Source organism: Nitratiruptor sp. YY08-26 (assembly GCF_016593215.1).
Classification (GTDB): Bacteria; Campylobacterota; Campylobacteria; order Campylobacterales; family Nitratiruptoraceae; genus Nitratiruptor; species Nitratiruptor tergarcus.
Genome location: NZ_AP023063.1, coordinates 1,376,585 through 1,434,255 on the forward strand (window position 1 = coordinate 1,376,585; position 57,671 = coordinate 1,434,255).

At 35.2% G+C, this 57,671-nt stretch carries 57 protein-coding genes and 1 tRNA gene (2 of these 58 running past the window's edge); 19 read left to right on the forward strand and 39 right to left on the reverse strand.

The window, feature by feature from the left end; all coding sequences use genetic code 11:
• Positions 1-390, reverse strand: partial view of a transcription elongation factor GreA gene (gene greA, locus JG738_RS07460; protein WP_201337281.1) — the 5' portion only. 102 nt of this gene lie to the left of the window's left edge; only the first 390 of its 492 coding nucleotides appear in the window; it begins with the start codon at positions 388-390; the stop codon falls past the left edge of the window.
• Between the two features lie 48 nt (positions 391-438).
• Between greA and lpxB the strand changes: the two genes are divergently transcribed.
• Genes lpxB through JG738_RS07510 form a run of 10 tightly spaced genes read left to right on the forward strand, consistent with a single transcriptional unit; the run spans position 439 to position 8,331 of the window.
• Entirely contained in the window at positions 439-1,446 is a 1,008-nt protein-coding gene (gene lpxB / locus JG738_RS07465; protein ID WP_201337282.1) for a lipid-A-disaccharide synthase, read from the forward strand.
• On the forward strand, positions 1,439-2,347 hold the full coding sequence (locus tag JG738_RS07470) for an AEC family transporter (protein ID WP_201337283.1): 909 nt from the start codon (positions 1,439-1,441) through the stop codon (positions 2,345-2,347). The genes lpxB and JG738_RS07470 overlap by 8 nt, the downstream gene beginning before the upstream one ends.
• Positions 2,344-3,120 carry a 5'/3'-nucleotidase SurE gene (gene surE / locus JG738_RS07475; RefSeq protein ID WP_201337284.1) on the forward strand — a complete coding sequence of 259 codons (777 nt, stop codon included), beginning with the start codon at positions 2,344-2,346 and terminating at the stop codon, positions 3,118-3,120. The genes JG738_RS07470 and surE overlap by 4 nt, the downstream gene beginning before the upstream one ends.
• A complete protein-coding gene (locus JG738_RS07480; protein ID WP_201337285.1) occupies positions 3,117-3,836 on the forward strand; it encodes a ThiF family adenylyltransferase in 720 nt (239 codons plus the stop codon). Before surE ends, JG738_RS07480 begins: the two co-directional genes overlap by 4 nt.
• On the forward strand, positions 3,745-4,428 hold the full coding sequence (locus JG738_RS07485; protein WP_201337286.1) for a glycosyltransferase family 2 protein: 684 nt from the start codon (positions 3,745-3,747) through the stop codon (positions 4,426-4,428). Before JG738_RS07480 ends, JG738_RS07485 begins: the two co-directional genes overlap by 92 nt.
• Positions 4,425-4,754, forward strand: a complete 330-nt coding sequence (locus JG738_RS07490) for a DUF2304 domain-containing protein (RefSeq protein WP_084276413.1) — start codon at positions 4,425-4,427, stop codon at positions 4,752-4,754. Before JG738_RS07485 ends, JG738_RS07490 begins: the two co-directional genes overlap by 4 nt.
• Positions 4,747-5,631: a GNAT family N-acetyltransferase gene (locus tag JG738_RS07495; RefSeq protein WP_201337287.1), complete on the forward strand. Its 885-nt coding sequence runs from the start codon at positions 4,747-4,749 to the stop codon at positions 5,629-5,631. Before JG738_RS07490 ends, JG738_RS07495 begins: the two co-directional genes overlap by 8 nt.
• Positions 5,628-6,530 (forward strand): lysylphosphatidylglycerol synthase transmembrane domain-containing protein, encoded by a 903-nt coding sequence (locus JG738_RS07500; RefSeq protein WP_201337288.1) that lies wholly within the window; start codon positions 5,628-5,630, stop codon positions 6,528-6,530. Before JG738_RS07495 ends, JG738_RS07500 begins: the two co-directional genes overlap by 4 nt.
• On the forward strand, positions 6,527-7,342 hold the full coding sequence (locus JG738_RS07505; RefSeq protein ID WP_201337289.1) for a DUF3473 domain-containing protein: 816 nt from the start codon (positions 6,527-6,529) through the stop codon (positions 7,340-7,342). The genes JG738_RS07500 and JG738_RS07505 overlap by 4 nt, the downstream gene beginning before the upstream one ends.
• On the forward strand, positions 7,339-8,331 hold the full coding sequence (locus tag JG738_RS07510; protein ID WP_201337290.1) for an efflux RND transporter periplasmic adaptor subunit: 993 nt from the start codon (positions 7,339-7,341) through the stop codon (positions 8,329-8,331). The genes JG738_RS07505 and JG738_RS07510 overlap by 4 nt, the downstream gene beginning before the upstream one ends.
• Positions 8,332-8,334: 3 nt before the next feature.
• Here JG738_RS07510 and JG738_RS07515 read toward each other — a convergent pair whose 3' ends face one another.
• The 9 genes from JG738_RS07515 to JG738_RS07555 all read right to left on the reverse strand — a co-directional run bounded on the left by JG738_RS07515 (position 8,335) and on the right by JG738_RS07555 (position 21,041).
• A complete protein-coding gene (locus JG738_RS07515) occupies positions 8,335-9,798 on the reverse strand; it encodes an HD-GYP domain-containing protein (protein WP_201337291.1) in 1,464 nt (487 codons plus the stop codon).
• Positions 9,764-11,965, reverse strand: coding sequence for a hypothetical protein (locus tag JG738_RS07520; protein ID WP_201340464.1), 2,202 nt, complete (start codon positions 11,963-11,965; stop codon positions 9,764-9,766). Before JG738_RS07520 ends, JG738_RS07515 begins: the two co-directional genes overlap by 35 nt.
• Positions 11,966-12,161: 196 nt before the next feature.
• Positions 12,162-14,363, reverse strand: coding sequence for a hypothetical protein (locus JG738_RS07525; RefSeq protein ID WP_201340465.1), 2,202 nt, complete (start codon positions 14,361-14,363; stop codon positions 12,162-12,164).
• Positions 14,364-14,372: 9 nt separating this feature from the next.
• Entirely contained in the window at positions 14,373-15,278 is a 906-nt protein-coding gene (locus JG738_RS07530) for a hypothetical protein (protein WP_201337294.1), read from the reverse strand.
• Between the two features lie 9 nt (positions 15,279-15,287).
• Positions 15,288-16,877: a hypothetical protein gene (locus tag JG738_RS07535; RefSeq protein ID WP_201337295.1), complete on the reverse strand. Its 1,590-nt coding sequence runs from the start codon at positions 16,875-16,877 to the stop codon at positions 15,288-15,290.
• Positions 16,855-18,330, reverse strand: a complete 1,476-nt coding sequence (pelF, locus tag JG738_RS07540; protein WP_201337296.1) for a GT4 family glycosyltransferase PelF — start codon at positions 18,328-18,330, stop codon at positions 16,855-16,857. Before pelF ends, JG738_RS07535 begins: the two co-directional genes overlap by 23 nt.
• Positions 18,317-19,975, reverse strand: a complete 1,659-nt coding sequence (locus JG738_RS07545; protein WP_201337297.1) for a TolC family protein — start codon at positions 19,973-19,975, stop codon at positions 18,317-18,319. Before JG738_RS07545 ends, pelF begins: the two co-directional genes overlap by 14 nt.
• Before the next feature lie 398 nt (positions 19,976-20,373).
• The gene (locus JG738_RS07550) at positions 20,374-20,610 is read right to left on the reverse strand and encodes a hypothetical protein (protein WP_201337298.1); all 237 of its coding nucleotides are present in this window, start codon (positions 20,608-20,610) and stop codon (positions 20,374-20,376) included.
• A 239-nt stretch (positions 20,611-20,849) separates the two neighbouring features.
• Entirely contained in the window at positions 20,850-21,041 is a 192-nt protein-coding gene (locus JG738_RS07555) for a hypothetical protein (protein ID WP_201337299.1), read from the reverse strand.
• 18 nt (positions 21,042-21,059) lie between these two features.
• Between JG738_RS07555 and JG738_RS07560 the strand changes: the two genes are divergently transcribed.
• Complete coding sequence (locus JG738_RS07560) at positions 21,060-21,227, forward strand: hypothetical protein (protein WP_201337300.1); 168 nt, start codon at positions 21,060-21,062, stop codon at positions 21,225-21,227.
• 167 nt (positions 21,228-21,394) lie between these two features.
• Here JG738_RS07560 and JG738_RS10510 read toward each other — a convergent pair whose 3' ends face one another.
• The 10 genes from JG738_RS10510 to JG738_RS07605 all read right to left on the reverse strand — a co-directional run bounded on the left by JG738_RS10510 (position 21,395) and on the right by JG738_RS07605 (position 27,760).
• Positions 21,395-21,520: a hypothetical protein gene (locus JG738_RS10510; RefSeq protein ID WP_255535919.1), complete on the reverse strand. Its 126-nt coding sequence runs from the start codon at positions 21,518-21,520 to the stop codon at positions 21,395-21,397.
• Between the two features lie 309 nt (positions 21,521-21,829).
• Positions 21,830-21,985: a hypothetical protein gene (locus tag JG738_RS07565; RefSeq protein WP_201337301.1), complete on the reverse strand. Its 156-nt coding sequence runs from the start codon at positions 21,983-21,985 to the stop codon at positions 21,830-21,832.
• A 500-nt stretch (positions 21,986-22,485) separates the two neighbouring features.
• The gene (locus tag JG738_RS07570; RefSeq protein WP_201337302.1) at positions 22,486-23,706 is read right to left on the reverse strand and encodes a phage/plasmid primase, P4 family; all 1,221 of its coding nucleotides are present in this window, start codon (positions 23,704-23,706) and stop codon (positions 22,486-22,488) included.
• A gap of 180 nt (positions 23,707-23,886) precedes the next feature.
• Positions 23,887-24,696, reverse strand: a complete 810-nt coding sequence (gene istB, locus JG738_RS07575) for an IS21-like element helper ATPase IstB (protein ID WP_370583670.1) — start codon at positions 24,694-24,696, stop codon at positions 23,887-23,889.
• Entirely contained in the window at positions 24,668-25,756 is a 1,089-nt protein-coding gene (istA, locus tag JG738_RS07580; protein WP_201337008.1) for an IS21 family transposase, read from the reverse strand. Before istA ends, istB begins: the two co-directional genes overlap by 29 nt.
• Positions 25,757-25,814: 58 nt before the next feature.
• On the reverse strand, positions 25,815-26,021 hold the full coding sequence (locus tag JG738_RS07585; protein ID WP_201337303.1) for a hypothetical protein: 207 nt from the start codon (positions 26,019-26,021) through the stop codon (positions 25,815-25,817).
• Positions 26,018-26,866: a hypothetical protein gene (locus JG738_RS07590; protein WP_201337304.1), complete on the reverse strand. Its 849-nt coding sequence runs from the start codon at positions 26,864-26,866 to the stop codon at positions 26,018-26,020. The genes JG738_RS07585 and JG738_RS07590 overlap by 4 nt, the downstream gene beginning before the upstream one ends.
• Positions 26,859-27,140 carry a Nif11-like leader peptide family natural product precursor gene (locus tag JG738_RS07595; RefSeq protein WP_201337305.1) on the reverse strand — a complete coding sequence of 94 codons (282 nt, stop codon included), beginning with the start codon at positions 27,138-27,140 and terminating at the stop codon, positions 26,859-26,861. The genes JG738_RS07590 and JG738_RS07595 overlap by 8 nt, the downstream gene beginning before the upstream one ends.
• Entirely contained in the window at positions 27,121-27,345 is a 225-nt protein-coding gene (locus tag JG738_RS07600; RefSeq protein ID WP_201337306.1) for a hypothetical protein, read from the reverse strand. Before JG738_RS07600 ends, JG738_RS07595 begins: the two co-directional genes overlap by 20 nt.
• Complete coding sequence (locus tag JG738_RS07605; RefSeq protein WP_201337307.1) at positions 27,332-27,760, reverse strand: hypothetical protein; 429 nt, start codon at positions 27,758-27,760, stop codon at positions 27,332-27,334. The genes JG738_RS07600 and JG738_RS07605 overlap by 14 nt, the downstream gene beginning before the upstream one ends.
• Before the next feature lie 140 nt (positions 27,761-27,900).
• Between JG738_RS07605 and JG738_RS07610 the strand changes: the two genes are divergently transcribed.
• Complete coding sequence (locus JG738_RS07610; RefSeq protein ID WP_201337308.1) at positions 27,901-28,131, forward strand: DNA-binding transcriptional regulator; 231 nt, start codon at positions 27,901-27,903, stop codon at positions 28,129-28,131.
• 306 nt (positions 28,132-28,437) lie between these two features.
• Here JG738_RS07610 and JG738_RS07615 read toward each other — a convergent pair whose 3' ends face one another.
• The 17 genes from JG738_RS07615 to nadB form a co-directional block, all read right to left on the reverse strand.
• Positions 28,438-28,632, reverse strand: coding sequence for an AlpA family transcriptional regulator (locus JG738_RS07615; protein ID WP_201337309.1), 195 nt, complete (start codon positions 28,630-28,632; stop codon positions 28,438-28,440).
• Between the two features lie 101 nt (positions 28,633-28,733).
• The gene (locus tag JG738_RS07620) at positions 28,734-30,008 is read right to left on the reverse strand and encodes a hypothetical protein (protein ID WP_201337310.1); all 1,275 of its coding nucleotides are present in this window, start codon (positions 30,006-30,008) and stop codon (positions 28,734-28,736) included.
• Positions 30,009-30,048: 40 nt separating this feature from the next.
• Positions 30,049-30,321, reverse strand: coding sequence for a type II toxin-antitoxin system YafQ family toxin (locus JG738_RS07625; protein WP_201337311.1), 273 nt, complete (start codon positions 30,319-30,321; stop codon positions 30,049-30,051).
• Positions 30,322-30,573 carry a hypothetical protein gene (locus tag JG738_RS07630; RefSeq protein ID WP_201337312.1) on the reverse strand — a complete coding sequence of 84 codons (252 nt, stop codon included), beginning with the start codon at positions 30,571-30,573 and terminating at the stop codon, positions 30,322-30,324.
• 50 nt (positions 30,574-30,623) lie between these two features.
• Positions 30,624-31,859, reverse strand: a complete 1,236-nt coding sequence (locus tag JG738_RS07635; RefSeq protein ID WP_201337313.1) for a site-specific integrase — start codon at positions 31,857-31,859, stop codon at positions 30,624-30,626.
• A 184-nt stretch (positions 31,860-32,043) separates the two neighbouring features.
• A tRNA-Leu gene (locus JG738_RS07640) sits at positions 32,044-32,131 on the reverse strand.
• 61 nt (positions 32,132-32,192) lie between these two features.
• Positions 32,193-32,498, reverse strand: coding sequence for a F0F1 ATP synthase subunit C (locus JG738_RS07645; RefSeq protein ID WP_084276459.1), 306 nt, complete (start codon positions 32,496-32,498; stop codon positions 32,193-32,195).
• A 94-nt stretch (positions 32,499-32,592) separates the two neighbouring features.
• Positions 32,593-33,282 (reverse strand): spherulation-specific family 4 protein, encoded by a 690-nt coding sequence (locus JG738_RS07650; RefSeq protein WP_201337315.1) that lies wholly within the window; start codon positions 33,280-33,282, stop codon positions 32,593-32,595.
• A 22-nt stretch (positions 33,283-33,304) separates the two neighbouring features.
• Positions 33,305-35,509, reverse strand: coding sequence for a polyribonucleotide nucleotidyltransferase (locus JG738_RS07655; protein ID WP_201337318.1), 2,205 nt, complete (start codon positions 35,507-35,509; stop codon positions 33,305-33,307).
• A gap of 10 nt (positions 35,510-35,519) precedes the next feature.
• Positions 35,520-35,792, reverse strand: a complete 273-nt coding sequence (locus JG738_RS07660) for a DnaJ family molecular chaperone (protein WP_201337320.1) — start codon at positions 35,790-35,792, stop codon at positions 35,520-35,522.
• On the reverse strand, positions 35,789-37,255 hold the full coding sequence (locus tag JG738_RS07665) for an MlaD family protein (protein WP_201337322.1): 1,467 nt from the start codon (positions 37,253-37,255) through the stop codon (positions 35,789-35,791). Before JG738_RS07665 ends, JG738_RS07660 begins: the two co-directional genes overlap by 4 nt.
• Positions 37,256-39,298, reverse strand: coding sequence for an LPS-assembly protein LptD (locus JG738_RS07670; protein WP_201337324.1), 2,043 nt, complete (start codon positions 39,296-39,298; stop codon positions 37,256-37,258).
• A 25-nt stretch (positions 39,299-39,323) separates the two neighbouring features.
• Complete coding sequence (gene purD / locus JG738_RS07675; protein ID WP_084276465.1) at positions 39,324-40,604, reverse strand: phosphoribosylamine--glycine ligase; 1,281 nt, start codon at positions 40,602-40,604, stop codon at positions 39,324-39,326.
• Between the two features lie 274 nt (positions 40,605-40,878).
• A complete protein-coding gene (locus JG738_RS07680) occupies positions 40,879-41,511 on the reverse strand; it encodes a uroporphyrinogen-III synthase (protein ID WP_201337325.1) in 633 nt (210 codons plus the stop codon).
• A 1-nt stretch (position 41,512) separates the two neighbouring features.
• Positions 41,513-43,063: a glutamine-hydrolyzing GMP synthase gene (guaA, locus tag JG738_RS07685; protein ID WP_201337327.1), complete on the reverse strand. Its 1,551-nt coding sequence runs from the start codon at positions 43,061-43,063 to the stop codon at positions 41,513-41,515.
• 10 nt (positions 43,064-43,073) lie between these two features.
• The gene (gene nhaD / locus JG738_RS07690; RefSeq protein WP_084276468.1) at positions 43,074-44,375 is read right to left on the reverse strand and encodes a sodium:proton antiporter NhaD; all 1,302 of its coding nucleotides are present in this window, start codon (positions 44,373-44,375) and stop codon (positions 43,074-43,076) included.
• 10 nt (positions 44,376-44,385) lie between these two features.
• The gene (gene nadB / locus JG738_RS07695) at positions 44,386-45,822 is read right to left on the reverse strand and encodes an L-aspartate oxidase (RefSeq protein ID WP_201337329.1); all 1,437 of its coding nucleotides are present in this window, start codon (positions 45,820-45,822) and stop codon (positions 44,386-44,388) included.
• Between the two features lie 89 nt (positions 45,823-45,911).
• Between nadB and JG738_RS07700 the strand changes: the two genes are divergently transcribed.
• The 5 genes from JG738_RS07700 (at position 45,912) to JG738_RS07720 (ending at position 53,132) form a co-directional block, all read left to right on the forward strand.
• Positions 45,912-46,364 (forward strand): hypothetical protein, encoded by a 453-nt coding sequence (locus JG738_RS07700; protein ID WP_201337331.1) that lies wholly within the window; start codon positions 45,912-45,914, stop codon positions 46,362-46,364.
• Positions 46,339-48,141 carry an excinuclease ABC subunit UvrC gene (gene uvrC, locus JG738_RS07705; protein ID WP_201337333.1) on the forward strand — a complete coding sequence of 601 codons (1,803 nt, stop codon included), beginning with the start codon at positions 46,339-46,341 and terminating at the stop codon, positions 48,139-48,141. Before JG738_RS07700 ends, uvrC begins: the two co-directional genes overlap by 26 nt.
• Positions 48,142-48,203: 62 nt before the next feature.
• On the forward strand, positions 48,204-49,649 hold the full coding sequence (locus JG738_RS07710; RefSeq protein ID WP_201337335.1) for an Hpt domain-containing protein: 1,446 nt from the start codon (positions 48,204-48,206) through the stop codon (positions 49,647-49,649).
• A gap of 10 nt (positions 49,650-49,659) precedes the next feature.
• Positions 49,660-52,758: an ATP-binding protein gene (locus JG738_RS07715; protein WP_201337336.1), complete on the forward strand. Its 3,099-nt coding sequence runs from the start codon at positions 49,660-49,662 to the stop codon at positions 52,756-52,758.
• Positions 52,755-53,132, forward strand: coding sequence for a PleD family two-component system response regulator (locus JG738_RS07720; protein WP_084276475.1), 378 nt, complete (start codon positions 52,755-52,757; stop codon positions 53,130-53,132). The genes JG738_RS07715 and JG738_RS07720 overlap by 4 nt, the downstream gene beginning before the upstream one ends.
• Here JG738_RS07720 and lon read toward each other — a convergent pair whose 3' ends face one another.
• Together lon and JG738_RS07730 are read right to left on the reverse strand one after the other, a co-directional pair.
• Complete coding sequence (gene lon, locus JG738_RS07725; RefSeq protein ID WP_201337338.1) at positions 53,133-55,550, reverse strand: endopeptidase La; 2,418 nt, start codon at positions 55,548-55,550, stop codon at positions 53,133-53,135.
• A gap of 9 nt (positions 55,551-55,559) precedes the next feature.
• A complete protein-coding gene (locus tag JG738_RS07730) occupies positions 55,560-56,195 on the reverse strand; it encodes an outer membrane protein assembly factor BamD (RefSeq protein WP_201337340.1) in 636 nt (211 codons plus the stop codon).
• A 76-nt stretch (positions 56,196-56,271) separates the two neighbouring features.
• Between JG738_RS07730 and JG738_RS07735 the strand changes: the two genes are divergently transcribed.
• Positions 56,272-57,012 carry a pyrroline-5-carboxylate reductase gene (locus JG738_RS07735; protein WP_201337341.1) on the forward strand — a complete coding sequence of 247 codons (741 nt, stop codon included), beginning with the start codon at positions 56,272-56,274 and terminating at the stop codon, positions 57,010-57,012.
• A gap of 30 nt (positions 57,013-57,042) precedes the next feature.
• Positions 57,043-57,671, forward strand: the 5' end (the start) of a protein-coding gene (locus JG738_RS07740) for a right-handed parallel beta-helix repeat-containing protein (protein ID WP_201337349.1). Its footprint extends 4,660 nt past the window's final position; only the first 629 of its 5,289 coding nucleotides appear in the window; its start codon is at positions 57,043-57,045; its stop codon lies beyond the right edge, outside the window.

Genomic DNA, 57,671 nt, shown 5'->3' on the forward strand with positions numbered 1-57,671 from the left:
AAGAAGTTGCCTTGCAAGAGGAGTATTGTATGAGATGAGGCCATGCTCTGGATCGCTCTCAGTTGATCCCACTATTGTATACTCTATCTCTTCATCCTCTTCGATATCTAAGAGCTTCACAGTAGATCCAAATCCAACTTTTGTATGAGGAAGCTTGCTTGGATCGATTACTTGGGCTCTAGCAAGCAAGTCTGAGAGTTCAGTTAGTCTTGCATCTATAAAAGCTAAGCGCTCTTTTGCTGCATGATACTCAGCATTCTCTCTTAAATCTCCATGCTCTTTTGCTCTTTCTATCTCTTCTACCACGCATGGTCTCTCTTCTTTGAGTGCTTCAAACTCTTTTTGCAATTTTTTATACCCATGCTCTGTCATAGGCTCTTTATTTTCCATGCGCAAGTCCCTTTTTTGCTATAATTATACCAACTTTTAGGAGCCTTTATGAAAATAGCTATAAGCGCCTTTGAAAAGTCTGCAAATCTGCATTTACGCTATCTTTTGCCTCATTTAAAGTATAAACCTATCGGGATCTTTGATAAAAGCCTTGGAGATCCTCTTGTAGATTTGCAAGAGTTAGCAGTCATGGGTTTTGTAGATGCAGCAAAAAAACTTCCCTTCTTTTTACAGCTTAAAAAAGAGATGGTCAAATTAGCCAAAGAGGCAGATAAAATACTCCTCATAGATGCAAGCGGTTTTAATCTTCCTCTAGCAAAAGCTATCAAAAAAGAGTATCCAAACAAAGAGATTATCTACTATATTCTTCCCCAAGCTTGGGCATGGAGAAGAGGAAGAATCAAAATAATTGAAAAATATGTAGATAAGGCTCTTTCAATCCTTCCTTTTGAAAAGAAGTACTATAGCCCAAATTTTAATATCAAATATGTGGGACATCCACTTTTAGATGAGATAGAAAAGTTTAAAGATACTCCTACAAAAAGCGACAAAGTAGTTTTTATGCCTGGTAGCAGAAGAGCAGAGATCCAATCACTCATGCCAATTTTCAAAGAGGTAAGAAAAGCGATAGATAAAGAGGCGCTGCTCGTTGTACCACAAAACTTTGATCTTGCTATCTATGGGGATACAAGCGATTTTATCATTACGCACGATGCACATAAAGCACTCTATGAAGCAGAATTTGGTTTCATCTGCAGCGGTACTGCAACACTTGAAGCATCTTTAATTGGCACCCCTTTGGCACTTTGCTATATCGCAAAACCGCTTGATTATTTTCTTGCTAAGCAGTTTGCAAAAATTGATCGCGCGGGGCTGGCAAATATCATGCTTGGAGATATGCATCCAGAATTTTTACAAGAGAGTGTTACCAAAGAAAATCTCTTACAAGCTTATAAAAACGCCAACCCAGAAGAGTTTTTGCAAAAATCCAAAGAGCTGAGACGATATCTTGCCCATGGCAGCGCAGTAGAAGCTGCAAGGGAGATTAATGCATAGCTTTGAAGCAGTCTTTTTTGTCTATCTCTTTATTTTTATTGGGTTTATTGCCAAGAAGTTCTTTCAGCAAAAAATAGATGAAAAGAGTCTTGTAATACTCTCAGTCTATATTTTCCAACCATTTTTGACATTTTGGGGACTACTCAAAAAAGATTTTGATTTTAATCTTGCTATTGCTCCTTTTATTTTTTTTGGTTTGAGCCTCACTATTATTGCAATCAACTACTTTTTAGCAAAAATACTTTTTGCAAATAATAAAGAGCAATCAATCTTTATCGTCTCCTCTGTCATAGGCAATACTGGCAATTTAGGAGTACCTTTAGGTATTGCTCTTTTTGGTGAGATGAGCCTTCCCTATACCACAATCGTTAATCTTGCAAATGTTTTTATGGTCTATAGCTTTGGAGCCTATTTCTATTCGAGGGGTAGCTTTGATGTAAAAAAGTCACTCCTCAATACCATCAAACTTCCTATTTTATGGTTTGCCCTCCTTGCTATATTGCTCAATCTCCAAGGCTTTCGCCCATCAAAAAATTTTGATATATTTTTGCAAATGGGAGCTTACACTGCTATTGTGATTCAACTTCTTATTTTTGGTTTCTATCTCGCTAAAATCTCTTTACGTATATTAGATAAAAGACTCACCATAGCTGTAACAGTGATGAAATTTGCTGTATTACCTTTCGTAAGTTTTGTGTTTTTGTCATTTATAGATCTTGAACCTCTTACAAAGAAGATCATTTTTATGGAAATAATGATGCCTTTAGCTGTAGCAAATGTCAATCTTGCAGCGCTTTACCACTGCAAAGACCTTGTTGTTACGGCTCTTATCTTCATCACTACTGTGCTTTTTGTACCACTTCTACCTCTGTATATCAAAATTATTGAAAGGATGGGATGAGAAGAATTTTAATCACTAATGATGATGGATTTGAGTCATTAGGACTTCAGGCTCTTATTGAAGCAGTAAAAGATCTTGGTGAAGTTTTAGTAGTAGTGCCAGCAAGTGAAAAGAGTGCTTGCGGCCATAGTCTTACCCTTACAAAACCTCTTCGCTTTGTAGAACTTTCTGATAATTTTTATAAGCTCGAAGATGGTACTCCAAGTGATTGCGTCTATTTAGCTCTCCATGCTCTCTATCCTGATGGCATAAAACCAGATCTTGTCCTAAGCGGCATCAATAGAGGTGCAAATATGGGAGAAGATATTACCTATTCTGGTACTGTAGCAGGTGCTATGGAAGCAGCCCTCTATGATATTCCAGCTGTAGCTCTTAGCCAAGTATGCAATAGCAATTGCGAAGAGACGGAGATGGAAATAGGTTATGACAATGCTAAAAAAGTAGCGAGAGAAATTGCTCAAAAGATCCTGCATGAGGGTTTTCCTTTGGGACGCAGAAAACTACTCAATATAAATATCCCACCAGTAAAAAACATAAAAGGGTATAAGATTACAAAAGCTGGATATAGACTCTATGCAAATGAAGCACACCTTCACAGAAACCCAAGAGGATTAGAGTACTGGTGGCTAGGACTCCATCCACTTGAATGGGAAAGAAGTGAGGCAAGAGATTGCGATTTTGAAGCAGTGTATGAGGGATATGTCTCTATTACTCCCATCAAAGCAGATTTAACAGCATATGAAGAGATAAATAAATTAAAGAATTGGTTATGAGATTTAACAGATGCCGTATGCTCTTTGGGGATAATTTTGAAAAACTGCAAAAAGCAAAAATTTTAATTTTAGGAGTTGGAGGTGTAGGAAGCTTTGCCCTTGATTGTCTCTATCGTAGTGGAATAAGTGATATTACCATTGTTGATTTTGACCGCTATGATATCACCAATCAAAACCGTCAAATCGGAAGCGATCATGTGGGAGAGCTCAAAGTAGAAGTTCTTGGCAAACTCTATCCAGGAATTAAAACAATTAATGCAAAAGTCGATAATAAATGGGTGGAGAATTTTGATTTTTCTCCATACGATGTAGTCATAGATGCAATAGATGATATAAAAGCAAAAATAGCTCTAGCACATAAGTGCACTCATAAGCTCATAGCATCAATGGGAAGCGCGAGAAAATGCGACCCAACAAAAATCGAAACTGCATCAATTTGGAAAACACATGGGGATCCTTTTGCAAGAAAGATTCGCTATGAGCTTAAAAAGAGTGGATTTAAGGGGGATTTTTTGGCGATTTTTAGTCCTGAATCGCCAAAATGCAGTACAAAAGGGAGTTTTGTAGGTGTAACTGGAAGTTTTGGACTGACAATTTGTGCTAAAACGATAGAAAGAGTTCTTAATGAAAAGAGAAGTGGCAATAGTCATACCACTCTACAACGAAGAGAAAGTGATACGCAAGACACTGCAAAATCTAAAAAACAAAAGGCCTAATGATACTATTATAGTTGTAGATGATGGTTCAAAAGACCGTAGCTACTACGAAGCCTGCGTGCCTGGAGTATATCTATTACGCCATATCATTAATCTTGGACAAGGTGCAGCTTTGCAGACTGGAATCGATTTTGCTAAGAAGCTTGGTTGCAAATATGTAGTCACTTTCGATAGCGACGGACAACACTGCGCAGAGGATATTGAAAAATTCATAGAAGTTTTGCGAAAAGATGAAGCAGATATAGTTTTATGCTCAAGATTTTTAGGAAAAGCAGAAAATATTCCTCCATTAAGGAAAAACTTCTTACGCATCGCTGCTTTGGTAGAAAGAGTGCTTACAGGTATAAAACTTACTGATGTACACAACGGATTTCGTGCTATTAATATAGCAAAGTTTCCAGACTTTGTCATTACACAAAATCGTATGTCTCATGCTTCAGAAATTATTGATCTTATTAAAAAACTCAAAATGCGCTATAAAGAGATACCCTGTACTATTAGATATAGTGAGTACTCACTTAGTAAGGGACAGTCGATATTGAATAGCGTCAATATTATTATCGAGTTTATTCTTGGAAAGGCTATTAAATGATTTTTGTAAAAGCTCTTCTCATTGCAATTCTTACAGCTGTTTTTTTGCTTTTAAGTTTTTCTAGTCGCTTTCGCACATACCAACGAATCAGTGTAATACTCTTTTATCTTTTTTTGGCATTTCTCATTCTCTTTCCGCAAAAAGCTGATAAGGTAGCAGCATTTTTCGGTATTGGACGGGGTGTGGATCTTGTTATATATCTCTCTATTGCTATACTTTCTCTTATAGCAGCAATACTCTATGCAAAAACAAAAATAAATGAGCGTGCCATCACAAAGATTGTTCGCGATATAGCAATTATGAAATCGAGGGAATGTAATGAATAGAGTCTACTCAAAAGAGCTTGTACAAGCATGGAAAAAAGCTCTCATTGATACGTATGGATTTGAAGAGTATATGGATTTTCTTATTCAACCAACAATCACTGGAAGTAAATATCTCACTTATTTACCTATGCTAAATTATACAGATCGTACATCTGATCAAGTAAGTGATCTCCTCGAACTTGCAAAAGATCAAAATTATCAAATACGTACACTCAATCCCACTTATAAAGAGTTCAAAGAGCTCGATACAGTTACTCTTCGTATATTATTGAAAACTTATGATGAAGAGGAGTTGATAAAAAGCTACCGTAAACTCGCCCAAAGAAGTATTAAAAAAGATAGAAAAAATAACAAAATTGAAATAAAAATAGATCATGACCTTAATCTCTTTTATGAAATGATCTCTGCTATGTATAAAGATCATGGTACTCCTATTTTTCCAAAACAATTCATCATTAATTTACATAAGTATCTTGACAATAAAATTCATTTCTATTCTTTCGTTGAAGATTCAGAAGTTCTTGGTAGCTACATGGTTTTTATAGATAACAAAATTTTAACATTCCAGCTTGGTGGAATCCTCAATAAATTCAAAAAGCGCCACAATGGATACTATTTTCAACATAAAATTATTGTAGATATTATAAGTAAATATGATATAGATATAGTAGATTTTGGTAGATCTGGTTACAATAGTGGTACCTATTTTTTTAAGACGCGTTTTGGTGCAGAGCCTGTAAAAATTGATATCCTTACAAATCATCAAAAGAATGTTTATAAAAGCTATAAATTAGCAGCAGAAATTTGGAAAAAACTCCCTAAACCATTAACTGATTTGATTGGACCAAAACTTACTAAATACCTTGTGGATCTATGAAAACAGTCATCAAAATCACTATCATATTTTTACTACTTCTTTGGCTTTTTTATGATATTGATTGGTATCTTTTCTTTACTAGTTTGCAACACCTCAATATTATAGGCATAATACTTACTTTTTTGACAGTATTTTTCAGTGACATTATCATCTCCTATCGATGGTACTACTTAGGACTCTTTCGCTATAGTTTTCTTACAAGTTTAGAAGCAAATATGCTCGCCTTTTTCCTCAATATATTTGCTCCAGCAAAACTTGGAGATTTGAGTAAAATCTATTATCTTCATAAAAAAGAGAGTGCAAAAATCAAAGATGTTACTGCCATGTTTTTAATTGAAAGATTTTTTGATGTGATCATTTTAGGATTTTTGATACTTTTTAGTACACTTTTTATATATCCAGAACCAAAAGCCTATATTTTAGTAATTTTTATAGCTTTAATCACTTTAATTTTTTTCTACCTTCTTCTACAGCCAAAAAGATTTTATAGATTGCTGCAGATAATTCCCTGGAGAAAATTACGCCTTTCACTCTATCAAATATATAAATCTCTTCAATCTTTTATGAATATAAAAAAGATTGTTATACTTACTCTCCTCTCACTCGCTGTATGGGGAGGTTACTATCTCAATAATTTTGTATTTTTCACTCTTGCAACAGATTTTCATCTCACTTTTTCACAAATATTTATCGCCTCTACACTCGCTTTTGCAGTTTCTGCCATACCAATAACTCCTGGTGGAATAGGTACATTTCAAGCGGCCTTCGTTCTCGTACTTGGATGGTACGGTATACCAAAAGAGAGTGCATTGAGTGCTTCAATTGTGTTACAATTCCTTTATATCTTACCTGCAACACTTTACAGTATCTATCTATTTATGACAAAAGAGTTTTTATGATGTACTTACCACACAACTACACCAAATACCCAATATGGTTGACTATAGATGTTGAAGAAGTAGAAGATGCTAATTTTGGAATAACACCAAAGCATCCATTGCAGATCAATTATGCAGCCATTATAAATGAATGGATAGTTTTTTGTCAAAAACACAATATCTCTTCAACAGCATTTGTTTTAGGGAGTTTTGCCAAAAAATACCCTCACATAATCAAAACACTTCACAAATATGGTCATGAAATTGCTTGCCATGGACTTAGACATGAACTTGTTTATAATCTTCCTTTTGATGAGTGGAAAAGAGAAACACAAGATGCTAAAAAAATCCTCGAAGATACAATAGGTCAAGAGGTTATTGGATATCGAGCTCCTAGCTGGAGTATGCCTTTTGAAAAAAAATATTACGAAGCACTAGTAGCATCAGGCTTTCGCTTCACTTCTACCTATTTTCCATTCAAAACCTATATGTACGGCAATAGCATCGATAAAAAAAGCCCTTTTGTCATTACAACACCAGGAGGAACCATTACAGAAATTCCTCTGCTTAAAAATATAATCCCTTTTAGTGGAGGATTTTATATGCGAGTCCTTCCCTTTTTTCTCATCCAAAGACTCTTCGCAAACTTAATAAATCAAGGTCATAAGCCGATAATCTATACACATCCGTATGAACTATTGCCACATCTATTTACTCGATTTAGAAAAGATGTGAAGCTTGATGTAGCATACTTTTTAACATTTTTTGCTGTTGAAAATAGTTTGCAAAGATTTGATAAAATTTTAAAGCAATTTTGCAAGGATAAAATATGAATGTAAAAACATTAACTTTTTTTTTACTCATACCACTTCTTTTTTTGGGATGTGCAAAAACTGTAGAAGAAAAAGAGATTAAAAAGAGCAAAAATGGTATCTCCATTAGATTAGAAGGTACAGTCTATCCAAGTAATGAGAAAGATATTATTGCACCTACTACAGGAAGAATCAAGCAAATCTTTGTCAAATCTGGCGATCGTGTAAAACAAGGAAAACTTCTTGCAAAATTCCATACAGTAATCACAAAATTTGATATTGAAAAAACGCGGCAAGAGTTAGAATATCTCGTACAGCTCAAAAAATTTCTCAAACATAGTAAAAAACACAATGTCAATCTTGCTCTTGTAAATATTGCGAGAGAAAAACTTGAAAAACTCTCAAAACTTAAATCGCAAGGACTAGCAAATAGTATAGAGTATAACAATGCAAAAGCCCTTTATGCATCAAGTCTTCATTCAAAATATAGCGAAGGTGAGTCTAAAGCAGAAAAATTGCAGTTTTTGGATGAACGTATAGCTATTACAAAAAATGAGTTAAAAAAACTGCAACACCGGCTCGCTTTGAGTGAAATACGCAGTGATATAGATGGTTTTGTGGCAGATTTAAAAATGCAAGTAGGTGATTATGTTGCAAAGGGAACAAAACTTGGCCATATCGTCAATCTTGATAAAGTTATCGTTAAAGCTGGTATAGCCCCAGGACTCATCCCTTTTATTAAAAAAGGTAAAAAGGTACGCATCGATTTTATTACTACACCTCCCTATCATGTAGAAGCAAAAATTTCTCGTGTAGTAATGATAGTAGATCCAGACTTCAAACGAATGACTGCTGAAATAGTTATTCCTAATAAAAACTATCTTTTACAGCCAGAAACAAAAGCTCTTGTGACTGTATATCTCACAAAAAAAGAGCAGGAGTTTATCAAAAATAATTTCCTTGAAAACCCCAACAAAACCATTTATGAAGTCAAATCATTTAATTACTAAATTTTATAAATTCTCTTTTGTTTGTAAAACTTGTAATTTTTCTTTAATGCCTTCATGATTCTGTACAAAAGCATCGATAATATTTCCTTCAACAAGTTTCTCTTTTTGTTTCTTTATATCTGCTACTGCTTCTTCATGCGAATAAGCTTTGCGGTAAGCTCGAGGACTTGTTACTCCTATATAGTACTCAGCCAATGCTACTATTTGCGCTAAGAGAGGAATATCTTTACCTTTGAGGCCATAGGGGTAACCTGTTCCATCAAAACGTTCATGATGATACTTAATTATAGGCGCTATAGGAAAAACGTTATTGATAGGTTCGACAATTACACTTCCTACAATTGGATGATAACGAATAAGATCAAGCTCTTTTTTATCTATTTTACCACTATCAAGAAAGTTCTCTATTTTGCCTATCATTCCTATATCATGTAGTTCTGCACCCAAAGCAAGTATGTCGATACTCGCCTCATCCAAAAAGAGATTTTTCCCTATCTCAATACTTACCAATTTCACTTTTTGCGCATGATTTTTAAAGTATTTGCTCTGCATCTCTAAAGCTTTATTGGAGAGTTTGAGGAAATCTACATAATTTGCTACCATTTTACTGCTAGCATCGAGATTTTCAAAATAGCTCCCTGCCAAATCAAGAAAAGAACCAATTTCTGTAATCTCTTTTTCTCTCATAGGATCTTTAGTATAAATTTCCAAAATATATGGAGTATTGCGAATATAGAAATCTTTTTTGAAACGGTACTCTTGAGGATGTTTAAAAATATCTATCTTTTTAGGGTTTTCCCTGTTTTTGAGCACCATTCCAGTTGCATGTGTTGTTTTAAGCAACAAAGAGACAACAAATTTTAAAAAAGTCTCAGTACCATGTTGGTATTTCATAATATTTGTTAAAAGGTTTTTTGAACTATCAAAAATAGTAGTAAGATTAATCTCTTTATACAGTTCATTCAGACGCTCATAATAGGCCAAGAACATATCCAAAAATCCTCTTATCTCTTCTATTGCCAACTCTTTTTTAGTAAAAATAGCTAATAATGCTTTTTCATAATGAGATTCAAGGTAATAGATATGATAAGAAGAAAGTTTTTTATACTCTTTGAGTTCACGTTTATAGACACGTGGTGGTACTTCGATATCTTTTAGTTCATTACTCTTACTCTCTAAAATATAAATGTCACCTCTGCGTAGATAGAGTGCTAAAACATCAGCTTCTATAATTTTACAGTAATAACCCAAAAATGCTTCTATTTCACCAATTTTTCTCAGATGTGACAGCTTTTCAAAAGCATCATTTTGATTACGTAGTTTATATTTCAAAATAGCTTTATCTTTGAAAAGTTTTATTGAAAGTAGAAAAAAGAGAATCGCAATTATTAAAAAAACATACCAAAAATTGATAGCTATATAAAATGTTGCATCACTTAGTTTTTGCTGCAGAAGTATGCTGTTCACGATTTATCCTTTCAAGATTTTTTATATAACCGCTATTATCTATCTCATATACAGTTACAAGGTGACTCCTAGCAAAGATTTTAATATTATCATGTTTTGCGCTATAGAGTGCTATCCAGTGCTTGAGATTATCTTGTATATCTTTCCTCCACCTATAGTACCATTGATCTTTTCCAGTATATTTATGAGGAATATCCTCTACAAAAATATAGACTTTAGGTGTAGGTATTTTCAAAAATTTATCAAGAGGATTATATTGAATAATAAATTCATTAGTATTAACCATATATCCTTTGCCTAATACCTTTGAATTCTCTTGCACATATGAAACAACAGTCCAGGTTAATGGTTTATTCTGCCTTATTATTTTATAGAGAAAATAGGGTATATCAGAGTATTGTACTCCATTGATAAGTTTTCTATACTCATCAGTATTTTTATAATGCTCCACAACAAATGCAGAAAATAGTAGTGCTACATAAAGTAGCATCATAAAAATATACTTTGCATACCTTTTTATTAAAAGTTTAAGAGGAACCCATAAAAACAGTTTTATATAACACGCTATGATGATTGTAATACTTAAAAAGAGATACTCTGCGCCCCGTGAGGGATGTACCAGTTTTGGAAAGCCGATATTTTCAGCGTAGTATACAACAAAAAAACCTAGTGGAATCAGTAAAAAACTACTAAAATAGAACCCTTTTTTATACACTCTTGCTATCAAGAAAAAAGCAATTGCAGACAAAACAAGAAAAAGGTGCACCCAAGTAAGATAAGAAATAGTTACCTCTTCAATTCCTGCAGTTGCAATTTGTACTATTGCTTGTTTCGTATGAAACAATCTATCTAAAAATGGTGCTGCATTTCCAAAATCTTGTGGAATACCATATTTTAATACAGATAAAACCCACCCATTCCCTAAAATCGCCGCACTGAAAATCGCAACAAATCCCCTCTTTAAAAGAGAAATACTTAGTTTTCCACTAAGTAGAGCATGTAAAGCAATAAAAATACTTGGAACAATTAAAGCAATTGCCCCTCCACCATGAAATATAAAAACAAGCATAAGTGTAAAGGTATAGTTAAAGAGATATCTTGTTTTTCCAGTATCAAGAGATTTAATGAGATAAAATAGATTAAGAAGATAAAAAGCTGAAGAAAACTCGTATGCCATACCGCTAAAATAGCGCATGAGTGGTGTCATAGCTATATTTTCTAAATAGAGATGTGGCTGAAGTAGATAAGATGATGGCACTTGATAAATTTTAAAAGAGAAAAAACGAATAATTTCAGGATTTTCAGTCAATGCAATTGGAGTAGCTATGAAACTATTCCAAGGAGATCCAATCAAAAAAGATCCATAGATAAGAAGTGTAAAGAGTGCAATGAGTGAAGAGACACTAAAACGCTTCAAGACAAAATAAACACCAAGAAGCAAAAATATAATGAGAAGCAAGGGATAGATATTAAACAGTACAATCGTATCTAAATGGGTAAAAATGCGTAATATAAAAATAAATACTGAAATACCGTAAAAGTCTGCTTTTGCCGTTTTATTATCTGCATAGAGAATATTTTGCTGGAGATTTGCTACCCACTCAAAAAACTGGCTCGTATCAGGGAGAGGATTCGCTAAAGCAATAAAACATCTATATCCTAAAATATAAACAAGATGTGCAAAAACTGCAAATATCAATATCTTTTTAAATACCTGATAGTAGTCAAGATGTTTAAAATAGAGAAAAACCGCCTCCTTTTTTCTCTTTTTAAACTCTTCAATTTTTTCATGATAGTGATCAAAAAAGTCAAATATCGCAATCATAGTGCGGTTTTTAATATCTCTAAGATAGGATTTTATCTCTTTATGCTCATAAAACTTTACAAAAAAGAGTTTTGTAATAATTAGTGCACTCATAAACGTAAAAGTATTAAAAATCTTCAAAAAAACCATCAACGGTACACTCAATTCAATAAAAACAAGCATATATATGATATTAGATATGATGTTTTCTATACCACCGCCAGTATATTTTTGAGGAAAAATGCGCCGAGGAACATAAATAAAAAGGATATAAGCAACAACAAAGAGAAGAATTGTACTTTTTACATTGAGAAAAAATATTTTTTGCAGTATTCCATAATCAATAAAATCTTCTCTTGTCAAATTTTTACCTTATCGCCGCTCATAGAGCATAAAAAGAAGCTTCCAGCAGAATATAGCTATTTATACAGTTATAAACTGCTAAGAATTTTCTGTTACCATAGTCTCAAGGCTCATAGCTTTACCAAAATATCAGATTTCAGTTTCTCACAAATATAGTCCATTATTAAAAGTTTTCAGACATCTAAACAGGTTTAGCTTATTTACTATTTATTATTTTATTATTACTTTCACGACTTTTCCTTTCAAGCTCTTTTATATAACCGCTATTATCTATCTCATATACAGTTACAAGATGACTCTTAGCGAAGATTTTAATATTATCATGTTTTGCGCTATAGAGTGCTATCCAGTGCTTGAGATTATCTTGTATATCTTTCCTCCACCTATAGTACCATTGATCTTTTCCAGTATATTTATGAGGAATATCCTCTACAAAAATATAGACTTTAGGTGTAGGTATTTTCAAAAATTTATCAAGAGGATTATATTGAATAATAAATTCATTAGTATTAACCATATATCCTTTGCCTAATACCTTTGAGTACTCTTGCACGTATGAAACAACAGTCCAGGTTAATGGTTTATTCTGCCTTATTATTTTATAGAGAAAATAGGGTATATCAGAGTATTGTACTCCATTGATAAGTTTTCTATACTCATCAGTATTTTTATAATGCTCCACAACAAATGCAGAAAATAGTAGTGCTACATAAAGTAGCATCATAAAAATATACTTTGCATACCTTTTTATTAAAAGTTTAAGAGGAACCCATAAAAACAGTTTTATATAACACGCTATGATGATTGTAATACTTAAAAAGAGATACTCTGCGCCCCGTGAGGGATGTACCAGTTTTGGAAAGCCGATATTTTCAGCGTAGTATACAACAAAAAAACCTAGTGGAATCAGTAAAAAACTACTAAAATAGAACCCTTTTTTATACACTCTTGCTATCAAGAAAAAAGCAATTGCAGACAAAACAAGAAAAAGGTGCACCCAAGTAAGATAAGAAATAGTTACCTCTTCAATTCCTGCAGTTGCAATTTGTACTATTGCTTGTTTCGTATGAAACAATCTATCTAAAAATGGTGCTGCATTTCCAAAATCTTGTGGAATACCATATTTTAATACAGATAAAACCCACCCATTCCCTAAAATCGCCGCACTGAAAATCGCAACAAATCCCCTCTTTAAAAGAGAAATACTTAGTTTTCCACTAAGTAGAGCATGTAAAGCAATAAAAATACTTGGAACAATTAAAGCAATTGCCCCTCCACCATGAAATATAAAAACAAGCATAAGTGTAAAGGTATAGTTAAAGAGATATCTTGTTTTTCCAGTATCAAGAGATTTAATGAGATAAAATAGATTAAGAAGATAAAAAGCTGAAGAAAACTCGTATGCCATACCGCTAAAATAGCGCATGAGTGGTGTCATAGCTATATTTTCTAAATAGAGATGTGGCTGAAGTAGATAAGATGATGGCACTTGATAAATTTTAAAAGAGAAAAAACGAATAATTTCAGGATTTTCAGTCAATGCAATTGGAGTAGCTATGAAACTATTCCAAGGAGATCCAATCAAAAAAGATCCATAGATAAGAAGTGTAAAGAGTGCAATGAGTGAAGAGACACTAAAACGCTTCAAGACAAAATAAACACCAAGAAGCAAAAATATAATGAGAAGCAAGGGATAGATATTAAACAGTACAATCGTATCTAAATGGGTAAAAATGCGTAATATAAAAATAAATACTGAAATACCGTAAAAGTCTGCTTTTGCCGTTTTATTATCTGCATAGAGAATATTTTGCTGGAGATTTGCTACCCACTCAAAAAACTGGCTCGTATCAGAGAGAGGATTCGCTAAAGCAATAAAACATCTATATCCTAAAATATAAACAAGATGTGCAAAAACTGCAAATATCAATATCTTTTTAAATACCTGATAGTAGTCAAGATGTTTAAAATAGAGAAAAACCGCCTCCTTTTTTCTCTTTTTAAACTCTTCAATTTTTTCATGATAGTGATCAAAAAAGTCAAATATCGCAATCATAGTGCGGTTTTTAATATCTCTAAGATAGGATTTTATCTCTTTATGCTCATAAAACTTTACAAAAAAGAGTTTTGTAATAATTAGTGCACTCATAAACGTAAAAGTATTAAAAATCTTCAAAAAAACCATCAACGGTACACTCAATTCAATAAAAACAAGCATATATATGATATTAGATATGATGTTTTCTATACCACCGCCAGTATATTTTTGAGGAAAAATGCGCCGAGGAACATAAATAAAAAGGATATAAGCAACAACAAAGAGAAGAATTGTACTTTTTACATTGAGAAAAAATATTTTTTGCAGTATTCCATAATCAATAAAATCTTCTCTTGTCAAATTTTTACCTTATCGCCGCTCATAGAGCATAAAAAGAAGCTTCCAACGTAATAGCTCTCCATCATAATAGACATCTTGATACTCAAAGGGCAGCATACTCAACACATATCCCTTACCAAAACGATTGAGCGTCACTAGTGTTCGCCCCTGTTTATCAACTAGCAATGCTTTCCCATCTACAAGAACATAATTTTCCATATAGTTGTAGATATTAAGTTTGAGTCTCTTTATACCTTTAATTTGAGATTTTCTTTCATCTATGCGAAATCTCTTAATAGTAGGGAGATAGTTGATGAGATCAAGATCATCTGATTTGAAGATAAAGCTACGCAATGGCTTTTTCCAAAATGTAAGCCCTGTAAAACTATTTTTAATAAGTTTTTCTATTTTTCTTGGATCTATCTCTCCATTTTTGTTAAACATATCATATTTGGTAGAATATACCCCAAACTCTAGCCAAAGCTTTCCACCATTGTATACCCAGTCACGTAAAATTTCTTGTTCTTTAGCTGATATATTATAAGAATAGGCAATGTTTGCAAAGAGGTCTTTGGTCAGTTTACGATACTCTTTAATCCATAGAGGACGAACATAAATAAAATCCAAACTTTTTGGATTGTCTCGCAGTTTCCAAAAATCCACATCTTCAATTTTTTTTGCATTGTATACTAAATTGATGCTACTATAAAACTTATTATCAAATTTACCCCGTATGTCTTCACCTTTAGGAGCTCCTACAAAAGGGAAGCGGTATAACAGCTTTCGTGGACTACTCCTTTGTGCCCAAATATCTTGAAGCTCATTGGAATAAACATGGAGATGTACCTCTTTAGCTAGTTCTTTGTCTATTTTTTCATTTTTTACACTACACCCTGCAAATAATAGCAATATCAATACCGTTACGAAGACTCTCATTCTCTTCCTTTAAAAAGCCGAATAGTAGTAATAGTCAAACTTTTTGAACATAGTTTTTAGAAAACTGTAAGTAACATACCAAAATATTGCACTCCCTACTAGCAATCCCATTACCGCAAAATAGCGATATAGGAGATTTGAGAAAATAACGCCAACAAAAAAATTTGCCACAGTAGCTAACACAATAGCTTTGACTACCACCTTCTGTCTTGAAAATGAAAAGAGTATCAAAGCATTCATCAATCCAGCAGTCAAAAATGCATATGCTACTGCACTTACTACAAAAACATAGGCTGAATCTACCGAAAAAGGCAGTCTCTCATCACTCACAAAATGAACAAGAATAGCCGAAAATATACTTGTTACTATTATCGTCCCTAATGCAAAAATTATAAATATTCTATTTACATTGCGATAAAATTTTTGAAAATAGCCATTAAACTGCTCATACTCATGTAAAGAAAAAGCAAAAACATTCTCATTTGTCTTATATAAAAACTCATATACCACAACTTCTAATAATCCAATAAGGAGTACTAGTACAATAAGTGCCAGATCGGTACCAATTTCATATTTCACATCAAACCATATAAAAAAACCGTGATGTAATGCATTCGTATTCCATTCAATAAGTTTATCTAATACCAAAAAGAGAAAATAAAAGACTCCATATATAAAAAATGGCAAAAGAGTATAAATAAGCATCGAAACGCGAGGTAAAAGTTCACCTTCAGATTGTACATTTGATTTAAGGTTTATAAGTTTTCGTCTAGCAAAATAGAGAATAAAGAGATCTAAAAGTGCAATAGCAACAAACTGTGCATAGGGAAAATCGATATGTAAAATATAGTGTATTGGTATCACAAACACTACACCCAAAACAAAAAAGAGCGCAATCGTCCCATACTCTTCAAATACATAGTAAATACTTATATTCAAAAAAAGTATTGAAAGCAGAAAAAATGTTGATAGGAAAATGATAAAAAGATGGGAATCTAAAGTCTGAAAAATTGTGTTAAATAGAAAAAAAATCAATGAGAGTATAACTATAGCTATAACACTTGTAATATAAAAAACCCAAATTGTTTTGGCTGCTAATACATCTTCATTCATTTTGAGATAATAAAGTCCCTTACGCCCTATAATCTGTGCTGGACCTCCGGTAAAAATCATTGCCAAAAATGTACCAAAAGCTATCATAGTAGCAACAGATTCATCAATATGAATATTTGACCACAATGCAAATCCTAAAATAATAGTGGCAAGAATCTGTATAAGCATCGGTATCGCGAAGGCAAGACCTTTGAGATAGTTTTGAATTACTCTCTCTTTGATAGGAGGAAGTTTTTGCATATTCACTATAGTTTTAACAGGATATTTTTTGATATCTTTATAGCACATAAGCTCTTTGGCCAATGTAAAAACATCTTCAAATCCATACTCTTTTTTTACATCTACATCTCTCATCCCATAGACTTCCAAAAGTGCTGCTACTTCCCAAAAATCAAGAGGTTCACCTCTCTCTTTAGTGATTTCTCTATAGAGATTTTTGAGTTTTTCTTCCATCATATCACCCCTAAGCATTTTGACGGTTCTCATAAAGTTCTCTATAGAGTTTCCAATAGTTATCTACCATATCTTCAATAGTAAAACCATTGAGAATTCTCCCCCTTGCTCGCCGGCCAAGCTCCTTTGCAAATTGAGGATTTTCCAACAGATATATCACATACTTAGAAAACTCTTCATAATCTTTGGGTTTAACTATAAAACCATATCCTTCAAGAACCTCTTTTGTTCCTCCCACATCACTTGATACAACAACACGCTCACATGCCATCGCTTCAATCACAGCAAAAGGAAAAGCCTCTGAAATACTTGTAAGCATAACAACATCAGCTTCATTGTATGCTCTTGCAGGATTGGAAGTAGGACCCATGAAAGAAAAATTGCTCTCAATACCTAGCTCTTTTACAAGCATTTTACATTGCAACATATACTCTTTATCTACTTCAGGACCATAGAGCTTAAAATGAACATTATGAATTCTTTTTGCAACAATACCACAGCAGCGTATAAAAGTCTCTACATCTTTTAAAGGATCTACTCTCGCTACCATTACAACACTAGGCCGCTTTTCCCGCTCCACCTCAAAACGTTGAAATTTCAGTACATCGATTCCGTTATAAATTGTTTTAATCTTTTCTTCTTGAGCTCCCCATTTGCGCTCCCATCGCTTATTGTACTCACATACCGGAGATATAACATCAGCAAAATGGTAGTTGAGGCGAGAAACCGTCTTAATAAGCCCTAACAAAAACTCTTTTGTTTTGATAGGCGTCTGGTTTCTTGAAGCAAAAAGGTACTGTTCTCTGATATAGATCCCATGTTCAGTAAGAAGAAATTTACTTTTATGTTTAATTTTAGCAATAATACAAGGCAACCCACAAAATGCAGCAGCTGAAGAATGATAGATATCAGCTTTTGGCAGCTCAGGAAGTAAAGAGATAAAAAAACGAAAGAGATATCGTAGCCCTTCTATCATATCAAAAACCGTAGGCAATTTATTTTTTTGATCTTTATAATGCCCTATGAGATAATGCTTATATATCTCCCAAACCTCTTCACTACGAAATATCTCATAGTAATCATACTCCAAAAAATAGTCATAAAACTCTACCAAAGCATAACCAAGCCCCTCAAAATCTTCTTCTTTTTGATAGATATGATTGAGAAGTTTTATTAAAATAGGCTCAAACCGTGCAATATCTTTATGTTCTTGTGTTTTAATTTTTGCTCTATAGATGCGAGAAAATTCAATATTGCGAATATACTCTGTAGGCTCTTCTGTCCCCCAAAGTGGAACATTAACTGTATCAACAACATTAGGCGGTATCTCATATTTTGCTTGCATATAGGGATGCATCATAATAGGCATAAGTATGAAGTCTATATTTTTTAGCTCTTTGATCAGAATATCAGCCCAAGTACTTACGCCACCAGTAGCATAGGGATATGTCCCTTCTCCCGTCCAAACTACCTTAATTCTCGCCATAAAATATCTGTTTACCTATTAAGATATTTATCTGCGCACTATTGCGAATCATTTGCAGCTTAATAGACTCTTTTTCTTCTTCATATCCCAAGTAATTTCGCAGAGCATCCTTAAAATCGCGATATTGAGCTAAGCCATTGAGATAACGTTGTTTAACTAAATGCATCTTCTCTTTCATCAATGTAAGCTGCTGCTGGAGTATACTCATATGTTTTGCAAGCCTCCGATTTTCATTATAGAGTCGATGGATATCTTTTGAAATTCTCTTCATTGTATCAAGCATTTTGTTTTTTTGCACTACTGCATGGAGTTTAGCTCTTTGTATATATTCGCTTCTTGCTTCTAATGAGTAGATTGGGATCTTAATAGTAACACCTGCATTATAATTTAGCCCATGCGCATTTTTATGAGGAGTTTCGGTAAAATCTTTTTTATACTCATAAAATAGCGATCCGCTAAAATCGATAATTGGCAAATATGCACGCTCACTATTTTTTATTTGCTTTTTTGTAAGAGCATAACGGGTTTGCTCTTTTTTTATCTCTTTATTTGTTTCATACGCTTTTTTATACAACTCTTCTAATCCGCCCTCTTCATCAATATCAAATCCTATATCTTGCAGTACAATAGGCTTAGTAATATTAAGCTCTATACTATTTCTTAATAAATAGTCACTATAGAGATATTCATATATTTTGACAAGAAGACTTTTTTTAAGCTCTAGCAGATCATTTTTGGCATCTATCTCATCTATTGGTGAAGTAATTCCAGCTTTTGTTCGCTCTTTGACAAGATAGTAGAAACTTTTTTGATTAAAATACTCTTCTTGATAAATTTTTTTGAGATGCTGATAGAGTAGTGCTTGTGTATAGATCTCTAACCCATAAAGAGATAATTTATCTTTTGCTGTAAGATAATCTAACTTTGCTAGACGCTTTTTAAGCAAGAAAATACTGTTTTTTTCTAACATTCCTCCATCAAAGAGACGTTTTTCAATATTGATTCCAAAATCACTTATAAACTCTTTATCGGTAGCAAGATCATAATCTATAAATTTACTGTACCTTAAAGCAACATTTCCATAGATATTCCAGTCATACTGTACATTACTAAGTAATGCTTCCAGTTGCGCAAGTTGCTTTGTATAGTCTAGATTTTTAGCATTGTAATCGTTGTGAAAAAGCCTATCTAAGAACTCATAAAAACCGAGCGTATAAGAGTTCTCTTTTTCTTTATTATCGAGTGTTTGTAAAATCTTTTTTACAAATGCATCTTCACTCTCATTTGCAGTGATATTTTGCTCTTTTTTATTTACTTTTTTGGCTTGTTTTTTTTCAACAGTAATATCATTATAGATTTTTTTGATTGGATTTTTGCATTGTAAGATATCACATTTTTTCAAAAATGCATCTGGATGAGTCTTATGAGCTAATTTTAAAGAGAGAATAGCCTCTTTTTTACTTTTATACACGCCAGTTATAAATCTATATAATCCATTATCTTGGCATATAATCCCATTGGGAAAGGTTTTGAAAAAAATTTTATCTTCATTATCATGAATAGCCCGTTGCACAGCATGTTGAATACACCATCCACCAAACACAGATGAGAAAAAAAGTATTAAAACAGCGACTACTCTATGCATTGCTTTTCTTTAATTTGTCGTTTTTTAAAGTTTATCTAAAATTTTCGAAAATATGGATAAATTATAGCGATTTTTTGGGGATTTTATTTGACAATATCACTTTTATTCAATGAAAGACAGTAATAAGTTTTTACTATACTATATTGAGAATAAAATTATACGAAGGATTTTTAAGAGAGTTTATAATAAAAATTTTGTTGAATTTATGCATATTAATAATAGGATAAAAATTATATCAGATTGCCTAAGAAGCTGTGGTTTTATTAAAATACATTTTGTGATGCGGCAGAGAAGCACCGATAAATCTTATGCAAGCCCCGCCATATGGTACTTTAAGGATACTAGATTTTATCTTGTACCGCATTATGTACCGCATAAAATCATCAACGCAAATAGAATTAAAATAGATTTTTTGCCATCCATCTTTTAATGGATTCTTTGACCTCATCCGCCATTTTACAGCAACCCAGCACCAATAAGGATAGAGCTATCCCTGCAATGATAGTGAGTAGTGTTACCTCTTTAGAGGAGTCAAGCAAGACGATCCACACCAGGGGGATAAGCACATATTCTGCTCTTGCGTGGAGTATGCTCACAATTAAGTAGGAGATGATAAGTAAAACGATAACTTCCATTGCGTTGCCTTTGGTTATAGCGTTAGTGTTATTTTGGTTATAGTTAGTCAACTTTTGCAAAAGCCGATAGTATGAGGACTTCACGCTATTATTAAGCCCAAAAATTGACTTAATATAACTACCCTCAAAAGTCTGTAGCTAAAAAAATGTCGGGGTTCGCACCACCCACAAGCTCAAACCTTTGACCAGGACCCAGAGCTAAAAGCTGCCTTTGGGAATACTCCTATATGTGCCTTGATCTATTTCATTTGGCTTTGATACACTTCAATAATCTCTTTGGCTTTATCGAGCGTAACGTTTAACTCCTTGAGTTTCTCCTCGCACTCAAAGCTTTTGACGATACGCTGATAGAGTTCTGGGCGTGAGTGCTTCCATCTGCTAAAGGTGTTCTCTGGAACATTGATAGCAGCTGCCATCTCTTTTGCTTTCATATCGATCCTTATGCTACAATGTTGCGATATACACATATCGTAGATAATTATATCGTTATAGATATGACTAATCCTTACTTTGATGATATAGTTTTATATCTTAAGTTTGCTTCTCATAGTGTAGATAGATGCTCAAAACTTAAACGAATTATTCACATATTGCAATCAAAATCGATAAAGATGTGAAAAACTATTTATATTTAGTTTCAAAATCCTTAAAGTGCAAAAATCCATCAAAAAAGATAAAAAAACCGCTTCAAAGAGTATTGAAAACTCTGATTTTCAATATTGTTGATTTTTCAAACCTTAAAGAGGCTATTTTTATGTGCTTATTGTTGATTGTGTAGTACTGTTCAAATGATGTAGAAAATCAAGCCTACAATTGCAGCTGCAACGGTAAGCAATGCAAGGATCACTCCAGCTATTGCACCCTCAATAATTCCCTCTATTGCCGCTCTCAATGTATTTATGACGCTCATATTTGCATTATAGCGTAGTGCCTTGGATTCCACTTAATGGACACCCTAAGGCGTTTTAGCTCTCCTGTAAGGCTTCATCATTCCTCACGCTTTTTTTGGGCGTATGGCTAAAGTTTCGGTGTGATTCATGCCATCCTTGTGCACGGGTCCTACGCTTCTTAAGCTGGCTGCGGGGGGTGCGAGCGTCCCGCTTTTTCTCTGGTCACAGAAAAAAAATAGTCTTTAAATTTTTCAATTAAAAGGTACTGGTTATCCTAATTTTTTAACTGAACGATTGAAAAAAGAAGTCCATATTTTATCTACAATCGGCTAATCTCCTTTGCCTGCAATGATAAGCATTAAAGCTCCAATAATTGGCGTAAAGAATAAAGACACCAAAAAATAAAAGATAAACGATCTGTTCATACTTCCTGCCCATATTCCAACCCCTAAGGCAAGGAATACCCACCATCCGATTAAATCCATAGTTTTTCCTTTTAGGTTCTTTGTAGCTTCAATAAGCATAGGGGGTCGGCGTCGCCCCAACCTCTTTCGATTGTTCAATTTTTTTTATCAATGTCGCTATTTTGAGATTGATGCCTTACATAAATATACCATGAGACATAAAACGAAATTGATTAAAACTATAGTATAGAAAAAATGTTTTGTTTTTTGCGTCCATATCGTCCATAAACCTTTTGAAATATCGATTTTATGGTAGTTTTAAATATGGACGATTCATATTTTTTGCGCCCATTAATCGTCCATTTATCATCCAGTAAATGTCCATTCATTTATATTGAAATGAAATATAAATATCATTATTCATCATATAGAAGGTTGACTATATGGATTGTTTATGGGTGTATTATGGGCGATTTATGGACGTTTTTTTATCTTACGTCCATATCAGTAATGCCCTAAAATTGGGCTATTTGGATATATTGTGGGCGAAGTGGACGATTTTTAAAAACTTTTTTTCTCACTTACTTTTTTTCTATTAAATAGTAATTTGTATCGCTAAATTTTTTCCATTCAATACCTATTGCTTGCAGTCTCTCTTTAAAGGTTCTGCTACTAACGCTTTTAAAATTATTTTGTGCGCAATAGTTTCTATATTCTCCATAAAGTTCTGAAGCTTTCATACGATTATAGATACTTGGCTGATAGCCGTTATCTTCTATAAACTGTCTTACATTATCTATTTCTTTGAAAAACTTATCCCTTGCTATTTTGCACTTATCGGATATAAAAATATCTTCATTTTCTATTACTCTTGTAGCTCCCTCTATGATCCAATTCAAAACTCCTTCCATGCCTGCATTGATGATTTTAAGATGGAGTTTTCTATCTACTTTTTCATCTGGTATCTTTACATCAAATGGAATTATCAAAAACCGCCTAAAAAATCCTTCTGTATGCTCAATATCGTTAAATTGGAATTTATTAACATTGAATATCAATTTTGCGTAATCTTCCATCATAAAGGAGTTACCATATTTTAGTCTCGCTTGGATTGGCTCGTTACTTGCCAAAGCTTTGAAGATGTTTGGATTGATTTTTTTAAGATCGGTCTCACTTCCAAAATTTACAAGCTTATCTTTAATCATAGCTCTATTATGCTCTTCCATGAGCTGGTCAAGTGAAAAGTTGCTAATATTCTCTTTTCCTAATAATGCAGTGAGAATTTCCATAACTACACTTTTTCCATTCTGTCCTTTGCCATATAAAAAGAAGATATACTCTAACTTTATATCTTTAATAAATATGCTTCCCAGCACCTCTTGTAGTGTTCTTTGTGTCTCTTTGTCTGGTAATACTTCATCCAAAAACTTCTCCCATAAAGTGTTGGTAGCTCCCTCTTTATAAGGATAAGGCAACTGATATGTCAAAAAGTCTTGATAATCAAACCCTTTTAATTGCAATGTTGTAATATCGAATGTTCCATTTTGTAAATTGATGAGGTTTTTGTTAGTCAAGTTTTTATTATTAAAATAGCTCTCTTTTTGCAACTGCTTATATAATTTTTCCAAAAACTGCTCATCCGCAGCGTCTATAATTGAAACTCCCGCTTTTATAGCAAACTGCTCTAAGAAGTAAATAATATCGTCCTTGATAAATGGTACCCAGTATTGCCCGTTATATATGTAAATATAATCTCCATCCTTTGCTATTTTCCAGTCTTTTTGTTTTGAAATGTCTATCAAATGCTTGATGATTGCAACTTTAATATGTTTTTGTAGTGGTGGCTTTTCATTGCCGTCTTTATCATAGGTTGGTATCCATCCATACTTTTTGCATAATTCATTAATATCAATCTTTTCAATATTGTCAAGTGCAACCTAAAAATGTACCAAGATGCGAAGTGAAAATGTACCACTTTGAAACTAAAAATTGTTATCGAGTCCAGTAAGGACACCAGCTTTTCTTTTTTGCTTAAGCCTGTAGCTTTCACCTTGGATATTGAGTATATGGCTATGGTGAATAAGCCTATCAAGTATTGCTGTAGTTAACGCTTCATCATTGTTGAGCACCTCCTTGAATTTTGTAAAAGATAGATTGCTTGTAATGATAATTGATCCTATTTCATACCGTTTATTGATAACCTGGAAAAAGAGATTGGCCTGGTTTTCATTGAGCTTGATATAGCCAAATTCATCGATAATCAAGAGTTTTACCGTATTGATAACCTTTTTGAAATAGTGCTGCAACCTGTTGGTCTGCTGCGCAATCTCAAGTTGTAAAAGCAGATCTGCTGCAGTGATGAATTTTGTTTTTATTCTTGCTTGTGTAGCAAGATATCCCAAAGCTATGGCCATGTGGGTTTTCCCAACACCGCTTGGTCCAATAAGCAGGATATTTTCGGCATTCTCTATAAATCTTAAAGTAGAAAGTTCATTAATAATATTTCTATCTACCGCAGAAGATGAGAAATCAAACATCTCTATGGTCTTTACTTTTGGAAAGCCTGCCATTTTTAGTGTTGTTGCTTTTGAACGCTCTATCTTCTTTTGATGTTCATATCTAAAAAGCTCAAGCAAAAAGTGGCTGTATGAAAGATTCTTTTTAGCTGCTTCTTGCGCTATGGATGAAAAGCTCTCTTTAATGGCAGGAAGTTTAAAAAGCGCAGCATACTCTTGTATCTGTTCATTTATACTGTGTATCTCTTTATGCATGGCAAACTCCCAAAAGCGCATCATACTCCTCTAAAGAACTCTTAGCTGTATTATGTATGTTTATGCTGTTTTTATACTTTTTATTTGACAAGGAAAGCTTTTTATCTATGCAATTGTCATATTCTTTTTTGTTATGCAAGCTTTTTGGCTTGGCTGAAATTATTAGCGGCAGCAGAACTTTTTGCTCTTTTATAAAGAGCTCTTTTGGTTTTTGCTTCGTTGTTGCGTGCACTCTATTATGAACAATTTCAAGCCACTGAAATATCTGGCTGTTAAGAAGCTTTGTATCTATAACAAGCGAAGAGTTTTTGAGTCTTGCTTTCAAAGGAATATAGAAGTTTCCTTTCATATAGCCTATAACTCTCTCTACCTTCCCTTTTGTTTTTGCCCTGTAGGGTTTACAAAGTTTTGGAATAAATCCATACTCTTTGGAAAAATCCAAAAACCTCTCATTAAATCTGTGTTTTGCATTCCCGTAAGCGTTATGCTCTATCACCACGCTTTTGAGGTTGTCGTAAAGAATGGTTCTAGGCACTCCCCCAAAGAAGGCGAAAGCCTTTTTATGACAATCTATAAAACTATCAAAGCGCATATTGTCTGTAAAGCAGATAAATGCGTATCTGCTATAGCCTAAAATCATCGCAAAGGCATAAATGGGATTCTTCCCTCTTCGTATCACCGTCCAGTCAGCTTGCGCCTGCTCGCCCGGATCTGTCTCAAATCGCACTACCTCTTCCTCTTTTACGCTCATATGCTCTTTATAAAGCCCGCTCATAAACGCCTGCAATATTCTTATCTTCCCCTCATACCCTTTTGCTGTAATCTCCCGGTATATTACCGTTGAAGGAATTTTATCCGGCAACCCTTGAGTTATTCTCTTTTTTATATACTCTTTGTATGGATCGAGCTTCGATTTGTAAACTCTCGGTTTTCTTGGCAGAAGCTTATCCTCTTTGAGTCTTTTGGATACGGTTCTTCTATCAAGTCCCGTCATCCTTGCAATAGCTCTTATGCTGTATCCTTGTCTGTAAAGTGTATGTACCATCACAAACTCCTCGTATGTAATCACTATTGCCTCCAAATATTTTTGGAAGCGATTATATTCTCTTATATTTCCTCATCTCATGGATGGTACATTTTCATCTTGCGTCTGTGGTGTATTTTAACATTGCAGGTGACACAATATCACTTAATAGTTTTTCTATGAGTTCTTTTTTGATGATATTTTGATTTTTATGCGGTATACTTTTATCAATTGTTTTGCTTGATTTGCCTACTAACACATCAGAGGCACAATCTTCTAATGATTGTGCCTTTTTGATTGCTTCTTTTAGTCTTAAACTCATTTCCTCGCCCCTGTAAGAATTTCAATTTCATTTGCCAACGTTTCGATAATCGCCTCTTTTACGTCTATAGGATTGGCAAAGTATTCATTGCCTCTTATCTCTCTTGCTTTTTCGTTGCAAAAATCTCTAAAGTCATAACCTTTTGGCAGCTCTTTATCCAAAACATTCTCAAAATCGATGGGATATACTTTGCAGTTTTTATAGTAGTTTGCAAGATGATTTACCGTTGCTTTGCAGCTATCATCATTATCAAGCAAAGCAAATATATATCTTTCTTTGATGTCTGGCGTATATGGATTGTTTGCAAGGTTGAGAGCTATGCTATCGCTTTGGAGCACCATGTAGTTAAGCTCCAGGAGTTCAAAAAGTAAAAACTCACCAATGCCATATCCTACAAAGATAGTAGGATCTTCTTCATCAAAGATCCTATAAGGAATATATCTTTTGCTTCCGTAGGTTTTCCACTTTATAGGATTGCCATCTTTGTCTTTTGCTTCTCTAATGCAGATTGCCTTCACCTCATCAGCTCTAAAGAGAGATACGGTCAAACTCTTATATTTATTGCTAAAGCCCAAATACTTATCCTTTATTTTCCTGCCTACTGGTAGTCTCCAAATGTCTCTGTCTATCAACTCATACATCATAGGCGTTGGGTTGATAAAGTCATCTGGCAGTATAGGTGTTGTGATTGCTATATGATCTTGCTTTTGCAAAGCTTTTTTAAAGTTACTATGCCACTCATTCAAATCAAAGCGTGGCTTATCCTCTTTATTGGTATAATTTTGGCTCGGTGTTGTATTGTGCAGCGGTTGGGTGAGGTCGATTGGATGAGGTAGGTTACTCATACTTTATCCCCAGACATTCAGCAACCCAAAGGGTAGCTTCTTTTAGTGGTGTGTTGTGGTGTTCGTGGATAAATGCAACGATATCGCCTCCCCATCCGCTGCCAAAGTCTTTGATATAGCCGTCCCTCCTGATAGAGGATGATGGCGTTCTTTCATCTCTAATCTTAAATTTGTAGTCTCTATTAATTTCATATCCTAAAACTTGCAGCATTGCCGCTACTTTTTCCCGATCCAAGCTTTGCTTTATCTGCTCTCTAAGCTCTTTGAGATTCATTGTCTCTCTCCATCTCATTTGATTCTATGTTCCATAGTGTTAATGAGGCTCTATCGAGCATATCAGCTAATTTCTCCAGTACGAGGCGATAGCTAATTTTGATGTTCTCTTTTTCCATTTTTGCTACTATCATCTTGATAGTCTCGCTTGCAAACTCGATATCGCCTCTTGCTTCAATAAGGCTGTTAAGATTAGCGGTTTTCATTGTTACCTTCCTTTTTATTGGATTCATTAAGACTTGCATCGTGTATTGCGAAATTAAGTTTTACAAAGAGATCCTCTGTTTCATCTCGGAGTTTTCCAAGCTCTTTGATGGCTCTTTTAATAGCTCCAAACTGGTCTAAAAAGTTCTCTGATTTGAAGTGATAATCAAATCTCAATCTTTGAATCTCACTATAAGCCTCCATTACTTTCACATTGTTTGAGGCTAAATCAAGCTTTGCCTTTAGCTCCTGATTCTCTTTTTCCAATCGTTCGAGATACTCCATCTTATCCAGTAAGCCATCGATTACCGCCTGTTTCTCTTTGCACTCCTCTTGCAGCTCTCGCACCTCATCTTTTAAGATGTGGTTTTCCTCTTGCATATCCAAGAGTTTTGCTAATGCTTGTGATTTTGTCATGGTTGCTCCTTTATATAGACTTTTGGATATGAAACAATAAAATTATATAGCCATAAATATAATATTGTCAAGATTAAATATATCCTTTTGGTCATATTTGCTATAATTTTTATAGCCAAATACCAATAAAAAGGTTTAATGTGACTAATGAAGAGTTTAAACAACTTCTCAAAAAAGCTGGATTGAAAAGCAAAAAGGATTTTGCTAATTTGCTGGGTATAAAACCTCAGTCTGTTCATAGTTGGGGTACTACTAAGCCTTTTCCTTACTGGGTAGAGTCCTGGCTTCAAAATTACATCAAAGCCAAAACTCTTGATAATGTTAAAGATGTTATCTGCAATGAAGATGATCCAAACTCCACTGCTTCTTAAAATCCCTTTTTTTATAGTGTCAACTTTGTAAACTATATTCATGTAAATGCTCTTAATATGCTTTTGTTTCATTGTAAAACCCTCGCCGTATTCTCTCCCTTGTTTTGTTCTAAATCCTTGCTAAAACCTTGCTATTCATTGCTGTAACGTAGCCATTTTATTGCCGTTATACCTTGCCCTAACCTTTCCCTTGTTTTGCTCTCAATGTATGCCGTAAATATGCCGTACATAATAATTAGCCCATCTGATAGTTAAGGATATCGCTAATCGTTACTCCCTCATTAGTAGCCGTTTTATAGCCGTTGTTTATCCTTTTCGCTCTTCTATCCATTGCATCACTTCATTAAAGCTCCAGCGTGAAGCTCTGATTCCTATCTTTATAGGTTTTGGAAATTTGCCGTCTCTGATGTACTTATAGATAGTGGGCTTTTTCATACCAATAAGAGATGAAACCTCTTTGATGTCTATGAGACGGTCTTGTTGTGCGGTTGGTAGTGTCATTTCAAATTCTCCTTGCGGTTATTGTGAGTTATGGAGGTATTATGAAATAAAATTAGAGTGGGAATATATAGTACAAATAGTTAAAATTTTGTAGAGAAGTACTATGGAGTTTGAAGAGGAAACAATTTTATTTTTGACTCTATATTCTGATAGGTTTTTGAGTAACTTTGAAAATTTGAGATTGCATTTATTAAACTTTTTATCTGTTGCTTTGACATCCCAGTATATTTAGCGATTGCTTTGTAAGGGATATACTTTTCATATCGTTTATCCTGTTTGAAAAATTCTATTAATGTATCAAGTTCTTGTATGATTTCCTCATTTTTTTGGAGTTTTTTTATATACATTTGCATACGCTGGAGCTCAGTAATAATTTCTCTTTTGTTGGCTGATAATAATAGTCCTTTTTCATAAAATCCTATTAGATAGCCTTTGTAAATATTTTTTAGGAATATTTTGACATCTTTACGCCTTTTATCAACTTCTATATCGAGTTTATCATTAAAGAGGCTATTTAGATAATGATTTGGATCTTTTAGAGCATAAGTAAGAGTTTGTTTTTTTGATAGTTTTTCTTCAAAAATAATTTGATGAAATTTCACCTCATTTTTTATCACTTCTATATCAATATTTCGGAGACTATTAAGAGTAGATAAATTGATATGTTTTGCATTGATTTTATTTGCCTGTATATCTCGTAAAACTTTATCTAATGTATATTGATAATACACATTAATGAGGCTTAAATGATAGGATTTTGGATCTGTAGCCAAATGATTATATGTTTTGATTATGTTTTCAAAATTATATAAGGCTATTTTGAATAGTTTTCCATGTCTCTTTTTCAAATATTTATTTTTGGATAATTTTCTCAAATCTATAGAGGTAAGATTCTTGAGAATATCTTCACTGTACTCTAACTCATTAAGTTTTATATCTCCTAAATATTCAAATTTTTTGATTTTTCTTATTGCTAAATGATGGATGTCTTTAAATATATCTTTTTTAAAGATATTATGAAGCATATAAATGAATTGAAGTTCAAAAAAGATCATAATACGTAAAATTTCCATTGGATGAATTTTGTTTTTTAGTGCAAAATAGTTTATAAATGCGTGGGCTTCAAGTGCTTCAAGCAAATTATCATATTCAAAAAATACATTAAACCCTTTTTTGTGTTTTTGTATCCTTTTGTGATTGATGACGGATAAATGAAACACCTTTTTAAATACAAATCCAAAATTATCAGTATTTGAATAATCTGGTTCTTTAAAAAGAAATTCTTCTGGAAATTCATCATCAAGCTTTTTACACCAATAAGGAGGATCTCCCAAAAGCTTATAAGCAATTTGTGGATTATAGGCTATTTTGGTCATTGTTTTTCTTTAATAATATTGCCACTCCTATTAACAATTCTCAATACACCTCATCATGACTCCCAATATCAAGCAAAATTATCTCCTTATCGGTGATAACTAAATCTATAACGATTCTGTAGCTCATGGAGATTGAAACGGAGCAGTACTCTTTGAGTTTGCCTTGCAGTTTGTGAAGTCTCAAGCTTGGGTAATGTGGATCGGCTGCAAGAATGGTTAAAACCTTTTTGTATCTTTCTTTTAATTCTGGATGCTTTTTGATAAATCGCTTCTCTTTTTTGAGGTAAGATTCTGTAAAAATGAGCGTGTACATTTAAAGGCTTTTTAAATGCTTTTCAAGCTCTTCTTTAGTGGTGATAATTTTGGCTTTACCTTGTCTTATTTCCTCTTGAGCTTGTAAATATGCTGCATCCAGCTCAGCAGCTCTCATCTGCTCGTATCTCTCAAAATCTACAACGATATACTTTGGCTTTCCTCTAAAGGTGATAACTGCCTCATCTTTGGCTTGTAGTTCGCTCTCGATCGCTTTTATTCCTTTTACTTTTAATTCGTTAGCGGTAATCATTATCTGTCCTTTTAATCGTATTGTTTATCACATTATATCAAAGTATATCATTAGCTATTAAGGTAATTTGCCCACCAGTTCAAAAGCTCTTTTCTATCCTCTAAAAAATCGCTTCTTAGATAGCTTTGCGTAACTTTATTTCCTATATTGTGATGGAGTTGTGCTTCTATCGCTTCAAAACTGCAGCCATGCTCTTTTTGGCGCTCAAGTGCGATTGTCTCAAAGCTGCTTCTAAAGCCGTGTAGGTCTTGCTCTGGCTCGCTGAGGTCTATTTTAAGTACTTTTCTAAGAGTATTGTCTGAAATTGGTTTATGTGCATTTACTGGACTGCTAAAAACAATCTCACTGTAAGGACTTGCTATTGCTTTTGCCTGCTGCAGTACTTTTACTATCTCATCCGTTAAAGGAATACGGAAAGGCTGATTTTTTGTTTTCATAGCTTTGGCTGGATAGATGATCACTTTTTTATCAAAATCTATATATTCCCATTTGAGATTGGCTACATTGCCAAAGCGTACTGCAGTAAGAGCGATATATTGCAGCGGTAATCTAAAATAAGGATTTTGCAAAGAGCAGATTTTTTGATAGATCTCTTTTATTCGCTCATTTGTAACGGCTTTATGCCTGCTGGGTTTATGCTTTGGGATGAGGCTATCTATATCTATCCCAACTGCTGGATTGGTTTGTGTGTAGTCATTATGGATAGCAAAGTCAAAGAGACTTTTGAGTAGTCTGTAGACTTCTCTTGCTTTATAGGTCTTACCTGTGCTTCTATTGTCTTTTTGCAGCTTTGTAGAGTAGGTGTTTTTCACTATCTTGATGATGTCCTGTTTCGTTACCTCATCGATTTTTATTTCACCTATAAAAGGAGTAATATAGTTTGCAAAGGTATTGATGTAGTTCTTTTGCAACCTTGCTTTACTTACCTCTTTGGATTTATGCTGGATAAACCGCTCTATAACGAAACTTGTAAGCTTCTTATTCGCTTCAAGCTCTTTGATACGTTTTTGCTCTTGCTTGTATCTGTTGGGATCTATACCGTTTTTGATAAGCTCTTTTACCTCATACTTGATTTTTCTTGCCTGTGCAAGCGATATTTGAGGATAATCTCCTATGGTATAGGTGTTTCTCTTGCCAGCATAGACATAATCGAGCCTAAAAATCTTCCGTCCGTTTGGTTTGATTAAGACATAGAGTCCTTCACCATCTCTAAGCTTATATTTTTTCTCTTTTGGCTTGGCGTTCCTAAGCTGCAGATCATTAAGAGGTCTTATACTTTTTGGCACCTGTTACCTCGCTTGAATAATTGCAAATACATTGAGCGCACCAGCGAAAACGTACCGCAAAACGTACCGCAAAAAAATTTTACTTTGAGTAAACTTAAATATATCACAATATACCAAAAAGCACGATTTGAAGGGGATTTTAAATTAAAAGATAGCCTTAAGAAAACTTAGATAAACCTTAATGTGGTGCGGCAGAGAGGACTCGAACCTCCACGGGATTAACTCCCACAAGGCCCTCAACCTTGCGCGTCTACCAGTTCCGCCACTGCCGCGTTTGAAGTGATGAAATTGTAGCAAAAAACTTATCCAAAGGCAAGAGCCTTTGGAAGTTTTTTATCCCAAGAAAGGATTTGCGTAAAGAGCGATAAGAGCGATAACAAGTGTATAGATAACTTGCGCTTCGATCATCGCTAGAGCAATGAACATTGTAGTCATCAATTTTCCACCAAGACCAGGGTTTCTTGCTGTTCCAGCAATTGTAGCAGCTGCAGTATGTCCCATACCGATACCACCACCAGCTGCAGCAATACCAAGACCAACACCAGCAGCAAGTACACTGTAAGCTTGAATCATGCTTTCACCTTCACCTGCGAAAGCGAAACCTACGAATGCAACCAACAAAAGCATCAACTTTTTCATAAAATCCTCCTAATATATTTTGCAAAGTCCGTTCGGCTTGCGTATCCCTACTTGTCACCTTGCAGTGAAATTGTACAAAAAAGAAATTTAAACATTATTGAAAAAGCCGCTTTTTTTCCTCTAAAACTTGCAAAAGCTTATCCATATGTAAAGAGAGTCTCTCCCAAGGATTACTACCATTGTGATCAGTAATATAAATATAACGAAATCTCTGCAGTAAAGGTTGCGTGATGTTAAACTCTTGTATATCATAGAGCAGCAATGCACTTTTATTGATATCATCTTTTCCCATAGGTAATACATTTGATTCGTGCACCACAATAATATCAGCTATCTTTTCATATTGGCGTGCAATAGTCGTACCTGGATTGAGCACAATGAGAGGAAATTTTTTGCGTGCATAAGTGCACAGATCTCGGTAATATACAAAAGCTTCATTACTACTATTTACTTCATCAAAAAAAATACCCTCTACACCCCATTTTTTATAAAACTTTTCCCATGCATCTATACGCTTTTTAACATCTTCGGGATTCCTCGCAGCATATTTTGTATATACATAACCCAAGATAGTTATATTTGCTTCATGTAATCTATCGATCATAGAAGCAAAGTTGTACTGTTCAGATCTGAAATCTCCATTAGCTGGATTAACAATGACAAAAAACTCTATTTGAGGATATTTTCTTTTATATGTGAGAAGTTTATCAATCTCTTTATCATTTTCAAGCAGAGGATAGTGATAGAAGGGGATAAGAAGCCCCTCTGCAGCAAAAAGTATCATGCTCAGAAGCAAGAAAAAAATTTTACCCATTTTTCTTGATAACTTGCTTCAAAGCAAGCTCTATTTTATGCCCTTTTTGGCTGAGTACCTCTACTTCTACTTCGTCTCCACTCTCAACTACATCTTCTACTCTTTCAACACGACCAGAAGAGAGTTTAGAGATATGCAGTAATCCATCAACGCCACCTGGAAGCTCTACAAATGCTCCAAAAGATGTTGTACGTTTGACTCTTCCTTTGAGAATCTCTCCAGAAGTAAATTTTACAAGCTCAGGGGTAGGTTTACTAGTAATATTTTCAATATGTTCACACGCAGCTACAACTTTTGGCTTGCTTTTTCCGGTAACCCGCACTTTTCCTTTCTCTCTATCGATATCGACAGTTACCTCAAATTTTTCGATGATCTCTTTGATAGTTTTTCCTGCTTGCCCAATAATCTCTGCTACTTTACTCGGATGGACAAAAATTGTCTCAGTTGTTGGTAAATTCTCTTCATTGATCTCTATCTCATTTTCAGCTTCTTTCATGATTTCTAGAATATGGAGCCTTGCTTCTTTAGCTTGCTGTAAAGCCTCTTTTAAAACCTCTGGTTTAATACCCCCCAGCTTAATATCCATCTGCATTGCAGTTACACCTTTATGTGTCCCTGCAACTTTAAAATCCATATCTCCATCATGATCTTCTAGCCCCATAATATCTGTAAGGATCGCGTAGCGCTCATCTTCGACAACAAGTCCCATTGCAACTCCAGCCACGAGATCCGCAAGCTCAATATTTGCTGCACGCAGAGCAAGAGCACCACCGCATACTGTTGCCATAGATGAGGATCCATTTGATTCTAAAATCTCTGATACAAGTCTGTACGTTTTCTCTTCTGGTACATCTACTACAGGCTCTAACGCTCGTCTTGCTAAATTTCCATGTCCAAGCTCTCTACGTCCAGGAGCACCAATTGGTTTCGCCTCACCTACACTAAATGGAGGAAAGTTATAGTGCACTATAAAATGCTCATACTCTGGACCACTGCTCGTAAGGTTTTCAAACATCTGTGCATCGGTTTTTTCTCCAATAGTACATACCACTAGTGCCTGCGTCTCACCGCGTGTAAAGAGGCATGAACCATGGGCTGCTGGGAGAATATTTGTTTTTATATCGATAGGCCTCACATCTTTAAGCCCTCTTCCATCTGCTCTTTTTCTTTCATTGAGGATCATTTCGCGTACGATTTTTCTTTTATACTTTTCCACTACTTTATAGATGATCTCAAACTCCCACCCCTGCTCTTTGGCTACATCATCTTCAGCAATTTTTTTCGCAATATCGCGAAGCAATTGATTGCGCTCACTTTTTGCCATAGCAGTTACTGCATCTTTTATATCCTCTTTATAGATCTCATCAACATAGATCCAGATATTTTCATCAATCGTCTCAGATGCTAGAGGAAGTTCTCGCATAGGTTTAGCAGATTCAATGAAATATTTTTCATACTCCTCACACTCACGGTTAAGGAGTTTTTTACCCTCTTCAATAAGTTTTACAAGCTCCTCTTCATTTACTTCATTGGGCTCTTTTATCATAATAACCTCTTCAGCTAGCGTCGGATCCATGAATGGATCTACTGGCGTAGTAGGTACCACTTCTGTTCTATATGTCCCTTGGGAAGCCATTTCGATCATAAGAAGATCATCTTTTGTTCCTGCAAGATAGAGATCAAGTGTACTCTCTTTGAGTTGCTCTAAAGTTGGATTAAATACCACTTCTTCATTTATTTTAGCAACACGTATTCCGCTTACTGCTTGACGAATAGGTATATCCGAAATATACAGAGCAGCACTAGCAGCTTTCAGTGCTAAAACTTGTAAATCACTCTCTTTATCTGCACTCAATACCATAACAGTAATTACTACAGGATATAAAAAGCCTTTTGGAAAGAGGGGGCGGAGTGCCCTATCTACGACTCGTGCTGTAAGTGTTTCAAAGTCACCTGGTTTTTGCTCTCTTTTGACAAATCCTCCTGGAATTTTCCCTGCTGCATAGCTTTTTTCAATATATTGCACAGTCAATGGCAAAAAGTCTTCCTCTACAGGCTCTTCATCTAACACCACAGTTGCAAGCATAACAGTTTTACCACTGCGCAGCAGCACTGCCCCATTGGCTTGGCGTGCCACTTCTCCTATTTCATAAATCTCTTTGAGATTATCCATTTCAAATTCAAATCTGCACTTCATCCATATCCTTTCAGAATCTAAATTTATTTACATACTCTTCAAAAGGAAACTGTTTTAAAATCTCCTCTTGGGAAAAACTAAATTTATAATTTTCAATATAGTTTTTAAGTATCTCATATGCATGGTTAATTTGCGCCATTTTTTCGCTCTCATCTCCCCTATCAGGATGATAGCGCTTGCTCAGTTCTCGATAACGCTCTTTTATCTCTTTATAAGAAACCATTGGAGGAAGCCCCAATGTCTCTAAAGCTTCATGGATAAGTGTCACAGGATCTTGTCTCATTTGATAAACGATCCTGCACCACTAACTGTTCCTAAAAGATACTTCATATCTTGATCCACAAAATCGAGCCCCATACCTACAAAAAAGTTACGACATTTATCATTCAAAATATTATCTGCACCAATATAGGCATTTAAATGCTTGAGAAATCTATGACGATAACGCAGTGTTAGATGGGGTTCATCTCCTCTTACATCATTTACAGCATTAAAATCGTAAAGGTCAACTGAAGCCTCTCCCCTATCATTAAAAAGATAGTAATCTAGTCCCACTCCTCCGGTATTTTCTATCAGTCCTAAACGAAAACGCAAATCAGCATATCTTCTCGCATACTCTGCATTCACATAATAGGCTGCATCTTCATGTTTTTTTGGAGGAATGAAATTTCCGTTTTTATCTTTTTGCGAATAATCATCCATTGATACAACACCTAAGATATAGTATTTATTCGGTGTAGGAATATAACTCACACTAAAACTGTTTTTATTATAATTATCATCAACCATATACAAACTATTAAAATTTACATCTATTTGGCTCTTCCCTATAGCTGCAAGGTAGTTATCGAGCTTTTTGAATGAGCTGCTTCCACTACTAAAAAAGTTATCTGCAGATTTTATCGCACGAGAGAGCGGTTGTTTATTGTTTTTGAGGATATCTTCCAGATCTTCTTCAATTGTGGCAAATCTGTCCATAAGTGTAGGAAGTTTATCTTTAAGATCCTTTCCACTATCTCGTAGATAAAGCGTGATTTCATCTACACGCTGCAAGATTTTTGGAAGATCTTTATTGATGCTATCTGCAGTGCAGGCAAATTTATCACTCATGTTTCCGAATTTTCTTCCAGCAGCAGCCAACTCCTCGCCCATTTTTTTAATATTCTCTATACTTGCACTTATATTGTCGTGATTTTTTTTAATAAGTTCTTTGAGATTTTGCGTGATTTCTTGCAAATTCTCTATACTTTTTTTGAGATCTTCCCCACTTGCGCCAGCTATTGATTTGCGTAACTCTACTATAAAGCTCTTAAACTCTTTAGCTGCATCGTTAATAGTAGTAGAAGTTTGATCAAAAGATACATACTCTTTTTGCCTTTGGAGTGTTTGACCTTTTTGCACATACTCTGTTGAACTTCCAGGCTCTATTGCTAAATATTTTGTTCCCAAGAGGCTTTGCTGCTGTAAAACAATTATAGAGTCTTGAGGAATTTTTACACCTTCAAAAATAAAAAGCAAAGCTTTGACTTTTGCACCCTCAAGTCCAAGATCTTTGACAAATCCAACATCTACACCCTTGATTTTTACTTTTGCATTTTTCTCTAATCCGCTTGCATCATCAAGCAATGCATAAATTTCATACCCTTTTTTACCTAAATTGGAAAATTTATTTACTTGTGTAGTCAGTAAAAATAAAAACACTAATCCTATAGCAACAAAAAGCCCAACTTTCGCTTCACTTTTCAATTATAATGCCCTTTCGCTTACTGTATCAATGATAGATTTAGAAAAACCGCCCAGCGGATAAAACTCCAACCGAAAATAGATTGTATTATTTTCATACGATCTGCTACCCTCTCTTGTAAGAGTTGGCAGTACCTCCTCTTTATAACTTATCTCATAGCTCCAACACTTTTTTTGCATCCCCCAGCCAATACTCCAATTCCTTGATGCGCCATCTTTTAAATCATAATCTATTGTAGCAAATAGTTTATATTTTTTTGATAAATTACGACTACCTATAAACCGTATGAAATGAGAATCTCTTTCACCTTTTACTCTATTTTTGTAAAAGTGCGATAAGAACAGCTCTTGTAAATCATCTTTGTAACTGGCTGTAGTTACAGCTTCACTCAATATAGAACGGTTGTGAGAATAGAAGATATCAGTATTAAAAGCCAATCCATTATTAAATTTCACTCCTATTTCGTTTTCAAGATCATCGAGTTTATCTTGTTCGTTATAATTAATTGGCTGTACGAGTCTATGATACAACATCTCTTCTCCAGTTTTATCGTAAAAATATTCACTCAGACTTAAAACCACTTTTTTCGCATTGTTACCAATATTAATAAAAGGCGCTTGATCTCCTCGTATCTTTTCAAAACTAGGGATGTAGAAGGTTGTATCAAGATGGAGTATATGAAAAAAATCTTTATAATTTTTAAAAAGATCGCTATAGAAAGATATTTGGTGTTGATTGCGATAGATATAGTTATTTTTCCATTTTTTATTAAGATGTTTGTTAACAAAATTGTAATCAGCATAATTGGCAAAAAGATTTTCACTTATAGAAAATCCTAGCAAGTCATCAAAAAAAGTGGTAGTAAAACGTACAGGGATATTGAGTCGATACTCAAGAGCATTAAGCCCTTCTTCACGATAAAAGTGATTGAGCTTGATATCAACATCATAAGAGAAGTGACGATTGAAAAACTGTGTACGATATTTATGATACTGCAACGAAGGTACAAGTTGCAGAGTATTAGCATTATGAGTTTTGCGGTTATCTTTGAAATATTTCATATACATACCAAAATAGTGTTTATTAAAGCTAAAGACATAATTGAGCCTTGAAGTGATTTGAGAATCTACCCCCTCAATTTCTTTGTGTTTTTGCAGATTATAGTAATCAACATCATTATAGCTATGAATATCACTATAAAGGCCATCGTTTTTATAGATATTCTCTTTTGGTGTAAAGATATTTTCATGCTGATAGAATATATCAAGTCCATAATGCTTTTGGTTTTTTATCTTTTCTCTTTGCTGATAACTCTTCTTTTCGTAAAAAACTCCTGTTGTGATTTTTCCAAATGAATCTGGCGAATCGACAAAGCGAAATGCTGAATAAACTCCTTGCCCTCTTTTGGTACGAATTTGGGGAGTAATTTCCAAATCCCACCAGTTTTGCTCAGCAATATACAATGGCTGTAGATATATAAAGCCTTCATCTTGAGAAATCCCGAGATTTGGACGCAAAAGCCCAGTATGGCGCTGCTTGAGGGTAGAAAATCCGATATAAGGAACATATAAAAGAGGGATATCTCTAGCAAAAAATTGTATATGATAGAGATCTATCCAATGCTTTTTGCGATCAAGTACTCCTTTAGCAAATCCTAGTTTCCAGTCACTGCATCGTACATCACAACTAGAGAGAAAAGCATTTTTTAATTCAATCTTTTGAGGGTTTGCTTTTGCGCTCGTTCCACCAATCCATGTATTGGATCCAGACTCATCAAAAAAAAAGGATTTTATCAAAACTTTATCATGAATAAGATCGAGAATAGCAAAGTTACTTACTGCACTATATTTTGCATCATCAAGTATAGTGATGTCACCATAAAATTTAACAATTTGAAGTTTTTTATCATACTCGGCTCTATCTGCTTCTATGTGATAGCTCTTATATTCCACTACCACACGTTTTTTTGCTACTACTTGATTTTGCTGTGCTTCTACTTCATAGCTGTAGATTCTTACAGGCACCTCTTTTGCAAGAAGTGCCACACAGAGACAAAAGAGAGAGAAATATTTAGGACTCATTTACTTGCAAAGCTTGATAGGCGATATCTGTTCTAAATTTTTTCCCTGCAAAATGTACCTGTCCCGTTAGCATATATGCATAATCTCTTGCTTCTTTGATACTATCACCAATCCCAACACAGACCAAAACTCTCCCACCTGTTGCATAGAGTTTACCTTCAATCAGACTCACTCCTGCAAAACAGATATGGGCACGCTCTGCAAGTTCTTTGTGTACTATTTCATCAATGATAATTTCACTCGGTTTACTCTTGCCATAAGGATAGTTTTCACTTGCCATTACCACACCTACAGCATATTTATCATAAAACTCAATATCTAATGAGTCAAGCTGTTTTGTAGCAGCTTTATAAAAAAGCTCACTTGCAGGAGTTTTGAGAAGTGGCATCAATACTTCACACTCAGGATCTCCAAAGCGTACATTATATTCAAGTACATAAGGCTCTCCACCAACTATCATGAGTCCTGCAAAAAGCACCCCTTCATAAGGGACACCCTCTTGTGCCATTCCTTCAATGGTAGGCGCTATTATCCTCTCTTCAATCTTTTTATAGAGCTCTTCATCAATAAGTGGCGTTGGTGCATACGCTCCCATACCGCCAGTATTTGGCCCCTTATCTCCATCTAAAAGTCTTTTATGATCTTGGGCTGCTGGAAGTATTTTGTAGTTTTTTCCATCACATACAGCAAATATGCTCAACTCATACCCATCGAGATACTCCTCAACTATAACTCTCTCCCCTGCAGGCCCAAAAGCTTCACCACTGAGCATACTTGCAGCTGCTTCTTTTGCCTCTTCTTTGCTCTGTGCAATAATAACTCCCTTGCCAGCGCACAATCCATCAGCTTTTACTACAATAGGAGGAGTAAGCTCATCTATAAAAGCTGCAGCCTCTTCCATAATAGATGTTTCGATATAGCGTGCAGTTGGAATATTATATTTTTTCAAAAAGTTTTTCATATAAATTTTGGAACCTTCCAAAAGCGCAGCCTTTTGGGTAGGACCAAAAATTTTTAATCCATATTTTCTAAAGATATCTACAATGCCCTCAACCAATGGTGCTTCAGGGCCTACAACAGTTAAATCAATACCTCTTTGTCCGGCAAATTTTGCCAATTCTTCAAAATCACTTATCTCTACATTTTCTCCAAGTTCAAGGGTGGCACCATTTCCAGGAGCAAAAAAAATCTCTTCTACATTTTTATCTTTTTTGAGTGCTAACCCTATTGCATATTCGCGGCCACCACTGCCTACAACCATGACTTTCATATTTTTGATACCTTTATTGAAGAGTTGTGGGTATAAACAAAAAGCCCAAGCGGGCGTTCACGCAATGCAATGGTCCCTAAGACCATAATTAGAGAGAGCGAGTCTTGGATTAGGCGGCAACTTCTCGCTAAGACACCTTAGCTCAAGCGAAGTCACCGACACACACCAAGAACTACTGGCCTCTCTCAATCTCGCGATTGTCGGACCCCCATACTGCGGGTAGCGCACCGCTCAGGCTCTTATGCAATTATAACAAAATTTACCCAGTAAAACCTTAGGAATTACCTATAATATCAACAATCTCTTGTAAACTCTTTTGTGAAAAGAGCTTATAGGAAATATCTGCTGGCATATACGCAGCAGTTTTAGTACCTATTACAGCTGCTTGGTAGCTAGGATCCCATGTAAAACAGCGAAAGAAGCACTCAATAGTCGAAGGAGAAGAGAAGATGATTGTTGCACCTTTTTCTGGCTTATCAAGTGATTTGCACTCTTCACAAACTGTCTGATAAATTATCTTTTCATCAATACTGAATCCATGTTGTGATAAAATACCTTTAATATCACTGAGACTCTTTTTCCCTCGCACTAAAAGAAACCGACCATTTTTATCAAATTTTTGAGCTATCTCTTTGGCAAAATCCTCGCCATAAAAACTCTTTGCCTTATATATAACTTTACCACCCAACTGCTCTATAGTCTTTGAAGTGGCTTTTCCAATAGCTAAAGCTGGAATTTTTTTCCAAAGGGGATTAAAATAATTGATAATTTTTACGCTATTTTTGGAAGTAAAAATTAGATAATCAAAACCGTCTACCTCAATAGAAGAAACAAGTGGAATCTGTTTGATGAGGGGAAGCTTTTTAGCTCCCTCAACATCACTATCAGAGAGGATATAAATACTCACCCTACTCCCACTCTATTGTTCCTGGCGGTTTGGAAGTAATATCATAGACTACGCGATTAATACCATCCACTTCATTAATGATACGATTGCTAATAAGCTCTAAAAGATCATGAGGTATATGGGCAAAGGTTGCGGTCATACCATCACTACTCTCTACAATTCTGAGTGCTACTGTATTTTCATATGTGCGTTTATCACCCATAACTCCGACGCTCTTGACATTGAGCAACACCGCAAAACTTTGCCACAGTTTCTCATAGAGCCCATGAGCTTTTATCTCTTCAAGCAAAATAGTATCGGCCCTTCGTACAAGCTGTAAAGACTCTTCGTTGACTTCTCCTAAGATCCTGATTGCGAGTCCCGGTCCTGGGAAAGGATGACGATAGACCATCTCTCTTGGTAATCCTAGCTCTAGACCCAATTTTCTCACTTCATCCTTAAAAAGTTCACGTAAAGGCTCAATGAGCTCAAACTGCATCCAATCTGGGAGTCCTCCAACATTGTGATGCGATTTTATTGTCTCACTTGGCCCTTTAACTGAAACTGACTCAATTACATCAGGGTAAAGCGTTCCTTGTGCAAGATACTTCACATCTTTATGCTTTTTAGCTTCCTCTTCAAAGAGTTCAATAAATGTGTGGCCTATGATTTTACGTTTTTGCTCTGGCTCAGTCACACCTTTGAGAGCCTCTAAAAATTTCTTTTGCCCATCGATAACAACAAGAGGCACTTGAAGCATATTCTTAAAGACATGCTCCACTTTTTCTCTCTCACCCTCACGCAAGAGCCCATTGTCTACAAACACAGGAATAAGCTGATCTCCAATAGCTTCATAGAGCAGTGCAGTCACAACAGAACTATCAACACCACCGCTGAGTGCGCACAATACTTTATCATTGCCGACTTGCTTGCGGATCTTTTCTATTTGCTCTTTAGCAAAATGCCCCATATCCCATTTTGACTCTATCTTACAAATACGACGGGCAAAATTTTCTAAAATCTTTTGTCCCTCTTCTGAGTGCGAGACCTCAGGATGAAACTGCAAAGCATAAATTTGCTTTTGCTCATTAGCAATGGCTGCATAAGGAGAATTGTCAGTATGAGCTATCCGTATAAAACCTTCAGGGAGTTCTTCTACTTTATCCCCGTGACTCATCCATACAACCTGCCCATCTTTTGTACCTTCAAAGAGGGATGAAACGTGTCCGTGAATGGGATCAAAATAGAGTTTGGCCTTGCCATACTCATGATGCAGCGCGCGGATCACCTCTCCACCAAAATCAACAGTAATCAGCTGCATGCCATAGCAAATACCTAGTATTGGCAATCCCAAATCATATATCGCTTTATCTACCCTTGGAGCGTCAGGCTCATAAACACTTGCAGGCCCCCCGCTGAAAATAATACCTTGGGGGGATTTTTCTTTAATCTTTTCAATATCTTCAAAAAAGGGATATATCTCACAATAAACCCCAACTTCTCTAAGTCTTCTTGCAATAAGTTGCGTATATTGTGAACCAAAATCGAGAATTACAATAGGAACTTGCTTCATCTATTTCCTTTTAATATAGACCTAAAATCTCAAACTGAATATACCATAAAATAATCGAAAGCACATAACCAGCCAAAACTGTCCATGCATACTTCATATGTGCGCCAAATGTGTAAATACCTTTGAGTCTTCCCATAACACCAACACCAGCAGCACTTCCAAAACTAATAAGACTCCCACCAATACCAGCAGTTAATGTCACAAGAAGCCATTGATCGATACCCATTGGTGGATTGGCTTTAAGGATTGCACTCATTACTGGAACGTTGTCAATGATTGCAGAAATAAATCCAACACCAATATTGCCAGCAGTTGGTCCTATGATATCATAGAGTTTGACGACATATTCAAGATATCCCATAAAATGGAGCGCTCCCACTGCACTCAAAATACCAAAGAAAAAGAGCAGCGTATCATTTTCTACATTTTTCATATTGACATAGACATCGAAGTGATCTTCTTGGTTTTTGCGTTTATGCAAATAAGAATACATCTTCAAAAGAGCCAAACCAAACATCATGCCCCACATTGCAGGAAAATGGAAAAGTTGGTGACCTAAAACAGCTATAAAAATAGTAAATGCTCCAAGCCAAATAACCACTTTTGCTCCAGGTTTGAGCTCTGCTTTTGGCAAACTTGCATCAAAATGGGGCTCACCTTGTGGTACAAAAAATGAAAGTAGCCAGGCTGTCAACACCCATCCTGCAAAACTTGGTACAAAGAGATAGAGAAAATCTACAAACTCTCCTTTCCCTGCAGTCCAGGCCATTAAAGTAGTAATATCACCAAAAGGGCTCCATGCACCCCCCGCATTTGCCGCAACCACAATATTAATTGCTCCTGGAACTAAAAACTGCGTTTTTGTTTTATCAATTGTAAAGAGCACTGTTGAGAGAATTAGTGCTGTTGTTAAGTTATCTGCAACAGGAGAAATCCAAAAAGCAAGTGCTCCAGTTATCCAAAAAAGCTTTTTATAACTATACCCTTTTGAAGTGAGCTTATATTTGAGTACATCAAATACTTTTCTCTCAATTAATGTCTCAATAAAAGTCATAGCTACAAAGAGGAAAAAGAATATCTCTGCAATTTCTAAAATAAGCTTTTCCATCTCATTATGCAGTGGTTCTGGATCGAGATGGTTTAAAGTAAAATAGATACCTAACAACATAAACATGAGCGTACCAATAAGCAAAGCAGGCTTGGCTTTGTTCATATGGAACTTCTCTTCAGCCGCTATAAAATAGTAGCCAACTATAAAAATGACGAGGTTAAGATATCCTACCCACGTCTGTGTCAAATGAATTTCATGCATTTATTCTCCTTCAATCTTCTCTATAATGTGCACCTATACTCTCTTTTCTCTTCAGTGCTGCTTCTATTATCGCTTTTGCACTCAAAATTCTTAATTGCAAGAGATGACCAATATCTTGTGAAGCTATCATCTCAATAGTTTCCAAAGCTTCCAGTAGATCCTTTTTATGTCTTACAATTCCTACCTTCTCCCACATTGTGCGGCGAAGAAGGGATTTATACTCTTTATCTTTACTTTTGGAAAGTAAAAAGTTACGAGATTTGAACTCTTTAAAAGTAAGGTTAACATTTTGAAGCAGGGTATCTTCTATAGCACGTTTAGAAAATACAAGCCCTTCAAGCAAAGAGTTACTTGCCAATCTATTTGCGCCATGCACACCGGTACATGCTACTTCACCAATTGCATAGAGATTTTGCATGCCTTCAACTTTACCCCATGTATCTGTAGCAATACCACCCATAGCAAAGTGAAATGCTGGAGAGATAGGAACCTGCTCATGCGGTACTGCAAATCCTAAATTGCGAAAATTGCGGTAAATTGTTGGAAAGCGTTTTTTAAAAAACTCTTCACTAAAGTTCTCAAAATTAAGATAGACTTTGTGCCCTTCCCTTTGATACTTATAAATAGCACGACTCACTATATCACGTGGAGCTAGCTCCCCTCTTTCATCATATTCAAACAAAAATCTATAGCCATTTTCATCAACAATCGTTGCCCCCTCACCTCGCAATGCTTCAGTGAGAAGATACTTCCTTGCTCTTGTGTTGTAGACAAAGACCGTTGGATGGAACTGGGTAAACTCCATATCTTTAAGATGCAGCCCCTTCATAGCTGCAAGACCTTGCAAATCTGCACTAATTTTTTTGGCATTAGTGTGATATTCATATAGAGATCCTATACCACCACTTGCAAGAATGACATAGTTAGCATATACGTTAAACTGCTTTGCCCCTTGTCTCACTGTAACGCCATAGACTCTATCCTCTTCAATAAGAAGATCTATAACAATAACGCCCTCAAGCACTTTTGCCTTGCAGTGCTGGAGTAAAAATTTATGCAGTTCTCTTCCTGTTGCATCGCCTCCTGCATGAAGTATACGTGCTTTAGAGTGTGCTGCTTCTTTTGTAAAAAGAAGATTTCCCTTTTCATCTTTATCAAACTCAAAACCACGCATAATGAGATCCTCTATGACTCCAATGGAGTTGCGACTGAGAATCTCTACTGCTTCTTTATTACAAAGACCTGCTCCAGCTTTGAGTGTATCTTCAATATGTGATGGAATATCACTCTCATCGATTGCTGTTGCTACACCGCCTTGCGCATAGAATGTATTACATTCCCAAATAGGATCTTTTGAGAGTATCAGTACCTTTTTATTTTGTGGGATATTCAAAGAGGCGTAGAGCCCAGCAATTCCAGCTCCTACTATAACGTAATCATACTGCATTATCTGTTTTCCTGCTGTTTTTGATAGACAGGGTCAGCTTTATACCCGCAACCGCTCAAAGCCCCCATCAAAAGTGCTATAATTATGGTATGAAAAATCCAAATACTATATTTTCGCATCTCTATTCCAATCAACCAAAATTTGTTTATCAGCGATGTTTTCAAAGAATTATGAAACTTCTTCCCCAACGTTTCCAGGATCATATTCTTTACATATATAAAAAGCAAGAAACCCTCTACTTTGTACTCAACCATCCTGGCTTTGTTATGGAGTTCAATTATAATAAAAAACATATAAATGAGGTATTAAAACTTGCAAAAAAAGAGTATATTTATTGTCAAAATCTCGAATTTTCACAAATTAAGTGCTATGCCAAATTTCGTCCACCAAAACAGGAGCAATCCCAAACTTCATTGCAAAAATACAAAGAGCGAGCAAAAGGAGAGTTTGCTATAGAAGTCAAAAATGAAAAATTAGCCGAGATTCTTTTACGCATCAAAGAGAGTATCAAAAAAAATGCAGCAGCTCAAAGAGAAGATTAAAAAGCTCCCTGACCAACCAGGCGTCTATCAATATTTTGATGCTCAGGGAAGACTGCTTTATATCGGCAAAGCTAAAAGCCTCAAAAAAAGGGTCAAAAGCTATTTTCGCTTCACCCCATTTACACCAGCTCCAAACCTCTCACCTCGCATATATAAAATGGTAAGTGAGATCAAAAATCTCGAATATATTGTTGTCTCTTCTGAAAATGATGCTTTGATACTCGAAAACTCCCTTATTAAACAGCTCAAACCAAAATATAACATTCTCTTGCGTGATGATAAAACCTATCCCTATATTTATGTAGATTTTGCGCAAGAATTTCCAAGGCTAAAAATTACACGCAAAGTTCTTGCAGGCAAAAAGGTAAAATATTTTGGTCCATTTCCTAGTGCAGCAAAAGATATTGTAAACTCTATTTATGAAATATTTCCCCTTGTGCAAAAAGAGTCCTGCATAAAAGGAAAAAAAGCATGCCTCTTTTATCAGATGCAAAAATGCCTTGCACCGTGCGAGGGAAAAATTTCAAAAGAGAAGTATAGAAAAATTCTCGATGAAGCGATTGCACATATCCACAATAAAAAACTGCTTTTGCAAAAACTTGAGCAAAAGATGCTTGCACTCTCTGCGCAACTGCGCTTTGAAGAGGCTGCTCAGATAAGGGATCGCATAGATAAAATTCGCGCTATTGAGATCCAAAGTGAAATAGATTTTGCAAAACTCCAAGATATAGATGTTTACGCTATTGCTTCAGACAAAACCCAAGCTGCAATCGTAAGAATGTTTATGCGCGAAGGAAAAGTAGTAGCTAGCAGCTCAAATATTGTGCGCATTGATGAGTATAAAGGTTTTGACAAAGAAGAGGCTTATAAAAGAGTACTTTTAGAGTTTTATACTACACAAACTCCGCTTACTGCTTCTTTGATAGTAGTTGCCGAGGAATTTGAAGCAAGAGAGGAGTTAGAGAATTTTTTAAGTCAAAAATTTAACAAAAAAATAACTATAACACACCCCAAGAGAGGCGAAAAGCGAAGACTTGCAGATATCGCGCAACTCAATGCAAAAGAGATTCTTGCAAAAAGCAAACCAAAAAGCGATATTGAAGAACAACTCCAAAACCTTTTAGATCTTAACAGTAAACCCTACCGCATAGAGGTTTTTGACAACTCTCACATCAGCGGCTCCGTTCCAGTTGGAGCGATGATAGTCTATGAAAATGGAGCATTTGATAAAAAAAGTTACCGCCACTATAATCTGCACACGCAAGATGAATATGCACAGATGAAAGAACTCCTCACTCATAGATGTGAGAGTTTTGCAAAAAATCCTCCCCCAGATATGTGGCTTATTGATGGGGGTGAGACACTCAGAAGACTTGCACAAGATATTGCGCAAAGCTTCGGTGTATCTATCGATGTCATAGCAATTGCAAAAGAGAAGATCGATGCCAAGGCTCATAGAGCAAAAGGAGAGGCAAAAGATATTATCTATACACAAAATGGCGTTCTTCGACTCCTTCCAACAGACAAAAGATTACAATTTTTACAAAAATTACGGGATGAAGCACATAGATTTGCCACTACTTTTCATCGCAAACAGCGCAGTAAAAAAGCTAAAGAGCTTGAACTACTCAAAATCTCTGGTATAGGAGAAGCAAAAATTCGCAAACTTCTAAACTATTTTGGAAGTTTTGAAAATATTCGCTTAGCCAGTGAAGAGGAACTATCAGATGTCCTTAACAAAAAAGATGCAAAAAATATCAAAAAAAGCCTCAATTAATTTAAAATTTCAGATTATTATGGAATAATATAAAAAGATGAGAATAAAGTGAGGGCCTGGAAGTGATTTTATACGATGCGCAAAAGAGAATCATCGCCATCAATGAACAGACATTAGAGATGTTAGGGTACTCTTCACTAGAAGAGTTCAAAAAAGAGGTAACAGATCTCTCACAATTTTTTGTAAAAAAACCAGGATATATCCATCAATTTAGAAGTTTTCACTGGATAGATTATGTCTTAACTAATACCACAGTAACACATAGAGCCCTCCTTCAAACAAAAGATGGTAAAGTCCTCGAAGTTTTTCTTAAAGTTACTCAACTTGGTTCACTGCATAATCTCTCAAATTACTATCTTGTTACTTTTGAATTTAACACATTCAATGAAGAGTGTATAATTGCCAATATACAGCCTCAACAAGCACAAGCAAAACCGACGCAACCTGCAACCAGTACCCCTGCAATGCAACCAGAGCCAGAATATATTAATATTGAAGAAAAAGAGATGCCCTCTTTGGATCTCGAATCAATCTCTATCGAACTCAATCTTGATCAAGAGATTATTTTAGATTTCATCAAAGAATATATTAGCCATGCAGTCGAAAAGCTAGATGAAATAAACAGTTTTATAAAAAAAAGAGACACCAAAAGTCTCTATAGCACTATCCATACACTCAAAGGTGTAGCAGCAAACCTTCGCCTCAAACCAATTCAAGAGGTTCTCTCACAAGTTAAAAAAGAGTCTTCTGTAGAAGAGATGGTAGAAAAACTTCAAGATTTTTACGCCTATATAAAATATTTAGCAAAAGAGTTCAATGTAACAATAGACAAAGAGCTTAAACTTTTTAACCCCAATGCACTCACACCATCAGCCACCACTCATACTCAAGAACAAAGAGAAGAGCCATCTTCATCTAACGAACAACCATCCTCAGTCAAAGGCGAAGTAATTGAAGAGGCCGCTACTGAGCTTGGGCTCTCATTAAATGAGTATCAAGAGTATCTTAAAGAACTTATCAATGAAATAAAGCTCAATCTTGCATATAATAACTATAATGAACTTCACAAGCTTGCATCTTTTGCACGAAATCTCTATCTCCAAGAGTGTGCCAAATATCTTGATCAAGTCAATGTAAATCAAAACCCAGAACTTGTCAAAAAATGTATACAAGATCTTGAGTCTCTCAAAAAAGAGCCAAGCCCCTTTACTATCTCTTTAGAAGAGCTGCAAGATTCTTTAGAATTGACACAAATTGACAAGGATGATTTCATTGAGATTCTTGAAGATCTCATAATCGAGCTTAAAACTCTCAACAGTATCAAAATGCGCAAAGAAAAATTCTTAAAAAAAGCAAAACAGCTCAAAAGTGTAGCAGAGAGTCTACGATTAAGCAATCTCGTTTTACTTCTCAATAATATTATTTCCAACTATCCACTTAATGATATTTTAAGCAAACAGCTTGAAGACGCAATCAGCTCTTTAGAAGAAAATATACGAAAACTTTGAAGGTAAGTTAATGGCAATAGGAATGAAAAATAGATTAAAAATTGTTACACTGCTGCCAATATTGCTTCTTTTTATTGCATCTATAATTTCAACATGGTACTTTTTTGATAAATATCTCCAAATAAAAAAATCCAAACTATTTTTGGAAAATGCAAAATCTTTACAATCAATACTCTATGAAGTGGGAAAAGAGCGGACACTAGCTGCTATTTATCTTGCAAAAAATGAAGATAACCCAGAACTACAAAAACAGTATAAAAAAACAGATGAAGCGATAACAAAGTTTAAACAGAATAGTTCTCACATCGATCCTTCTCTTCAAAATGCTCTTGCTATCTTACAGATAGCAAGGCAAAAAACAATAGATCGAAGCGATTCATTTAAATCGATTTTTTATGGCCTCTATACCGATTCAGTAGCTGAGCAGATACTTAATTACATATTAAAAATAAATGAAAACCAACCAAACAGCGATATCCTTCAAAAGGGATACCTCTATACTGCCCTGTTACAAAGTATAGAATATAGCTCTTTAGAAGAGGGACTTGTGTCATATTATATCCTTTCGCAAAAGCAATTTGATCCTCAAACTGCAACTTTAGAGCTGTCATATATCCCTAAAGCTGACCTTTTTCTCAATCTCTCCAAAGTTGATCCCTTTATAGCAGCATTTACTATGAAAGTAGCCCAAAATGCGAACTTTCAATCACTATATGAAAAAATAAAATCACTGCGCATCAATTTCATTGCTGGCAAGCCTATACCTTTTAATACCTGGATAAATATTAATGATCAAAAGATAGCAGCACTTTTTGACTTCACTCAACCAGCCTACAATATGCTCGCTGCACAAGTGCAAAAAAAGATGCACTTTTTTTTCATAGCAGCAATATTTTCTTTGATTGTTCTTCTCCTTTCAATAGTACTTTTTGTCTTCAACTATATCTTTGCAAAAGATTTTTCACATAATATAGAAAAACTAGAAAATCTTCTCAAAAAAGTCGCACTCTCTGAAGATATTCTCAAAACCCACAAAGATCTTGCACAAGAGATCAACCTCGATACTACAGAGGGTATCGATAAAGCTTATGAGCTCCTTGATCTTGCCCTTAAGCGTACAGAAGATGCCAAAGAGGCTGCAGAAGAGGCGAATAAAGCAAAAAGTATGTTTCTTGCCAATATGAGTCATGAGATACGTACACCTCTAAATGGTATCATGGGCTTTACCGAACTACTCAAAAATACAAACCTTTCTGAGGAGCAAAGAGATTTTGTAAATATTATTGAAAAGAGTTCAGAAAACCTCTTAGAAATTATCAATAATATCCTCGACTTTGCTAAAATCGAGAGCAATAAAATAGAGCTTGAAAGTGTTGTGTTCGAACCAATTACAGAATTTGAAAATGCTGTTGAAGTATATGCACCAAAAGCAGCAGAAAAGAATATTGACCTTGCTTGTTTTGTAGATCCAAAGTTAGAAAAACCTCTCAAAGGCGATCCAACAAAAATCAAAGAAGTACTCATCAATCTTATAAGCAATGCTGTTAAATTTACACCAAAAGGTGGTGAGATTGTTGTTGAGATCCGCAAACTTGGTGAAAAGAACTCTTATGCTGTCATTCAGTTTGAAGTACGCGATACAGGTATAGGTATACCAAAAGATAAAAAAGATAAAATCTTCGAAGCCTTTAGTCAAGCCGATATTTCAGTTACACGCAAATATGGTGGAACTGGTCTTGGGCTTACAATTTCTAGTGAATTTGTAAAGCTTATGGGAGGAGAGCTCAAAATAGAGAGCGAAGAGAATAAAGGAAGTAGATTCTATTTTACTCTTGAGCTTGAAGAGATACCGATTTTACAAGAAAGTTATAAGGATCGTTTTTCTAGTCTCAAAGTAGCCTTTTATGCTCCCCAAGATCATCCAAAAACACAAAATAGCTTCATAGCTGAATATATGAAGTTTTTCGGTGTACAATTTTTACAAAATAGCGATATAAAAGAGATTTTAGCGCAAAAAGAGCGTATTAACTTTGCTCTTATAGATTACGATTTTGCTAAAGATAAGACTATCAATGGTCTTGTGCGAGATAAAATTCCTGTTGCCCTCATTGCAAAAGTCACATATAAAAAGAAAATTGAGGAGTTTACTGGAAAAATTATCAAAAATATCTATGAACCAGCAAATTTTACAAAACTCAAACAGCTTATTGAATACTACTTGCAAAATAGTAAAAATCTTCAACAAAAAACAGAAATTTTAGCTAGCACTGGTGCTATAAAATTTCATGCAAAAGCATTAGTTGCAGAAGACAACTCTATCAACCAAAAACTTATTAAAAAAACCCTCGAAGATTTTGGACTTGAAGTAGATCTTGCAGACAATGGGCTTGAGGCTTTGGAAAAATTCAAAACAAACAAGTATGATATTGTCTTTATGGATATCCAAATGCCTGTGAAGGATGGAGTAGAAGCTATGCAAGAGATACATCTCTATGAAAAAGAGATGCATCTCATTCCCACACCAATCATTGCTCTTACTGCACACGCTCTCAAAGGCGACAGGGAGCGTTTTATGGAAAAGGGATTTGATGAATATATCACAAAACCAATAAACAGAAAAGATATCGAAACTATTCTCAAAGCTTTCTTACCTGATAAAAAGTATATCCCTACCATTGAAGAAGAGTTGCAAGAAGAAAAGAGTATAAGCCAAAAAGAGTCCCAAAAAGATGAATATGACTTTGATATATTACTACTCAAAAAGAGTCCACTTGAAGCAAAACTTTTTGCAAATGTACTTAAATCTCTAGGGTATAGCGTTGATATGGCTTTAGATCTTGAAGATTTTACCAAGCGCCTAGAGAATAAGCGATATAGAGTAGCATTCATTGATAAAGAGTCTGATGAATACAATTTTCATATTTTACAGCAAATCAAAGAAAAAGCGCCTCAGACCATGTTTATCCTCCTTGTAGAACCTAGCTTTGACATCTCTACTCTTCCATCTATTGAAAAAAGTTTCTACTATGACATCTTACGCAATATCATCAAGAAAGACTTTTTCAAAAAAGAACTCGATAAACTCATGAAGAAGGAAACAACTGTATGAAACAACTCAAAGTACTCTATGTAGATGATGATATCATTAATAGAATGCTGCTGCAAAATCTTCTCAAACAAAACTCTTTAATATATGAAGCGATTGAAGCAAAGGATGGCAAAGAGGCTTTGCAAATTCTTAATAAAAACCGTGATATAGACTTTGTGTTACTCGATATTTATATGCCACAGATGAATGGTCTGCAAATGTTAGAGTATATGAGAAAAGATCCGAGATTTAAAGATATACCTGTCATAATTTTGAGTACAGATGAGTCACTAAAAACAAAGGCGTTAGAGCTAGGTGCAAACGATTATATGATAAAACCGGTAAAAGAGAAAGAGCTTAAAGAAAAGATAGAGAAGTTTGGCTCTCTTACATAGTTATAAGAGAGCTTCTTTAAGTACCTCTTCGATTGTAGTTACAGGTATTATATTGATATTTTCTACCACTTCTGCTGGGATCTCGTCCAAATCTCTATCGTAATTCTTTTTCGGAATAAGGACTTTTTTAATTTTTGCTTTATACGCTGCGATGAGCTTCTCTTTGAGTCCTCCTATAGGTAGCACTTTGCCTGTTAGAGTTAGCTCCCCAGTCATTGCAACATCTGGACGAACTTTCCTCTCGCTCAAAAGCGACGCAATCGATGTAGCCATAGTTATACCAGCACTTGGACCATCTTTTGGCGTTGCACCTTCTGGAATATGGAGATGGATATCGTATCTTCTGTATACTTCACTCGGATCGACTTTGATTTTTTCCTCTTTTTCTTTAAATGTTTTTGGAATGGCAGATTGATCAATTTTGATTTTTCCACTATCAATCAACACCTTTACTACGCTAAAAGCAATTGAGGCAGACTCTCTCATCACTTCACCAAGTCTTCCAGTTAGTTGCAAAGAGCCTTTACCTTTGATTTTAATAGACTCAATTTTGAGCACATCGCCACCAACAGCTGTCCATGCAAGCCCATTAACCACACCTACTTGTGGATGTTTTTCTGCCTCTTCTATTTCAAAAACAGGTTTTTCAAGATATTTACTGAGATTTTTAAGCGTAATAGAGATTTTTTTAATTTCTGGATTCTCTAATAGCTCTTTTGCTGCTTTTCTTACAATATCTGCAATGCGCCTACGAAGATTTCTTACGCCTGCTTCTCTTGTATATTTTTCTATAATTGCTTCTAATGCGCTCTTGCTAATAGTAAGCTCACTCTTTTTAAGCCCATGTTTTCTTAGCTCTTGTGGAATAAGATAGCGCTTTGCTATCTCATACTTCTCGTTTGGTGTATAGGAGCTGAGGAAAATAAACTCCATCCTATCGCGCAAAGGTGCGGGAATATAGCCGATATCATTTGCTGTGGCGATAAAGATAACATTGCTAAGATCGATACTAAAATTGAGGTAATAGTCGCGAAAATGAGTATTTTGCTCAGGGTCTAAAATCTCTAAAAGCACAGAAGTAGGATCCCCTCGCATACTTCGCCCAACTTTATCTATCTCATCAAGCACCATGACCGGATCCATCTCTTTAGCTTCTATAAGTCCTTGCACAATGCGTCCTGGCATTGCTCCTATGTAGGTGCGTCTATGCCCGCGTAGCTCATTCACATCTTCTAGTCCACCAAGTGCAATGCGCACTAAAGGACGTTTCAAAGCAGTGGCAATAGAGTTAGCAAGGGAGGTTTTACCAATTCCCGGAGGTCCTGCAAAACAGAGAATTGCTCCACTCCCTTTTTCTCTTTTCACACCGCGCAGTTCCATAAGCTCTTTAACTGCAAAATACTCCACAATACGCTCTTTTGGTTTCTCAAGGCCATAATGATCTTTATCCAGTCGCTCCTTGACCTCTTGAATGTTGAGCTTTTTTTTAGAGTATTTGCCAAAAGGAACCTCCAGCACCCAATCTAGATATGTTTGAATCACAACCGCCTCAGCACTATCTGGATGCATTCTTGCATAGCGATCTATCTGCTTTTTTATCTCTTTATATGCCTCTTCTGTTAGGTGGGGTTTGAGATTTTCAAGCTTTTTGCGGTACTCCTCTATCTCCTCTTCACGCTGCGTATCAACGCCAAGCTCTTTTTGGATCTGTTTAAGCTGCTCTTTGAGAAAATATTCGCGATTTGCTTGTTCAAGCTTGGAGCTTACTTTACTCTTAATTTCGCGCTGCAATTTACTTTGCTCAATCTCTTCGCTCACTACATCAATTAAGAGCATGAGCCTCTTTTCAACATCCTCTTCAATAAACATCTCGTATGCACGGCTCTTTTTGAGCTTGAGCACTGAGCTTACTAAATCTGCAATTCGGTTTGGCTCATGATTCTCTTCGACTGTTCGTACGAGATCTTGAGGGAAAGAGCTACTAATACTTGCGAGTGTACGGATCTTTTCACGCAGCACTTCTAAAAGTGCATCTATTTTTATCTCATTGTATGGTTTTGACTCTATCACATCCACAACAGCTCTCAAAGGAGCATTTGATACCTGCTCTAAAATTTTTCCCCTTGCTAAGCCCTGAAAGAGGAGTTTCACTCTTCCATCTGGGAGATTGACTTTGCGCATAATTGAGCCAATAACACCGGCTGGATAGATGGCATCAAAACTGCGCTCTCCCTCATGCCCCTCTTTTGATGGACAGACAAGTATGAGACTATTGTCCCTTAAAGCAGTCTCAGCAGCTGCAATATTGGCTTCATCGCTAATAAATATTGGTGAAATCATAAAAGGATACAAAAACATATCATCTTCAACAACAATCGGAAGTGTTGTTGGAAATGCACTATAATCACTTAGTTGCATATACTCCCCCTACCAGTTTATGAGATAATCATACCAACTTGTTGGCACGTCGATCTCATCTTTTTTGAGCCAGAAATTTTCTGTTTTTTTTCTATAAATCTTCGCAGCTTTACTTTTACCACGTCTTTCGTAGAGTGAAGCTATCTCATCATTGAGCACATACTGTGCAAGATAGAGCTTTGTCAGTATTGTCTGTACAAGAGGACTATATTCACTTTTAGGATACTCTTTTGCAAACTGCAATGCTTCAGCGATCGTATCACGCAGAAGCTTTTGATCCCGATTGATATTTTTAAAAGCTAAGAATGATGCTTTGATTTTAAGAAATTTTGCAAACTCCTCTTTTTTCTTATCAGCATAGCGTTTTATATATTCATCCAGATAGTATTTCGCTAAAAGATACTCTTCATTGTCCATATGTGCCTGCGCCATAATAAGCGTTGCCTCTTTGAGCAGAGGCGATACAAAGTGCTCACTTTGCAAAGAGGTAAAATACTCATCTGCTTTATCTAGATCTCCCACACTTACATAGTGAACCATCTTTTGATACCAGTAGATATCGCTTTTGTTATATTCCAAAACATTTTTAGAAGAACATCCGATAATAAAAAAAAGTATGAATGCATATAGTACCAGTTTTTTCATAGACCCTCTTTCGTGGTTTTGCAAATTATAACAAAATTTGTATAGCTTTAGTATTTTTAAAAAATAAAGGAAAAATATGCTTGCAATTATTGGATATGGTGAAATGGCAAAAGCAATTATCGCTCCACTTACAAAAGCAAAAATCCCTCTCCAAGTTGTTGGAAGAGATGAAAAAAAACTCAAAGAGATTGCATATCTGTATGGTGTAGAAACTAAATCACTAAGAAATTATGACATTACAGGTAAAGAGATACTCCTTGCTGTAAAACCTTATGCACTGCAAGAAGTAGCCAGTCAACTGCAAGGCGAAGCACAAACCCTCTACTCTATTCTAGCAGGCACTTCAATAGAAGATCTCCACATTATCCCAGCAAAACACTACATACGAGCAATGCCAAACCTTGCAGCCATTAAAGGCGCCTCTACAACAGCAATAACAGGAGATATAAAAGCTAAAGAAGAGGCAATTGCTATTTTCAAAACAATTGGAAAAGTGATTTGGGTAGAAAATGAAAAGGAGCTCGATATTGCAACTGCTGTGGCTGGAAGTGGTCCGGCATTTTTAGCTCTCGTAGCAGAAGCCATTGCAGATGGTACAGTAACTGCAGGCATGAAAAGAGAGATGGCTTATGAGTTTGTTAAAGGACTTTTTTTTAGCTTTTCACATCTAACAGACGAACATCCTGCCATTATCAAAGACAGAGTCATGAGCCCAGCAGGAACCACTGCTACAGGCATTAAAGCGCTAGAAGAAAATGGTGTAAGAAATGCCTTTATAGAAGCAGTACAAAAAGCTTTTGAGAAAACGCAAAAGTAAATATTTATGTTTTGATTATAAAGGATAAAAATGAAAAAAATAGTCGTTGGACTTCTTTTTGTAGTAGCTTCTTTTGCAAAAACTTTGGTGGTAGATGATAATGCAATATGTATGTTTGGTATGTGTACGAACACATGTGAAGATTTTTTTATAATACCTACGGGTTGGTCAAGATATAAAACTATTTCCGATGCTGTTGCCCATGCAAAGGATGGTGATACGATAAAGATTTGCAAAGGTCATTACAAGGAGCAAGTTGTCTTAACAAAGAGTAATATAACGTTTACAGCAGGTAAGGATGTAACAAAGCCAACAGATGTTAACTGGTATTACAATAAAGATGTACTAATTTTAGGTAAAAATAGCGGTAATTATAATAAAGCAAAAAATACAAGAATAAAAAACATCTCTTTGTATCAAACCTCTTCCAATACAAATTATCATGCTATTCATGGAGTAAAAGGGGATGAAGTTCACTTAAAAAATGTTGTTTTAAAATCAGATGGCGGATATGCGGTCTATACAGAAAATGGTAATTTTAGAGACGGAGAAAATAGTTTTGAAAAGGTAACAATTAAATCCAAAACAGGCGGGATTTATATAGGCGATGCTAAAAAGCTCAAATTTAAAGATATATATATAACTTTAACAGGTACTAA

What these genes read in the sequence shown, in the direction of transcription:
- lpxB (WP_201337282.1), top strand. Translation starts at nt 439, where the DNA reads ATGAAAATAGCTATAAGCGCCTTTGAAAAGTCTGCAAATCTGCATTTA.
- JG738_RS07470 (WP_201337283.1), top strand. Translation starts at nt 1,439, where the DNA reads ATGCATAGCTTTGAAGCAGTCTTTTTTGTCTATCTCTTTATTTTTATT.
- surE (WP_201337284.1), top strand. Translation starts at nt 2,344, where the DNA reads ATGAGAAGAATTTTAATCACTAATGATGATGGATTTGAGTCATTAGGA.
- JG738_RS07480 (WP_201337285.1), top strand. Translation starts at nt 3,117, where the DNA reads ATGAGATTTAACAGATGCCGTATGCTCTTTGGGGATAATTTTGAAAAA.
- JG738_RS07485 (WP_201337286.1), top strand. Translation starts at nt 3,745, where the DNA reads ATGAAAAGAGAAGTGGCAATAGTCATACCACTCTACAACGAAGAGAAA.
- JG738_RS07490 (WP_084276413.1), top strand. Translation starts at nt 4,425, where the DNA reads ATGATTTTTGTAAAAGCTCTTCTCATTGCAATTCTTACAGCTGTTTTT.
- JG738_RS07495 (WP_201337287.1), top strand. Translation starts at nt 4,747, where the DNA reads ATGAATAGAGTCTACTCAAAAGAGCTTGTACAAGCATGGAAAAAAGCT.
- JG738_RS07500 (WP_201337288.1), top strand. Translation starts at nt 5,628, where the DNA reads ATGAAAACAGTCATCAAAATCACTATCATATTTTTACTACTTCTTTGG.
- JG738_RS07505 (WP_201337289.1), top strand. Translation starts at nt 6,527, where the DNA reads ATGATGTACTTACCACACAACTACACCAAATACCCAATATGGTTGACT.
- JG738_RS07510 (WP_201337290.1), top strand. Translation starts at nt 7,339, where the DNA reads ATGAATGTAAAAACATTAACTTTTTTTTTACTCATACCACTTCTTTTT.
- JG738_RS07530 (WP_201337294.1), bottom strand. Translation starts at nt 15,278, where the DNA reads ATGAGAGTCTTCGTAACGGTATTGATATTGCTATTATTTGCAGGGTGT.
- JG738_RS07535 (WP_201337295.1), bottom strand. Translation starts at nt 16,877, where the DNA reads ATGAGAACCGTCAAAATGCTTAGGGGTGATATGATGGAAGAAAAACTC.
- pelF (WP_201337296.1), bottom strand. Translation starts at nt 18,330, where the DNA reads ATGGCGAGAATTAAGGTAGTTTGGACGGGAGAAGGGACATATCCCTAT.
- JG738_RS07545 (WP_201337297.1), bottom strand. Translation starts at nt 19,975, where the DNA reads ATGCATAGAGTAGTCGCTGTTTTAATACTTTTTTTCTCATCTGTGTTT.
- JG738_RS07550 (WP_201337298.1), bottom strand. Translation starts at nt 20,610, where the DNA reads ATGGAAGTTATCGTTTTACTTATCATCTCCTACTTAATTGTGAGCATA.
- JG738_RS07555 (WP_201337299.1), bottom strand. Translation starts at nt 21,041, where the DNA reads ATGAAAGCAAAAGAGATGGCAGCTGCTATCAATGTTCCAGAGAACACC.
- JG738_RS07560 (WP_201337300.1), top strand. Translation starts at nt 21,060, where the DNA reads ATGTTGCGATATACACATATCGTAGATAATTATATCGTTATAGATATG.
- JG738_RS10510 (WP_255535919.1), bottom strand. Translation starts at nt 21,520, where the DNA reads ATGAGCGTCATAAATACATTGAGAGCGGCAATAGAGGGAATTATTGAG.
- JG738_RS07565 (WP_201337301.1), bottom strand. Translation starts at nt 21,985, where the DNA reads ATGGATTTAATCGGATGGTGGGTATTCCTTGCCTTAGGGGTTGGAATA.
- istB (WP_370583670.1), bottom strand. Translation starts at nt 24,696, where the DNA reads ATGCGCTTTTGGGAGTTTGCCATGCATAAAGAGATACACAGTATAAAT.
- JG738_RS07585 (WP_201337303.1), bottom strand. Translation starts at nt 26,021, where the DNA reads ATGAGTTTAAGACTAAAAGAAGCAATCAAAAAGGCACAATCATTAGAA.
- JG738_RS07590 (WP_201337304.1), bottom strand. Translation starts at nt 26,866, where the DNA reads ATGAGTAACCTACCTCATCCAATCGACCTCACCCAACCGCTGCACAAT.
- JG738_RS07595 (WP_201337305.1), bottom strand. Translation starts at nt 27,140, where the DNA reads ATGAATCTCAAAGAGCTTAGAGAGCAGATAAAGCAAAGCTTGGATCGG.
- JG738_RS07600 (WP_201337306.1), bottom strand. Translation starts at nt 27,345, where the DNA reads ATGAAAACCGCTAATCTTAACAGCCTTATTGAAGCAAGAGGCGATATC.
- JG738_RS07605 (WP_201337307.1), bottom strand. Translation starts at nt 27,760, where the DNA reads ATGACAAAATCACAAGCATTAGCAAAACTCTTGGATATGCAAGAGGAA.
- JG738_RS07615 (WP_201337309.1), bottom strand. Translation starts at nt 28,632, where the DNA reads ATGACACTACCAACCGCACAACAAGACCGTCTCATAGACATCAAAGAG.
- JG738_RS07620 (WP_201337310.1), bottom strand. Translation starts at nt 30,008, where the DNA reads ATGACCAAAATAGCCTATAATCCACAAATTGCTTATAAGCTTTTGGGA.
- JG738_RS07625 (WP_201337311.1), bottom strand. Translation starts at nt 30,321, where the DNA reads ATGTACACGCTCATTTTTACAGAATCTTACCTCAAAAAAGAGAAGCGA.
- JG738_RS07630 (WP_201337312.1), bottom strand. Translation starts at nt 30,573, where the DNA reads ATGATTACCGCTAACGAATTAAAAGTAAAAGGAATAAAAGCGATCGAG.
- JG738_RS07645 (WP_084276459.1), bottom strand. Translation starts at nt 32,498, where the DNA reads ATGAAAAAGTTGATGCTTTTGTTGGTTGCATTCGTAGGTTTCGCTTTC.
- JG738_RS07650 (WP_201337315.1), bottom strand. Translation starts at nt 33,282, where the DNA reads ATGATACTTTTTGCTGCAGAGGGGCTTCTTATCCCCTTCTATCACTAT.
- JG738_RS07655 (WP_201337318.1), bottom strand. Translation starts at nt 35,509, where the DNA reads ATGAAGTGCAGATTTGAATTTGAAATGGATAATCTCAAAGAGATTTAT.
- JG738_RS07660 (WP_201337320.1), bottom strand. Translation starts at nt 35,792, where the DNA reads ATGAGACAAGATCCTGTGACACTTATCCATGAAGCTTTAGAGACATTG.
- purD (WP_084276465.1), bottom strand. Translation starts at nt 40,604, where the DNA reads ATGAAAGTCATGGTTGTAGGCAGTGGTGGCCGCGAATATGCAATAGGG.
- guaA (WP_201337327.1), bottom strand. Translation starts at nt 43,063, where the DNA reads ATGAAGCAAGTTCCTATTGTAATTCTCGATTTTGGTTCACAATATACG.
- nhaD (WP_084276468.1), bottom strand. Translation starts at nt 44,375, where the DNA reads ATGCATGAAATTCATTTGACACAGACGTGGGTAGGATATCTTAACCTC.
- nadB (WP_201337329.1), bottom strand. Translation starts at nt 45,822, where the DNA reads ATGCAGTATGATTACGTTATAGTAGGAGCTGGAATTGCTGGGCTCTAC.
- JG738_RS07700 (WP_201337331.1), top strand. Translation starts at nt 45,912, where the DNA reads ATGAAAAATCCAAATACTATATTTTCGCATCTCTATTCCAATCAACCA.
- uvrC (WP_201337333.1), top strand. Translation starts at nt 46,339, where the DNA reads ATGCAGCAGCTCAAAGAGAAGATTAAAAAGCTCCCTGACCAACCAGGC.
- JG738_RS07715 (WP_201337336.1), top strand. Translation starts at nt 49,660, where the DNA reads ATGGCAATAGGAATGAAAAATAGATTAAAAATTGTTACACTGCTGCCA.
- JG738_RS07720 (WP_084276475.1), top strand. Translation starts at nt 52,755, where the DNA reads ATGAAACAACTCAAAGTACTCTATGTAGATGATGATATCATTAATAGA.
- lon (WP_201337338.1), bottom strand. Translation starts at nt 55,550, where the DNA reads ATGCAACTAAGTGATTATAGTGCATTTCCAACAACACTTCCGATTGTT.
- JG738_RS07730 (WP_201337340.1), bottom strand. Translation starts at nt 56,195, where the DNA reads ATGAAAAAACTGGTACTATATGCATTCATACTTTTTTTTATTATCGGA.
- JG738_RS07735 (WP_201337341.1), top strand. Translation starts at nt 56,272, where the DNA reads ATGCTTGCAATTATTGGATATGGTGAAATGGCAAAAGCAATTATCGCT.